At 62.9% G+C, this 57,540-nt stretch carries 49 protein-coding genes (1 of these 49 only partly in view); 24 read left to right on the top strand and 25 right to left on the bottom strand.

Annotated elements, in window-relative coordinates; translation table 11 throughout:
• The 4 genes from AWB79_RS27020 to AWB79_RS27000 form a co-directional block, all read left to right on the top strand.
• Nucleotides 1-200, top strand: partial view of an Ivy family c-type lysozyme inhibitor gene (locus AWB79_RS27020; RefSeq protein ID WP_061170519.1) — the final stretch only. Its footprint begins 1,528 nt before the window's first position; the window shows 200 of its 1,728 coding nt (coding positions 1,529-1,728); its start codon lies off the left edge, out of view; the stop codon is at nt 198-200.
• Nucleotides 201-397: 197 nt separating this feature from the next.
• Entirely contained in the window at nt 398-829 is a 432-nt protein-coding gene (locus AWB79_RS27015) for a hypothetical protein (protein WP_157695857.1), read from the top strand.
• Nucleotides 830-1,960: 1,131 nt separating this feature from the next.
• On the top strand, nt 1,961-2,614 hold the full coding sequence (locus tag AWB79_RS27005; protein WP_061170516.1) for a hypothetical protein: 654 nt from the start codon (nt 1,961-1,963) through the stop codon (nt 2,612-2,614).
• Between the two features lie 59 nt (nt 2,615-2,673).
• The gene (locus AWB79_RS27000; protein WP_061170515.1) at nt 2,674-4,896 is read left to right on the top strand and encodes a hypothetical protein; all 2,223 of its coding nucleotides are present in this window, start codon (nt 2,674-2,676) and stop codon (nt 4,894-4,896) included.
• A gap of 129 nt (nt 4,897-5,025) precedes the next feature.
• Here the strand turns inward: AWB79_RS27000 and AWB79_RS26995 are convergent, their stop codons facing one another.
• The 5 genes from AWB79_RS26995 to AWB79_RS26980 all read right to left on the bottom strand — a co-directional run bounded on the left by AWB79_RS26995 (nt 5,026) and on the right by AWB79_RS26980 (nt 7,737).
• Nucleotides 5,026-5,253 (bottom strand): hypothetical protein, encoded by a 228-nt coding sequence (locus AWB79_RS26995; RefSeq protein ID WP_061170514.1) that lies wholly within the window; start codon nt 5,251-5,253, stop codon nt 5,026-5,028.
• A 50-nt stretch (nt 5,254-5,303) separates the two neighbouring features.
• Nucleotides 5,304-6,038 carry a hypothetical protein gene (locus tag AWB79_RS26990; protein ID WP_063963555.1) on the bottom strand — a complete coding sequence of 245 codons (735 nt, stop codon included), beginning with the start codon at nt 6,036-6,038 and terminating at the stop codon, nt 5,304-5,306.
• 10 nt (nt 6,039-6,048) lie between these two features.
• Entirely contained in the window at nt 6,049-6,351 is a 303-nt protein-coding gene (locus AWB79_RS26985; protein WP_061170513.1) for a cyclic-phosphate processing receiver domain-containing protein, read from the bottom strand.
• Nucleotides 6,348-6,788, bottom strand: coding sequence for a hypothetical protein (locus AWB79_RS39705; RefSeq protein ID WP_157695856.1), 441 nt, complete (start codon nt 6,786-6,788; stop codon nt 6,348-6,350). The genes AWB79_RS26985 and AWB79_RS39705 overlap by 4 nt, the downstream gene beginning before the upstream one ends.
• Nucleotides 6,789-6,885: 97 nt before the next feature.
• Nucleotides 6,886-7,737 (bottom strand): LysR substrate-binding domain-containing protein, encoded by an 852-nt coding sequence (locus tag AWB79_RS26980; protein WP_061170512.1) that lies wholly within the window; start codon nt 7,735-7,737, stop codon nt 6,886-6,888.
• 105 nt (nt 7,738-7,842) lie between these two features.
• Here AWB79_RS26980 and AWB79_RS26975 point away from each other — a divergent pair, with 105 nt between their 5' ends.
• From AWB79_RS26975 to tssE, 6 genes are all read left to right on the top strand, one after another.
• Nucleotides 7,843-8,490: a LysE family translocator gene (locus AWB79_RS26975; protein ID WP_061170511.1), complete on the top strand. Its 648-nt coding sequence runs from the start codon at nt 7,843-7,845 to the stop codon at nt 8,488-8,490.
• 259 nt (nt 8,491-8,749) lie between these two features.
• Nucleotides 8,750-9,010, top strand: a complete 261-nt coding sequence (locus AWB79_RS26970; RefSeq protein WP_061170510.1) for a helix-turn-helix domain-containing protein — start codon at nt 8,750-8,752, stop codon at nt 9,008-9,010.
• Between the two features lie 112 nt (nt 9,011-9,122).
• A complete protein-coding gene (locus tag AWB79_RS26965; RefSeq protein WP_061170509.1) occupies nt 9,123-9,500 on the top strand; it encodes a hypothetical protein in 378 nt (125 codons plus the stop codon).
• A 624-nt stretch (nt 9,501-10,124) separates the two neighbouring features.
• Nucleotides 10,125-10,499, top strand: coding sequence for a hypothetical protein (locus AWB79_RS26960; protein ID WP_061170508.1), 375 nt, complete (start codon nt 10,125-10,127; stop codon nt 10,497-10,499).
• Between the two features lie 351 nt (nt 10,500-10,850).
• Entirely contained in the window at nt 10,851-13,127 is a 2,277-nt protein-coding gene (gene tssH / locus AWB79_RS26955) for a type VI secretion system ATPase TssH (protein WP_374728568.1), read from the top strand.
• Between the two features lie 11 nt (nt 13,128-13,138).
• On the top strand, nt 13,139-13,567 hold the full coding sequence (gene tssE / locus AWB79_RS26950; protein ID WP_061170507.1) for a type VI secretion system baseplate subunit TssE: 429 nt from the start codon (nt 13,139-13,141) through the stop codon (nt 13,565-13,567).
• Between the two features lie 27 nt (nt 13,568-13,594).
• Here the strand turns inward: tssE and AWB79_RS26945 are convergent, their stop codons facing one another.
• Genes AWB79_RS26945 through sauS form a run of 3 tightly spaced genes read right to left on the bottom strand, consistent with a single transcriptional unit; the run spans nt 13,595 to nt 18,035 of the window.
• Nucleotides 13,595-14,935, bottom strand: a complete 1,341-nt coding sequence (locus AWB79_RS26945; RefSeq protein ID WP_374728567.1) for an MFS transporter — start codon at nt 14,933-14,935, stop codon at nt 13,595-13,597.
• A gap of 56 nt (nt 14,936-14,991) precedes the next feature.
• On the bottom strand, nt 14,992-16,587 hold the full coding sequence (locus tag AWB79_RS26940) for an AMP-binding protein (RefSeq protein WP_061170506.1): 1,596 nt from the start codon (nt 16,585-16,587) through the stop codon (nt 14,992-14,994).
• Nucleotides 16,584-18,035, bottom strand: a complete 1,452-nt coding sequence (gene sauS / locus AWB79_RS26935) for an acylating sulfoacetaldehyde dehydrogenase (RefSeq protein WP_061170505.1) — start codon at nt 18,033-18,035, stop codon at nt 16,584-16,586. Before sauS ends, AWB79_RS26940 begins: the two co-directional genes overlap by 4 nt.
• A 188-nt stretch (nt 18,036-18,223) precedes the next feature.
• On the opposite strand from sauS, the gene AWB79_RS26930 reads away from it, so the two are divergent.
• Nucleotides 18,224-19,000 carry an IclR family transcriptional regulator gene (locus tag AWB79_RS26930; RefSeq protein ID WP_198399106.1) on the top strand — a complete coding sequence of 259 codons (777 nt, stop codon included), beginning with the start codon at nt 18,224-18,226 and terminating at the stop codon, nt 18,998-19,000.
• A 50-nt stretch (nt 19,001-19,050) separates the two neighbouring features.
• On the opposite strand, the gene AWB79_RS26925 is transcribed toward AWB79_RS26930, so the two are convergent.
• The 3 genes from AWB79_RS26925 to AWB79_RS26915 form a co-directional block, all read right to left on the bottom strand.
• The gene (locus tag AWB79_RS26925) at nt 19,051-20,490 is read right to left on the bottom strand and encodes an amino acid permease (protein WP_061170504.1); all 1,440 of its coding nucleotides are present in this window, start codon (nt 20,488-20,490) and stop codon (nt 19,051-19,053) included.
• Between the two features lie 97 nt (nt 20,491-20,587).
• The gene (locus AWB79_RS26920; RefSeq protein WP_061170503.1) at nt 20,588-20,983 is read right to left on the bottom strand and encodes a nuclear transport factor 2 family protein; all 396 of its coding nucleotides are present in this window, start codon (nt 20,981-20,983) and stop codon (nt 20,588-20,590) included.
• A 35-nt stretch (nt 20,984-21,018) separates the two neighbouring features.
• Nucleotides 21,019-22,452, bottom strand: a complete 1,434-nt coding sequence (locus tag AWB79_RS26915; protein ID WP_082862476.1) for an NAD(P)/FAD-dependent oxidoreductase — start codon at nt 22,450-22,452, stop codon at nt 21,019-21,021.
• 246 nt (nt 22,453-22,698) lie between these two features.
• On the opposite strand from AWB79_RS26915, the gene AWB79_RS26910 reads away from it, so the two are divergent.
• From AWB79_RS26910 to AWB79_RS26895, 4 genes are read left to right on the top strand one after another with little or no spacing between them, the layout of a single operon-like run.
• A complete protein-coding gene (locus AWB79_RS26910; RefSeq protein WP_061170501.1) occupies nt 22,699-22,908 on the top strand; it encodes a DUF3311 domain-containing protein in 210 nt (69 codons plus the stop codon).
• A gap of 14 nt (nt 22,909-22,922) precedes the next feature.
• Entirely contained in the window at nt 22,923-24,326 is a 1,404-nt protein-coding gene (locus AWB79_RS26905) for a sodium:solute symporter family protein (RefSeq protein ID WP_061170500.1), read from the top strand.
• Nucleotides 24,323-25,975 carry an amidohydrolase gene (locus AWB79_RS26900; protein ID WP_061170499.1) on the top strand — a complete coding sequence of 551 codons (1,653 nt, stop codon included), beginning with the start codon at nt 24,323-24,325 and terminating at the stop codon, nt 25,973-25,975. Before AWB79_RS26905 ends, AWB79_RS26900 begins: the two co-directional genes overlap by 4 nt.
• Entirely contained in the window at nt 25,972-26,925 is a 954-nt protein-coding gene (locus AWB79_RS26895) for a CobW family GTP-binding protein (RefSeq protein WP_061170498.1), read from the top strand. Before AWB79_RS26900 ends, AWB79_RS26895 begins: the two co-directional genes overlap by 4 nt.
• On the opposite strand, the gene AWB79_RS26890 is transcribed toward AWB79_RS26895, so the two are convergent.
• Together AWB79_RS26890 and AWB79_RS26885 are read right to left on the bottom strand one after the other, a co-directional pair.
• Nucleotides 26,872-28,605: a cobaltochelatase CobT-related protein gene (locus AWB79_RS26890; RefSeq protein ID WP_061170497.1), complete on the bottom strand. Its 1,734-nt coding sequence runs from the start codon at nt 28,603-28,605 to the stop codon at nt 26,872-26,874. The two genes, AWB79_RS26895 and AWB79_RS26890, sit on opposite strands and share 54 nt — an antisense overlap.
• Entirely contained in the window at nt 28,602-29,597 is a 996-nt protein-coding gene (locus tag AWB79_RS26885) for an AAA family ATPase (protein WP_198399109.1), read from the bottom strand. Before AWB79_RS26885 ends, AWB79_RS26890 begins: the two co-directional genes overlap by 4 nt.
• 152 nt (nt 29,598-29,749) lie before the next feature.
• Here AWB79_RS26885 and AWB79_RS26880 point away from each other — a divergent pair, with 152 nt between their 5' ends.
• From AWB79_RS26880 to pdxR, 8 genes are all read left to right on the top strand, one after another.
• The gene (locus tag AWB79_RS26880) at nt 29,750-30,502 is read left to right on the top strand and encodes an IclR family transcriptional regulator (RefSeq protein ID WP_061170578.1); all 753 of its coding nucleotides are present in this window, start codon (nt 29,750-29,752) and stop codon (nt 30,500-30,502) included.
• Nucleotides 30,503-30,612: 110 nt separating this feature from the next.
• The gene (locus AWB79_RS26875; protein ID WP_061170496.1) at nt 30,613-31,452 is read left to right on the top strand and encodes an IclR family transcriptional regulator; all 840 of its coding nucleotides are present in this window, start codon (nt 30,613-30,615) and stop codon (nt 31,450-31,452) included.
• Nucleotides 31,453-31,685: 233 nt separating this feature from the next.
• Nucleotides 31,686-33,527: a sulfoacetaldehyde acetyltransferase gene (xsc, locus tag AWB79_RS26870; protein WP_061170495.1), complete on the top strand. Its 1,842-nt coding sequence runs from the start codon at nt 31,686-31,688 to the stop codon at nt 33,525-33,527.
• A gap of 66 nt (nt 33,528-33,593) precedes the next feature.
• Nucleotides 33,594-34,607, top strand: coding sequence for a phosphate acetyltransferase (gene pta, locus AWB79_RS26865; RefSeq protein WP_061170494.1), 1,014 nt, complete (start codon nt 33,594-33,596; stop codon nt 34,605-34,607).
• A gap of 8 nt (nt 34,608-34,615) precedes the next feature.
• On the top strand, nt 34,616-35,443 hold the full coding sequence (locus AWB79_RS26860) for an IclR family transcriptional regulator (protein ID WP_232471034.1): 828 nt from the start codon (nt 34,616-34,618) through the stop codon (nt 35,441-35,443).
• A 216-nt stretch (nt 35,444-35,659) separates the two neighbouring features.
• On the top strand, nt 35,660-37,333 hold the full coding sequence (locus tag AWB79_RS26855) for a GMC family oxidoreductase (protein WP_061170493.1): 1,674 nt from the start codon (nt 35,660-35,662) through the stop codon (nt 37,331-37,333).
• Nucleotides 37,334-37,375: 42 nt separating this feature from the next.
• A complete protein-coding gene (locus tag AWB79_RS26850; protein ID WP_061170492.1) occupies nt 37,376-38,689 on the top strand; it encodes an MFS transporter in 1,314 nt (437 codons plus the stop codon).
• A gap of 130 nt (nt 38,690-38,819) precedes the next feature.
• Nucleotides 38,820-40,337, top strand: coding sequence for a MocR-like pyridoxine biosynthesis transcription factor PdxR (gene pdxR / locus AWB79_RS26845; protein ID WP_061170491.1), 1,518 nt, complete (start codon nt 38,820-38,822; stop codon nt 40,335-40,337).
• A gap of 8 nt (nt 40,338-40,345) precedes the next feature.
• Here the strand turns inward: pdxR and AWB79_RS26840 are convergent, their stop codons facing one another.
• The 3 genes from AWB79_RS26840 to AWB79_RS26830 form a co-directional block, all read right to left on the bottom strand.
• The gene (locus tag AWB79_RS26840; RefSeq protein ID WP_061170490.1) at nt 40,346-40,879 is read right to left on the bottom strand and encodes a cytochrome b; all 534 of its coding nucleotides are present in this window, start codon (nt 40,877-40,879) and stop codon (nt 40,346-40,348) included.
• Nucleotides 40,876-41,934 (bottom strand): catalase family peroxidase, encoded by a 1,059-nt coding sequence (locus AWB79_RS26835; RefSeq protein WP_061170489.1) that lies wholly within the window; start codon nt 41,932-41,934, stop codon nt 40,876-40,878. Before AWB79_RS26835 ends, AWB79_RS26840 begins: the two co-directional genes overlap by 4 nt.
• Nucleotides 41,935-42,066: 132 nt before the next feature.
• Nucleotides 42,067-42,951, bottom strand: a complete 885-nt coding sequence (locus tag AWB79_RS26830) for a LysR family transcriptional regulator (RefSeq protein WP_074169434.1) — start codon at nt 42,949-42,951, stop codon at nt 42,067-42,069.
• Between the two features lie 78 nt (nt 42,952-43,029).
• Here AWB79_RS26830 and AWB79_RS26825 point away from each other — a divergent pair, with 78 nt between their 5' ends.
• Entirely contained in the window at nt 43,030-44,331 is a 1,302-nt protein-coding gene (locus tag AWB79_RS26825) for an aspartate aminotransferase family protein (protein ID WP_061170487.1), read from the top strand.
• A 68-nt stretch (nt 44,332-44,399) separates the two neighbouring features.
• Here the strand turns inward: AWB79_RS26825 and AWB79_RS26820 are convergent, their stop codons facing one another.
• From AWB79_RS26820 to ggt, 9 genes are all read right to left on the bottom strand, one after another.
• Nucleotides 44,400-47,729 carry a hypothetical protein gene (locus tag AWB79_RS26820; protein WP_157695855.1) on the bottom strand — a complete coding sequence of 1,110 codons (3,330 nt, stop codon included), beginning with the start codon at nt 47,727-47,729 and terminating at the stop codon, nt 44,400-44,402.
• A 402-nt stretch (nt 47,730-48,131) separates the two neighbouring features.
• Nucleotides 48,132-48,674: a hypothetical protein gene (locus AWB79_RS26815; RefSeq protein WP_061170485.1), complete on the bottom strand. Its 543-nt coding sequence runs from the start codon at nt 48,672-48,674 to the stop codon at nt 48,132-48,134.
• A gap of 144 nt (nt 48,675-48,818) precedes the next feature.
• The gene (locus AWB79_RS26810; RefSeq protein ID WP_061170484.1) at nt 48,819-50,627 is read right to left on the bottom strand and encodes a sigma-54 interaction domain-containing protein; all 1,809 of its coding nucleotides are present in this window, start codon (nt 50,625-50,627) and stop codon (nt 48,819-48,821) included.
• 79 nt (nt 50,628-50,706) lie between these two features.
• Nucleotides 50,707-51,840, bottom strand: coding sequence for a branched-chain amino acid ABC transporter substrate-binding protein (locus tag AWB79_RS26805; protein ID WP_061170483.1), 1,134 nt, complete (start codon nt 51,838-51,840; stop codon nt 50,707-50,709).
• Nucleotides 51,837-52,556, bottom strand: coding sequence for an HAD family hydrolase (locus tag AWB79_RS26800; RefSeq protein ID WP_061170482.1), 720 nt, complete (start codon nt 52,554-52,556; stop codon nt 51,837-51,839). The genes AWB79_RS26805 and AWB79_RS26800 overlap by 4 nt, the downstream gene beginning before the upstream one ends.
• The gene (locus tag AWB79_RS26795) at nt 52,553-53,323 is read right to left on the bottom strand and encodes an enoyl-CoA hydratase/isomerase family protein (RefSeq protein WP_061170481.1); all 771 of its coding nucleotides are present in this window, start codon (nt 53,321-53,323) and stop codon (nt 52,553-52,555) included. The genes AWB79_RS26800 and AWB79_RS26795 overlap by 4 nt, the downstream gene beginning before the upstream one ends.
• Nucleotides 53,320-54,669 carry a phenylacetate--CoA ligase family protein gene (locus AWB79_RS26790; RefSeq protein ID WP_061170480.1) on the bottom strand — a complete coding sequence of 450 codons (1,350 nt, stop codon included), beginning with the start codon at nt 54,667-54,669 and terminating at the stop codon, nt 53,320-53,322. Before AWB79_RS26790 ends, AWB79_RS26795 begins: the two co-directional genes overlap by 4 nt.
• Nucleotides 54,670-54,698: 29 nt before the next feature.
• A complete protein-coding gene (locus AWB79_RS26785; protein WP_061170479.1) occupies nt 54,699-55,103 on the bottom strand; it encodes a thioesterase family protein in 405 nt (134 codons plus the stop codon).
• A gap of 187 nt (nt 55,104-55,290) precedes the next feature.
• On the bottom strand, nt 55,291-57,204 hold the full coding sequence (gene ggt / locus AWB79_RS26780; RefSeq protein ID WP_061170478.1) for a gamma-glutamyltransferase: 1,914 nt from the start codon (nt 57,202-57,204) through the stop codon (nt 55,291-55,293).
• Between the last annotated feature and the right edge of the window lie 336 nt (nt 57,205-57,540).

The following is a 57,540-nucleotide window of genomic DNA, read 5'->3' as shown; positions in this document are numbered from 1 at the left end:
CGGACGACATCGAACTTGCGCGCATCTACACTCAAGCGAAGGCTGCTGTAACCGACCAAGTGGCTTTTCGCGACCGAACTCGAGCGCAGTGGAATTATCGAGAGAAGACGTGCCACGACCGAGAATGCCTCGCGCGCTGGTACGCCGACCAGAAAATTGCGCTCACCGAAATCGCGAACAAGGGAACAATGGGCCAGTAGGCTTCGCACCCCTGGTGCCATGCACAGTGAATTCCGGCGGCTCGCCAACAACCCTCACGCTTTCACCAATTGCCGACAGGTACGCCTGCGAGAAGAAACCGGCTTAAAGATTCACGTTATAGGTTTTCCCTGAACCCACAACGCCGCCAGAACAGACAAGCCGGACGGAACTGGACCAGCAACATGCACGCAGACCCATGAAGAACGCAAGAGTCATACTACTGCTCAGCATCTCACTTTGCGCTATCGCTTTCAATGCAAATGCCTCGTCGGTGACGAAGAAGGATTTCAATCTTTGGTTCGGCGATGCCGCACGAATCGAAGGCGAGATGGAGGGTTGTCACAACATGACAGGAAGAGAGTGGACTATGGATGTTCAAGAAACCGATGAGCTGAGGAGGCGCGTCGTCAAGCGAGCCGAATCGTTGGGGTATGACCCATCGAGCGCACTTGACCTCTACGAACGAAAAGCGGCAGCCACCAAGAGCATCACCGGCGATGGTAAAACGAGCTACGCTTATCTTGCGAAGATGACCGACGAAGACATCGTGAAAGACGTCCGACTTCGAGAGCGGCATTGTCACGGAGCCGTTGATGAACTCGAGAGCGCACTCGACCGATTTCGGTGACTGTCACCGCGGACACTAACGGAATGAAATCATTCGCTCAGCAAAGTGAGCGGTCCGCCGGGGTGCTCGTCCACTTGAGCGAGAGATGAGAAAGCCCGCATCCGCGGGCTTTTGAACGACAAGACAAGCTTAGGAACAGTAGCCGCCCTGGTGATGCGAACCGGTGCCGCCGTGAGGATGCTCGCCCTTCGGGCAAGCGTGAGCAACGTTGGCAACGCAAAGCAGCGCTACGATGACAGCAGCGATTTTTTTCATAGAGTCTCCCAGTTGTCGTTCGTCGGCGTACTAGACGCCGGCGGTCACGGCGTGACACCTGAGATATCGGCAGGCCCGCATTACGACTTGAACTGCAATTGCGGTGTGCCGACGATGTAGGGCAGACACGGGACGCCGACGCAGACTAAAACGAAACTACCCGCGCTGGCTGCTTGGGTCTCACCAGCAATAAGGTAGTCGAGCTCTCACACGACTTCCGAAGCGCATATGGGTAGTCAAGGCGCCGAGAGCAAAAGGATTCGATACAGCTTACTGCGTCCGTGCTTTTCAGTGACGAGACGACTGTTGCGGCAAACAGCGAGCCCGAGCATGTTATCTTCTGCGACGTTTTCTCACCTGAATCTGTGATTTTCACAGATTCAGGGTCGCCGCAGCGCATTGAAGAGGTCTCGAGCTACTTTCAGGTTCTGTGGCACGCTGCGTTCAACTCTGCACTCAAGGGCGACGCCGCGCTTCAGCCCCTGGAAACAAACGTCTGGCATGGATTGCAGACGTGGTCGCAGGATGGGGGATATGGAATTGCTCGAATGCGCGAGACAAGAAGAGCGGGCGTCCTATAATCCCTTCGCGCAGGCATCGCGCTGAGGGGCTCGCGCGACCCACCGTGCGAAAACAAGTACGTATGAAGTCGGCTAGATGGATGACATCACTGGAACACGCGTACGTCATTAGGTTGAGTCAGAGTTATTGCCCTTCGGTGATTGTCCAGGCGGTAGAGAATCGAGGAGAAGCGACCCGTGTTGGCGCGAATACTAGCATTACTTCCAGCCCCTGTTACCGGCCGCATTGAACCGCGAGCGCGCAAACAGGTTCGGAAATGGACAAAATATAACCCAACGTTGCGCACGCTACGATATGGTCGAGCTCGCCGCCTCCTACACTGGCGTACCGTGGAGTGTTCAGGCGACCCTCGTCGCGCTGGTCTATCCAATTGTCCTCTCTTTCATCGCTCTCATGCTTCAGCGTCGCGCGAATTCCACCGCAGCGATGAGAGCCTACGTGTTGGACTGCGGCGTCGTTCCAGCCGGCGCAAGTTCCGTTGGCCTTTTGGTCGCAATGGGCATCGAATACTTTGCGGCACCCTACAGCTCCACTGAGTTCTTAGCGAAGTACATGGCAGCGTTCCTGTCGGCGAACGGATGCTGGCTGTTCTTCAATGTCTTCCTCACCGGCTTCTTTCTAACTCGAACGGTCCGCTTCATTCAGGAGGATGAACAACGACACGTGTTCACACGAGTTGCCGTTGACGTCGCGCTGCGCTCTGAACTGACTGCTTCGGTGAAGCAGCACATCCTCGTCAACGCGCCGCAAGTAGATTGGCACTTCCCAGCCTACAAGGCGAGCGGCCCTCAAAGCCCGCAAGTGCTAACCGTGTCACTAGGAGGGGGAACAGCGACTGTGTCGCGGGACGTGAGAGGTAGCAATTTGGCGCGGAGACGTCCGGGGCTGAGGTTCTATGCACGATTGAAAATGGTCCGCCCCTCAACCGAATTGAACGAGCGTTGGTAAGGTCTGCATTTGTGTATCGGTCATCGAGGAACGGGTCGTTGTCGCTCTCCACGAGGAAGATGCTTGAAGAACTCGCCGGCGAAGTAGAGTCCGCAGTCGAGCAAGAACGTTTTAGCGTCGCAGACGAGCGCTTTAAAGAGGTCTTGCAGCTTCACAAAACCCTCCTCCTCGCTAGTGCGGCAGACACCGATGACGTTTCGGGCAACGCCGCCACCATCGGCAGCTCCGCTTACTCTTGGGGAGACAGTAGCTTCAATATGGAATGGCTGCGACCCTATCGCGATATCGCTCGGCTTGCCGTTAATCACTTCGACGATGACGCCCGACTCTTCAACAGAGTCTCCTACGTCCCCGCAAGCATTGCAGGAACGCTCCCTTCACGGCCGGAGAAGCTTCTTATCGACGCCCAATTGATAGGAAAGAACCTAGCGTATCGATTGGCAGAGTGGTGGATACGCAAGGCGGATGATAATCTCTTGTCGCACGACATCTCGGTCAGCGGAACCTTGCCGCCGCCCTTGAAGAAAGTGTATGAAAGCGCAATGATTGCGTTCGTCGGGCATTGGGACTCATTGCGCTTACACATTAAGATTCAAGCGGAGTTAGGGGATTCAAAGGCGTGGTCGCTATATGCATCCGGCGCGTTGGTATATGCGGCACATATTGAAAACTCTGCGGAGCTCCTCCTCAAAGCAGTCTCGCGCGGCGACGAAACCGCGTCGGTCTGGCTGTTCGAGACGTTTTTGAAGTGGTGGGGAAACAGGGAGTTCGAACTACGTTGCCGTGACGGTTTGTTCGACTATCGGGCTAGGAATGCGACCATCGGGCTAGCATCGAAGAGCTGGCTTGAAGCAAGAGAACTTCTTTGGGACGGAAGTTTGCCTGCCTCGCTCGAGGTGGGGCGCGAGGCGCTCAATTTATCGATTCGCAGATTTTGGGAAAGCATGCGTCTGCTCGTCGCTCTCCTTCTCGTTGAGAATGTCGGTATAAACCCGTCGAACGACAATCGGGAGTTGCGATTTGCCGCGGCCTTAGTGACAGGAGAGTCACAGGAAAGAGGCGGAAGGGTCGAAGTCCAACCGCTCGCCTCTGTCGACGAATTCCTGGAGGCTTTGCTCCGCGAACTTTTCGCCATCGGAACTGCAATTGGGCGACTCGACCACTTCGCTGAGCGTTTGAGTTGGGATAAGGATGCTCCGGTCGTTGCAGGGTGGTCCTATGGTTGGACAAGTTCCCTTGATGGTTTGGCATCTATGGGACAAAGTCAAGCCTTGATTTTGGTTTCTCTTGTGGCGACAGCGAGACCGCAGGTCATACGCTCGAAACGGCTAATTGAACGCTGGTGGAAAGACGTCGGTAAGCTCGAGACCGTTGACCGGTATCTGCGAGACATGCGGAGGGTCGTGCTATCCAAATCGTTCGAGGAGCTTGTTCCTGCGACCTCAATTCTTCAAAGTCGTTTTGCAACTTCGCTTCGAATCCGCTCAGCGCGTTTGGCCATCGCACGGGTAGTCAGACAGCTTAGCGTAATTGCCCAGCGGGAACGACGGCTCGCCATGAAAGCTTTTGGTATCGACGCAGAGAAGGTCCGGGCATTGGGCGCGCAAATCGCCGAGGTTGCATTCGACGGAGGGGCGCCGAACGCTCCGGTAGATGGGCTTGCGTTCGTTCCCGGACTCCCTCTGAGAAATTGGACCTACCGGTTCGACGACTACTCCAAGTACTTCCTAAAGCATATTGAAACTGGCGCTGATTCCGCCTTGGCGGAGCAAGTGGGCAAGACGGTGCGCCAGTGCATCGTGGCCTGGAGCTTCGCAGCAGCGGTTGACTTCGAGGGATTGGAACCCCTAAATAGCGCTGTCTTGCGAGGTGACTGGGACGCATCTTTAGACGAACGCCACGCGTTCATCATTGCGGTATCGAAGCGATGTGCGACCATCCGCGATAGAGGTGAAGAGCCAGTTATCTTGGTCGGACACTCTGCGGCCGGCATGTATTTGCATGCAGACCGTTGGGGTTCATCGGCTTGGCAGACCGAGCCTCCTGCCTCTGTTACGATTCGACATGGGGCAGGCGGCGGTGAAATTGCGTTCGTCGACAATTGGCCGGTCTTCGACTTCGATACGCCAAACGGCGACTGCTACGTCGTGTCGCGCGCCCTTTTGCGTTCGCTTACGGTTTCAGGCTCAAACGCGAGGGATGCGATGGGGATAACGTGGGTGCAGGCGAAAGAAGACCGACTTGTATTCACGCTGACCTGGAGCTCTGCGTTTCGCGGCTAAACAGAAAGGCTCGCCCAATCAATCTCTACGCTCAGGCTTAGCGACCTGCGAACCGCGCCTCACGACGGCAGGTCTGGAAAACGGGTTGCGCGCATCCTTTCAGATTTCGCCCGCTCGAGACTCGTCGATTCAGTGCAGAGAGTTCCGAGCGAGAAGCGTGTCAAAAGCATCGCGCGCAACTTGGAGCTCGGCGATGGCTGCGGTCCGCCGAGCCAGCGGCAATGTCCGGCCGGGCGCGCCCGCCTCTGCATTGAAGTCCTTTTTGAGTGCCTGCGATGCCAACTGAACTTCTCGAGCCGCGTTCGCCACCCGCTCGACTGCGGCAGTTTCGTCGCTGTTGCGCTCAGTTTTTCTCATCTGTTTAATCCACCATGCCGACGTCACGAGGCGCGCTCGCGCAACGCTCCCTACGCGGCCAACGTCAGCGCAACAGGCTCTGGGATTTGGGCCTCGGGAGTTGGCAGAGCCTCGGCAAAATCCCAGTTCAGTCCGGCTCCGACTACCGGTGCCCACTTCCGCCAGCTGAAAAAGCTGCTTGGATGGCGAACAAACAAGAGCTTCACCGGCCTCCCGCTCCTCGTGTGGACCACCGCTGACCGAGCACAAAATCGCCCGACTTTCGTCGGATGTCTTTCACCGCTGCAGCGCAGCTTTTCCTCACGCGAGGCCAGCCGAAGCGCGTTGAGCGACTCTACTCCAAAAACCAAGCACTGCTCCACGCTCATCACGTCGAACAGGTCCAACGCTGCGGTCCATCCCTTTTGATACTGCTTCTCCTCCGGTCGATGCTTTACGGACTCCATCGCCTCCAGTACGAGGTTGTGATAGATGACGGACGACCAGAGCATCTGTTTCTGCGCGTCGCTCGGATTGCGCCGCTGAAATATCGCGCGCTCGATGTTTCGAACATAGCGTGACTTCCTGCCGAAATCGAGTGCGTGGTTACTGTGCGTTACGCGCAGACCAGACGTCAGCGCATATCGCTTGTCGAACGCTTCGCCTTTCGACCAACGGTAAACGCTCTCGCCTAGAACCATTGTTTTGACAGCGGACCTCGCGAATTCACTTCCGACCCAAGGCCACCACTTGAGTTGGTCGCGAGCTTCGAACAGGTGGTCAAACGACAAATCGAGGTGGTTCATGGGGTGCTGGTTATTTGTTTTGTTTGAGTACAAGGCGTTCGATGGCCAGTACGCCCGATTCCATTTTCGCTCGTGCCGAGCTATTCGCAGAGTGTACGTAAATTTTCGGTGGTAGGAAGCTGCGAAGCGCAACGGCTTCTTCAATCCACAAGACAACGTCGTAGCCAGTGCCACGCTCGTCGTCTCCAAGGTCATGGTCGAGGCTGAGCTCCTCGACGACTCCGGTTTCGAGCAGCCTGATTGCCTCGTTCGGCCAGTAGATACGAGTCCAACCCTCCGGGGTGGCGCGCTCGTCGTCGAGAAACACTCTCATGCTCCGACACCCAACTCCGATTCGTCGAAGCTCATGGAAGCAAGTCGAGGCTCGGCGCAACCATGGCAGTAGACAGCCAGTTCGCGCTCGTCAACAACTCGAGCGGAGACGAGCCACGGTTCGGACGCGTCTTCGAACTCCGACATGCTGACAGAGACGTGAGGCGACGTCCGGTCCACCGGTCGCAGGCAAAGCGAGCAAGGGACTGTCTGACCGGGTCCGGGATACGGCGAGCTCAGGGTCGAACTGATGGCCGCCTCGGCGTACTCGGCGCATCCCTGGCTGCAAAAGTCGGTCAATCCTTCATCGTCTGAAACCAAGACGACGCCGGGTTCGCTGCCGGTTACGGTTTGGCTACGCTTCGAAAGGCTGAAATAGCCGTGTGGGAGTTCGTGCTCGCAAACGCCGCAGTAACGACCCTGATATGAATTGCCCATGGTTGTCTCTCCGTCAATTGCCGAGCAGAGGGAAGCGGCTCGACTGAGTGAAGGACAGTCTATTCATCGACTGAGACAAGCGACGTCTCGATTTCCCTCATGCGACTTTCCATTCTTCGAGAATCTGCTGAGCCAGAAATTCACATGGAGGTCGGGCAGAACGGGCGCTGCGGACAAGCACGACCTCGACCTCGTTCATCGCGGGAACACCGTCAATCTCGGACAGTTGAACGAGATGTGCTGGGATGCTGCATTTGGCGAGAGGTGCAATAGCAAGGCCGGCCTCCACCATCGAGAGCAAACCGAGGAAGCTCGGGCTTTCAAACGACATCCGGAATGTGATGTTTTCTCTACGAAGCGCCCGTACAGCACGGTCGCGCGCCGTGCTGCCGTCGGCGAAAACGGCGATTGGTAATGGACGCTCCAACCAAATTTTCCGCTTTGGCGACCCGGTCCACACCATCTGCTCATGCCTGATGAATTCGCCTGAGACTCCCTTTCCTTTCGTGAGGCACGCAAGGTCAATGGTGCCGTCGTCGACCATTGGCATGAGCGCGGCGCTGGGTTGACCGATAACGCGAATGTCCACCCGTGGATGCATCACTGCGAACCTTGCCAGCACCTGAGGCAACAACGACGAGACATAGTCATCGGGGACACCAATCGTTACCTGGCCCTCTACCTCGGGACGCACTATGGATGCCCACGCCTCGTCACGCATCTCGAGCATCCGACGGCCATAGTCCGCCAGTCTCTTGCCTTCCGCTGTTGCTGAGACATTGCGGGTGTCCCGGAGGAACAGTTGCTTTCCGAGCGCTTCCTCGATGGTCTTGATTTGCATGCTGACGGCAGACGGCGACCGAAACACGGTTTGGGCCGCCCTGGCGAACGAACCCGAGTCTGCAACCGCTACAACCATCTCGAGAACATCCAAATCGAGCTTCTTCATATTATTCAGAGAATCTGACGAGTACGCTCAGTTTAATTTGTTTCTCTTCATGGTCGCAGGGGCCGACAATCGAGTTCAGCAAGATTCTTTTGAAGGTGAAGCGCAATGCAAGACGCCGGGTCGATGTACCAATTCCTTGCGGTGGGCGGGATGCTCGCGATTACGCCGGGCCCGAACATGGTCTACGTGATGTCGCGTTCGGTCGCGCAAGGGCGCGCCGCCGGCCTCATCTCTCTGGGCGGGGTGATGCTCGGATACCTGTTCTACATGTTCAGTGCCGCGTTCGGAATCACGGCGCTGGTACTCAAAGTGCCAGGGGCGAGCACGGTTCTTGCCGCAGCGGGCTCGATTTACCTCGTTTACCTTGCGTGGCAAGCAGTAAGGCCCGGAGGGCGTTCACCGTTCGAGGTACGTCAGTTGGCGCAGGAGCGTCCGCTACGTCTGCTTGCAATGGGTGCGACGACCAGCCTGCTGAACCCGAAGCTGGCGATGCTTTTCATTTCGCTGCTGCCGCAGTTTATCGACCATCGGCGAACCGACGTATTTGGCCAATCCCTCATGCTCGGCTCGTTGCTGATTGCGGCGTTCGCTGTCGCGAATGGTTTTGTCGCTGTTGGCTCCAGCGGGATGGCCAAATTTCTCAACGGTCGACCCGCACTGCTGCTCGCGCAGCGATGGGTGATGGGAGCAATGCTGGCTGGACTTGGAATCAGCCTGGGTGTGGATTCCGTGAGGCTTTTCCTCATCTCCTGAGTGCGGCGCGCGTTTGCTTGACTCTGGAACTGGACGCACCGGTTTCGGAAGCGCTGGGCCGGTCGAGCGGCTCGGCCCTGGCGCGGTTTCAACTTTAAGGCGGCTCGGACACGTCTTCGGTTTGCGGGTAGCGCGCCCGCAGCTTGCTGGATTCAAGCGAGGCGCGAGCGCTTGGAGTCTGCAAAATCCGTTCAGCGGCTAAACTGAATTTATCCGTATATCGGCTAAAATGAAAATAGCCGAATAACGGATATCTCCCATGCCTACTATCTCCCCGCAGCGAGTCGTGACTGCATCACAGGTCGGTCAGTACCTTCTCGTCCAACGGAAGCAGCGCAAGCTAACCCAGGCGCAGGTTGGGTACCGCGTCGGTCTAAGTCAAAATCGCATTTCCTATCTGGAAAAGCATCCGGACGAACTTAGCTTTAAACAGTTGCTTAGTTGGTGTTCGGCAGTTGGGCTCGAAGTGAGTATCGGACTACCGGAGGAAATTGACCGCAAGACCATTTCGGAATGGTGAGTCGCTTAGGTCGCCGACCCGCAGTAACTTATCTCCGGCGCGAGTGGCACCCGGACTTTATCGTCCGACCAATGGCGATGTTCGGCGGCTAAATGAATCCGCTAGACGTGCAATGACCACGTCCAACCACGCCCCCTCCGCCCCACCGCTTGACCAACGAACGCGTCGCGTTGCCGCCGAGCTGGCCGCAAGTCTCCTCTCCGATGCAATGTCCGACGTCGAGCTCGTCTCTCGAGAACTATCTTTGTCGCCGGTGATGCTCGACCGCACGCGGCGAGCATTGGACTGCCTCCAATGCGTGGCTGAGATTCTGGAAACAGAGGTGAACGTCCGGTTTGCCGGCCGGGGCGACGGCGACCCGCATGAGTTCAAGCGCCTGCGAGAATACCTAGACGAATGGTCAGACGAAGGGCTGGAGATGCTGGTCGCAGATTTTTTGGAATCAGGACGTGATGCGTCTCAAGGCGGCGGTAGCGTAGCGCCGGCATGAAACTCACCGGGATGCGGGATAGCGGAACGTTCGGAGTTGGCCGCGAGGGTAGCGACTACACCGAGAGAAGGGTGAGTGCGCCGTACCGCCGCGGGTACCGTGGGGCTTGGACTAGGTCGGAAGGATGTCGCCGCGCAATCTTACAATTTTCTAACGGTAGATTACAGCGCTCATGCGAGGAGGCCACGCGGACTTTGTCGCCTGTCGGCAACTTTTCGATTAGACCGCGCGCGGCCAGTCGTGGCGAGGGGTGCAGACCTGCAATCCCTTGCTTCCAACGGTGTTCGGTCCGCGACTCGCGCGGACCTCATTCAAAGACGCTAAATGTGACGAAAAACGCCCACCGCCTTACTCCACCGTCACCGATTTCGCCAGATTCCGCGGCTTATCTACTTCAAAGAATTGCACGGCGCTACCCTTGGGCAGCGCGTCTGCGCTGAAGCAAGCGGCGTTGAAAGTCTCGCGCGTTGTCAGGACCTAGGCGGGCAAAGAGCGTCATGACCACGTCGAGGCGTCGTCGTAGCTCGGGGGAATGCTTGGCTCGAAGGGAGGACACCGCATGTATGTGCCGGTCCAGCGCCGGCCATATAAGCCGCATCGCTATCGGTTCAATGAACGACTGTTATGGAGACTACGGCAGGCGTCGGTCCGAACGCCGGGTTACGGCTGTTCGAGCTTTTGAAGATTCTGATTCAGATGCGGCGCTTGGATGTCGAGGTCGTCACGCGCGAGGTCGGGCTCAACGATGAGATGCTGGAGCGGCTCGGGCGAATTCCGTCAAGCGTGAGAGGTGTGCGGTTGCGTCGCGCATCGACCCACGGGTTAATGCAGACCAACCATGCATCGAAATCCGTGCACTTGGGCTGCACTGTGGTCTCCTTGCGCATTAGCGCGTTGCGCGCAGGAGTCAGCCGCACAGGTGAAAGCCGGCGCAGCGCGGCAGTCTCGATGAAGCGCCAGCGAGCGACTCCGATGTCCTCAACCACGGCAGCAGCATGACTGTCACGACTCATGCAACGCGACAGCAACGAGCGCTCAAGCAACCGCCTGATTGACTGTTCGCAATAGCGTCCCAACGTGCCGTAATAAAGAGGCTAGTTGCCGGATTGTCGCTATAAATCTGAACTCCAAGAAGTTGTGTCGAGCGCCCGCCACTGACGCACCCTGGCGAGGTGCGCAGACATCATTACTGTAAGAAGCATGGTTGCCGTCAAAGTTGCGGGAATATGGCTAATAAACAATGAGATACGTGTTTGAAAATCCGCATGAGTAAGAGAAAACCCACAACAATTCAACAGCAATTTCCATCAACAATTTTATACCCGCACGATCATCGACACGCCGCACGCGATGCGCACGCAGGACGCGTGGCCGCTCTTTTCCCTGTCCGGCGCGCAGATCGAACGTCTGGTGCCGCGCCTCGGGCGCTCGACGTGCGAGAACGCGCCCGCGCCCGAAGAGGAGCCCGCCGAAGGAAACGAAATCGACGCGCCGTCATCCGTGAAACCCGAGTCGCAACGCTCCGTCGATGGCGAGGCGCTCGCCCGTTTCGCGATCGATCTGACCGACAAGGCGCGGCGCGCCGAAATCGATCCGGTGTTCGGCCGCGACCGCGAAGTCCAGCAGATGATCGACGTGCTGGTGCGCCGCCGCAAGAACAACCCTATCCTCGTGGGGGAGCCGGGCGTCGGCAAGACGGCGCTCGTGGAAGGACTCGCGCTGCGCATCGCGGCCGGCGACGTGCCCGCGCTGCTGCGCGACGTGCGCATCCTCACGCTGGATCTCGGCCTGCTGCAGGCCGGCGCGGGCGTCAAGGGCGAATTCGAGCAACGCCTGAAGAACGTGATCGACGAAGTGAAGGCCTCGGCGACGCCGGTCGTGCTGTTCATCGACGAGGCGCACACGCTGATCGGCGCGGGCAACGCGGCCGGCGGCTCGGACGCGGCCAACCTGCTCAAGCCGGCGCTCGCGCGCGGCGAACTGCGCACCATCGCGGCGACCACCTGGTCCGAGTACAAAGAATATTTCGAGCGCGACGCCGCACTGGAACGGCGTTTCCAGATGGTCAAGGTCGAAGAGCCCGGCGACGACGCCGCGTGCCTCATGCTGCGTGGGCTGGCTACACGCTACGCGACACACCACGACGTGCACATCCGCGACGAAGCTATCATCGCCGCGGTGCGGCTCTCGCGCCGTTATATTCCGGCGCGGCAACTGCCGGACAAGGCCGTCGACCTCATCGACACCGCCGCCGCGCGCGTGCGCATGGGTCTCGAAGCGCCACCCGCCGAACTGCAGCGTGCGCGCGCGTCGCTGGCGGCGCTCGAACTCGAACGCGCGACGCTCGACGCCGACGAACGCGCTGGCATCGACCATCTCGCCGCGCGCCGCGCATCGGTCGATGCCGCGATCGTCGAGGCGCAATGCTCGCTGAGTGACATCGAAACGCGCTACGAGCGCGAGTTGTCGCTGGTGCGCGCGTTGCTGCAGCAGCGCGGCGACGGCCAGACTTCGCCCGATGCGCGTGCGTTCGCCGCCGCCCGGCACGCGCTCGCTCAGGCGCAGGGCAAGACGCCGTTGATCTTCGCCGATGTCGATGCCCAGGCCATCGCCCGCGTGGTCGCCGAATGGACCGGCGTGCCCGTGGGCAATCTCGTCGAAGACGAACTCCTGGGTCTGCTCACGCTGGAAGATCAATTGCGCAATCGCGTGGTCGCGCAGGACGACGCGCTCGGCATGCTCGCGCAAAGCCTGCGCACCGCGAAGGCCGGGCTCAAGAGCGAGCACGCCCCGCTCGGCGTGTTCCTGCTGACGGGGACCTCGGGCGTGGGCAAGACGGAAACGGCGCTCGCGCTCGCCGACACGCTGTTCGGCGGCGAGGCTGCGCTCACGACCATCAACATGTCGGAGTATCAGGAGGCGCACACCGTCTCGCAACTGAAGGGTTCGCCGCCGGGTTATGTCGGCTACGGGCGCGGCGGCGTGCTCACCGAAGCGGTGCGTCAGCGTCCTTACAGCGTCGTGCTGCTCGATGAAGTCGAGAAGGCGCATCGCGACGTGCTCGACATGTTCTATCAGGTGTTCGACCGCGGCTCGATGCGCGACGGAGAAGGCCGCGAAATCGACTTCCGCAACTGCGTGATCCTGATGACCGCCAACCTCGGCAGCGAGCAGATTCACGACGTGACGGCGGACAATCCGGACATCGCGCATGCCGCGCTCGTCGAGGCGATTCACGAGCCGCTCGTGAAGCACTTTCAGCCGGCGTTGCTCGCGCGCTTTCAGACGCTGGTGTATCGGCCGCTCGATGTGGAGGCGCTCGGCAGCATCGTGCGCCTGAAGATCGCGAAAATCACGGAGCGGCTCAAACGTCAGCACGACGTGACGCTCGTCTGCGACGACTCGCTGATCGCGTCGCTCGCCGAGCTGAGCCTGTCGCGCGATTCGGGCGCACGCGGCATAGACGCGTTTCTCGATCAGCGCATGCTGCCCACCGTCTCGCGCGAATTGCTCACACGCATGGCGACGGGCGCCACGCCCGCCGAAATCCGGCTCTCGCAGTCGGAGGAAGGCAATCTGGACATCGAGTTCGTGGATCGCGGCGACGCGACGCAAGCTACGGTCTGAATCGAGCGACCATGCCGGCCGGCCCTTCCCTCTACGACATGCTGCTCGGTCAGATCGACGGCGAACCGCTCTCGGACTTCGACGACCGCACGCTAGAAGCCCTGAGCGTGCAGCAGAACGTGCGGCGCATTCTCAATACCCGCGCGGGCGCGCTCAAGCATCTGCCCGACTACGGCTTGCCGGATCTGACGAACATCTACAAGTCGTTGCCCGCGTCGTCGCACGCGCTCAAGGAGCAGATGGAACTCACGCTGCTGAAGTACGAGCCGCGCATCCGTTCGATCGAGGTCGCGATGGTCGCGACGTCCGAGCCGGGCCTGCTGATGAGCTTCGAGCTGACCTGTCACCTGAAGCGCGCGGGGCTCGTGCGCTTCGGAACCCACTTCGTGCCGCCGGGCATTTTCCGGCTGGAGCGGCGCGTGCGCGAGGGAAGACCCTAGGCTCTTCCCGCGCCGCGCACCGGACTTCTACTCCTGCCAGTTCCCCGCCCCGCCCGCAAACGCGGGCATGCCCATCTCCTCGCGATTGCGCGCCTCGCGGGCTTCGTCGGCCTCGACGGTCTTGCTCGTATCGATGAACAGCGCAGCGACCGCGCCCACCGCCAGCAACCCCGCTGAAATCGTGAACGGCACGTTATAGCTGCCGGTCTGCTGGATCAGATAGCCGAACACCACGGGCGAGGTCATCCCCGCGATACCGAAGCCGGTGTTCATCATGCCGCCCGCCGTGCCCGCGTACTTGCCGGCGATATCGAGCGGCAAGGTCCACAGGACCGGATTCGTGATTTCCAGGAAGAAGAACGATCCCGTCAGAAACCACACGGCGGCGATCGGGCTCGGCGCGTTGACCATCGGCAGGAGGAAGGCGAGCGAGCCCCCTATGCCCACCACGAGAATGCTGCAACGCGCGAACCGCAGCCGTCCGGTGAGCCGGTAGATGCGGTCGGAAATCACGCCGCCGAGCGTGTCGCCGACCACGCCCGCGAGCAGCGGCAAGGCGGTGAAGAGCGCGAGATGCTTGAGGTCGAAGCCGCGCGATTCCTTCAGATACGAAGGCAGCCACGTCAGATACACCCACAGCAGCCAGCCATAGCAGAAGTCCACGAAAGTCACGAGCCACATGCGATGAATCAGCTTGCGCCAGGGCGTCGCGCTCTTGCGCGCCCGCGCGCAGTCTCCGGCGCGGTAGCCGATTTCAGCGGTCTCCTCGGGCGTGATGCGGCGGTTCTCGTCCGGCGAGTTGGTGAACACGAAAAGATAGAGCGCCGTCCACGCAAGACTCGCGACGCCCAGCAGAATGAACGCCTCGCGCCAGCCGCTCGCCGCGACCACGGCCAGCACGAGCGGCGGCGTCACCGCGCCGCCGAGCCGCGCGAAGCTGTGCGTGATGCCCTGCGCGAAGCCGCGTTCGTGCACCGGCATCCAGTAGGTGAAGGCGCGCGTCGCGGTCGGGAATGCGCCGCCCTCGCCGATGCCGAGCGCCACGCGCATCAGCACGAGCATCGCGATGCTGCCCGCGAAGCCCGTCGCGAGCGTGGCCGCGCCCCAGATCAGCGAGAGCACGGTGAGCACGAGCTTGGGCCCGAAGCGATCAGCGAGCCATCCGCCGACGATCTGCATCACCGCATACGGATACGCGAAGGCGGAAAACACAAGTCCGAGCTGCACCGAGCTCAGGCCCATTTCATGGCGAATCAGTGGACCCGCGACGGCAATGTTCACCCGGTCGATGTACGAGATGAAATACATCACGCACATTACGCCGAGAATGATATGGCGCGTCTTCACGCGCTGACGATGCTTGTTCACGTTGTCTCCTTTTATCCATCTGATGTGGAACAGCCGGGTCGAACGAATGCGCTGGCTTATCCGGGCACGAGCTTCAGGCGCTGCACCTTGCCCGACGGGCCGCGCGGCAGGGCATCGGTGAAGCGGAATTCGCGCGGCGTCTTGTAGCGACCGAGTTCGCGCAGGCAATGCGCGCGCAGTTCCGCGACATCGAGCGATGCCGCGCCGTTGTTCGGCACGATGAACGCGACGATGTCCTGCCCATAGGCCGGATCGGGCACGCCGACCGCCGCCGCTTCGAGCACGCCGGGATGACGCAGCAACGCTTCGTCGATCTCGCGCGGCGCGATGTTTTCTCCGCCCTTGATGATCAGTTCCTTCGCGCGTCCGTTGATGTAGAAGAAGCCCGCCTCGTCGCGATAGCCGAGGTCGCCGGTGCGCAGCCAGCCATCGGATGTGAACGCGTTGCGTGTCTCTTCGGGGCGCTTGTAATAGCCGCTCATCAGTTGCTCGCCGCGCAGCACGAGCTCGCCGGTCTCATGCGCCGCGCATTCGCGGTCTTCCGGATCGACGATCTTCGCCTCGGCGCCCGAGGGCAGGCCGATGCTGCCGGTCCGTCGCAATGCCGCGTCGAACGGATTGCTGAATGCGGGCGCGGCGGTTTCCGTCATGCCCATGGTTTCGATCACGCCGATGCCGAAGCGCGCCTCGAACGCGCGATGATGATCGGCGGGCAGCGCCGCCGATGCGGTGCGGCAAAACCTGAGCGCGGAAAGATCGACGCCTTGCGCGTCCTCGCCGTTGAGCAGATACGCGACGATGGTCGGCACCACGTTGATCCACGTACAGCCGAAGTGCGACGCCTCGCGCCAGAACGTGCGCGCCGAGAAGCGCGGCGTCATCACCGCCGAGCCGCCGTGATACAGCGGCGTGAGCAGCGCGACCACGAGCCCGTTGATGTGATAGAGCGGCAGCGACACGAGCACGCGATCGTCGTCGGAAAGCCGGTGCTCCGCGCTGATGTTGCGCATGTTCGCGAGCAGGCTGCGATGACTCAGCAACACGCCTTTCGGCGCGCCCGTCGTGCCCGATGTGTACATGAGCAGCGCGGTGTCGCCTGGGACGATCTGCGTGCCCGGCGCATCGTCGCGAGGAAGTGGAATCGTGCGTGCGGGAAGCGCCGGAATCTCGGGCAGCACGCTCGCATCGGGTGAAGTGCGGACCACCGCGATCTCGCGCGACATTCCTTCGGCACGCAGCGCATCGATGGCTTCGACGATCGTGTCGTGCGTGTCGTCGGCGACGAAGATCGCGCGCGTGTCCGAATGCTCGACGATATAGCGCACCTGCGACGGCTGACACAGCAGATTCAGCGGATTGGCGACGAGCCCGCTGTACATCGCCGCGAGCAGTAGCCGCGCGGTCTGGATGCCGTTGCCCATGAACACGGACACGACATCGCCCGGAAGCAGGCCCGCCGCTTCGAAGCGCGCTTCGAGCGCGCGGCAGTCGTCGCACAGTGCGCCGAAGCTCAACGTGTCGTCCTGCGTGGCGGACAGCACGAATGGCTGGTCGGGAGTGAAGGCCGCGCGCGCGTCGATCAACGCGCGCAGAGTCGACGCTTCGAGCGGCGCGGCATCCGTGGCGACGGTTCGATCGGCGAGCGCGCTCATCGTCCGCACCTCCGGAAATAGTCGCCGAGCAGATCGTCGACTTCGGGTACGCGCTCCTCGATCGGATACGCGACGCGCGTCACGTTCAGGTATTGCCGATAGCCGAGATTCGCCGAAAAATTGTTGCCGCCCCACGTTCCGCAACCCATCGACAGCGAGAACGGCAGACCGTTGTCGAAGTTGCCGCCCGTTGCGAGGCAATGCGCCTGATCGACGATCACGCGCGCGACCGGCAGTTGCGTGCCGAGCGTGACGGCGAGCGCATCGTCCGCGCCGTGCACGCCGACCGAATGACCCGCGCCCATGTAGGCGTAGATACCGCACACGGTGTCGACGGCCGCGCCAATATCGCGCGCGCGATACACCGTCAGCACCGGCGCGAGTTTCTCACCCGAGAACGGATACGCGCTGCCGTAGCCGCTTTCCTCGACCATCAAAAAGCGCGGCTCGCGTGCGGCGATATCGTCGAGACCCGCTTCGCGCGCGATCGCCGCAGCGGATCGCGCCGTGCAGCACGCCGAGAGCTTGCCGTCCCGCCACATCGCCGCTTGCAATCGCGCTTTCTGCGCGGCGTCGAGCAGCACGCCGCCCTCGTTCGTCAGCGCATCGAGCATGCGTGCGTAGATCGCATCCACGATTACGACGCTGTTCTCCGACGAGCAACTCGTCGCATTGTCGAAGGTCTTGGACACGGCGATCTTGCGCGCCGCGTCATCGGCGTTCGCGCGCTCCGTGATGATCGACGCAACGTTGCCCGCGCCCACGCCGAAGGCCGGCGTGCCGCTCGTATAAGCCATGCGCACGTTGGCTTGAGAGCCGGTCGCGACGACCAGATCGGCCAGGCGCATCAGCGCGGCGGTGGCCGCCTTGCCGATCGGCTGCGGCAACATCTGCACGAGATCGGCGTCGAGTCCGGCTTTCGCGAACTCCGCGTGAATGAAGTCGATCAACAACGCGCACGACGAATAGCCCTTCGGCGAAGGCGCGACGACTACCGCGTTGCCGCACTTGAGCGCGTTGATGATCTTGTTGGCGGGCGTCGCGGCCGGATTGGTCGACGGCGTGATCGCCGCCACCACGCCGACCGCGCGCGCGATCTCGACGATGCCGTGCGACTCGTCGCGCGCGATCACGCCGGTCGTCGCGACGCCATGCAGGTCGCGCAGCAGCCCGAGCGTCTTGCGATGATTTTTTCGGAACTTGTCGTCCGCGTTGCCGAGCCCGGTGTCGCGCACGGCCAGGTCCGCAAGCTGGCGATTGCGCCGCGGTTCCATGATCGCCCATGCGGCGGCGGCGACGGCGGTGTCCAGCGTCTGCTGCCCCGCATTCTCGAAGCGCCGCTGTGCAGCCCGCGCCCGTGCGACGATGCGTTCCACATCGGGTTGCTCTGTGTCCGGCGTCCGCTCGCGAGGATGCGCGAGTGCGGCGCCACTTGCCATGTCATTCATGCGATGAACCTCGGCTGCTGGAAGATTGGAGGTGCTATCCAATCTAGTCAGCCTGGCTCCTCACGCGGTCCCGTTTTCCGGAACAACGCATGCAGCTAATCCGTGTGCATCGGAAGTTCAGGATTTCGGGACTTTCCACAGTCCCGAAAAACGCTGTTTTCGACGCACAATGAAAAGCAAATGCAAAGATGAAGGGAGACAACGTGACGTCGAATCAATCGAATGCCGCCGCCGTGCGCGCGTTTCGCGTACTCGAAACACTTGCCGAAGCGAACCGTCCCCTTTCGATGACCGAACTCGTCGATGCGCTCGGACTGCCCAAGCAGACCGTGCATCGCATTCTCGTGCAACTGATGGACGCATGGCTCGTCACGCGCGGCGCCAGCGACAAGCTCTACGAATGCTCGGCGCGCGTGCGCACGCTCGCCATCAACGTGCTGATGCACGCGGGTCCCGCTGCGGCGCGTCATGCGCTGCTCGAACAACTCGTCACACGCGTCGGGGAAACCTGCAATCTGACGATGCTCGCGGGCAATGACGTCGTTTATGTCGATCGCGTCGAGACGGGTTGGCCCTTGCGCATGCATCTGCAGCCGGGCTCGCATGTGCCGCTGCATTGCTCGGCGAGCGGCAAGCTGTTGCTCAGTTTTCTGCCGAAGGAACGACGCGAGCGCATGATCGAGCGCATGCCGCTGCGCTCCTACTCGGAACGCACGATCACCGACCGCGATGTTTTGCGCCGCGAACTCGCGTTGACGCGCCGCCGCATGCTGGCGATCAACAACCAGGAGCATTTACAGGGACTCGTAGCGATTGCGGTGCCGGTGATGCTGGACCGCAATCGCGCTTGCGCGGCCATCGCCATTCAGGCGCCGGTGGGACGCGTCGCGCTCGAGCAATTGCTTGCGTTCGAGCCTGATCTTCGTCGCGCGGCGGAAGAAACCGCCAAGACCTTCAAGGAGTGACGGGCCGGTTTGGGGTTTGCACCGCAATATCCGGCCTTTGCCTCAGCGCTTTATCGTTCGACGGTTTGCAGATGCTGCGTCGAATGATCTTCCGATACGACCTCGACTTCCTTGCGGCCGCGCTTGAACACCATATACGCAACAATCAGAATGCCGAGACTCGCGACGCCGAGCCAGAGCGGCTTGCGCTGATCGGGGATGAAAGCCATTGCGACGAGAATCGCCATCATCCCGAAGATCGCGAGCCAGGTCAGATAGGGAAAGCCCCACATGCGCACGCGCAGATCGCTTACTTCGAAGCTCGTCATGCGGCCACGCAGACGCAGTTGCGAGAACGCGATCAGCAGATACACGAAGATCGCCACCGTGCCGTACGAATTGACGAGAAACGCGAACACGGTATCCGGCGACACATACGACATCACCACCGACACATAACCGAACACCGTGCCGAGCAGGATCGCGCGCACCGGCACACCACGCTTGTTCACCTTCGCGAGTCCGAGGGGCGCATCGCCATGACGCGTCAATGCGAACAGCATGCGCGATGCTGCGTACAAACCCGAATTGAGCGCGGACAATACGGCGGTGAGCACGATCGCGTTCATCACGTTGGCGGCGGCGGGCATGCCCATGACTTCGAGCGCGCTCACATACGGCGTCGCCATCTGATGCGAATTCCACGGCACGAGCGCGACGACCAGGGCCACCGAGCCAACATAAAACACCAGCACGCGCGTGATGACCGAATTGGTCGCCTTTGCGACGGCCTTCGCGGGTTCCTTCGCTTCCGCCGCCGCGATGGTGACGATCTCCGCGCCGAAGTAGAAGCCTGTCGCCGCCACCGCCCCCGTCATCACCGGTCCGATACCCTTGGGCATGAAGCCGTCATGACCGAGGAACGTCGTCGCGACATCGGTGGTGTGCATCGAAGCGGGCCACAGACCGCATACGTAGAGGCCGCCGAGAAACAGGAACACGATGATCGCGCCGACCTTGATCGACGAAAACCAGAACTCGAATTCGCCATAGCTGCTCACAGAAATCAGATTGGTCAGCGTGAGCACGACGAGCAGCACGAGACTGATGATCCACGCGGGCACGTCGGGTACCCAGAACTGTACGAGCTTTGCGCCCGCGACCGCTTCGAGCGCGATCACGATGACCCAGAAGTACCAGTACATCCAGCCCGTGAGAAAGCCCGCGAGACGGCCCGGTCCACGCTGCGTCTTGAAGGCGAGCCGCGCATATTCGTAGAACGAGCCCACTGCCGGCATCGCGCAGGCCATCTCCCCGAGCATGCGCATGACGAGCACCACGAGGCCGCCTGTGATGAGGAACGAAAGAATCGCGGCGGGTCCGGCCTGCTGGATCACCACACCGCTTCCGACGAAAAGTCCGGCGCCTATGACACCGCCCAGCGCGATCATCGTCATGTGGCGCTGCTTGAGGCCACACTTGAGATCGCCTTGATCCGTGCTCGATTGCATGTCGTCTCCTGATCTGCTTTAGTCGATTTGCGCTTGACGCCCGTGAGTGCTTGGCTCGTGGGTCGCGGCGCTTCGTTCGGTCATGTTTCAGCGTTCTTCAAAGCGCGGGACGGTCCTTGCGATATGCGTTCTTCACCGCAATCCTGCCGTTCCTGAAGGTGAACACGTCGACCATGCGCGCCTCGATGCGCGAGCCGTCCGCCTTCGTGCCGCGAAACGTCGATTCCGATACCCCGCGCTCACCGCTCACGAAATGCTCGCCGTCCTTCCACGATGCGTCCGGACAGGTTTCCCATGCGAGCGTGAAGCCACGGCGCACTTCGTCGCGGCCCTCGAAAGTTCGGCCGAGTGCATCGGGTCCGGCCACGCCGTGAAAGACGCATTCGTCGGCCATGCAATGCATCAGCGCGTCGATGTCATGGCGATTCCATGCGTCGTTGAACGTCTCCAGAAGGCGGATGTAGTCCTGATTCGTATTCGTTTGAGTGCTCATTTGCTGTTGTCTTCCCTGATGGTTTGCTAAGGAGTTCAGCGCTTCTCGTCCTGCGCCAGATACTTGTGATAAAGGAATCGCTGGCCGACGCGGCGGAACGGCGCGAAGCCCTTCCACCGCACCATGCCCATGACATTCGGATATTCGAGCGCGGAGTCGTAGATCGGCAGGTCGTCGCGGCGCGCCTGCCACTTGCCCGCGATACGCTCGGCCATGCGCCTTCCGGCATGCGCGGAGAACGACACGCCGTTGCCGCCGTAACCCACCGCATAGAAGATGCTCTGCTGCGCATCGGGCTGAGCGACGCGCGGCATCATGTCGTGACTCACATCGACCCAGCCCCACCACGAGTAGTCGATGCGAATGCCCTTCAGCGAGGGAAACTTGCGATGCATCCCTTCGATCAGCACCTCCATGTGACGCGGATTGGCGGCATCCGCGCCCGTGATCGCGCTGCGGCTGCCGATCTGCAAGCGGTTATCGGGCAACAGGCGATAGTAGAAGCGCAGCGTGCGCGTATCCGTGATCACCTGACGCGTGCGGAAATTGGTGGACGCGAGCTCTTCCTTCGTGAGCGGCCGCGTAACGAGCGAGTTCGAAAGGATCGGCATGATCTTCGCGTTGAGCGCGCGATGCATGTCGTTGCGCGTGTAGCCGCCGGTCGCGAACGCCACGGCCTTCGCGCGAATCACGCCGCGCGGCGTATGCACGTGATGCACGCCGCGGATCGTTTCGACGTTGACGACCGGCGTGCCGGGATGCACCTTGACGCCGAGCGAGCGCGCCATGCGCAGATAGCCGAACGCGAGCTTGAGCGGATGCACGCCGATGCCATCGGGTTCGAGCAGCGCGCCGCAGTTTTCCCGATCGTCGACATACGATTTCGCGACCTCCTCCGCGCTCAGCATGCGCGCGTCATAGCCGAAGACATCGCGCATCACCTTGCACTCGTTGGCGAGGAAGTCCAGCTTTCGGCCTCGATGCGCGATGTACAGATGCCCGCCCGGTTGCGGATCGCACGCGAATTCGCCGATCAGATTCTTGAACGTGTCGAAGCCCTCGCGAATCTCCGCATCGAGCCTGAGCGCGGTCTCCTTGCCCCAGCGCTCGATCCACTGCGAGCGATACAGCCGGCCGCTCGCGTTCTGGCCCTGCCCGCCGTTGCGGCTCGTGCAGCCCCACGCGGTGCGGTTCGCATCGACGACCATCGCGCGGATGCCGTGCTCGCGCGCCAGAAAGAGCGCGGTGGAAAGGCCGGTGAAGCCCGCGCCGACGATCAGCACGTCGACGTCGGCATCGCCGGGCAAGGGTCCGTCGTCCTCGGGCGGCTCGCCTGCGGTCGCGACCCAGTAGGTGGGCGCGTAGTCCATCGCGGCACGGCCGATGGGCGAGACGAGCGGATCGTAGAGAGGATCGTAGGGGGCGCACGCGCCACGCAGGGCCGGCGTATCGAGTTCGAGAGTAGCCACCGATAGCTCCTTGGAAAGTACCCCCATACTGCACCGAAGCCCGCGTGCGGCTTAGTACCAGCCCGGAACCATCGTTAGTGCCAGGGCGTGGTAGGAAAGGGAACCGTTACCCCGCGTCGCTGGCCCCAGCGATTGGTGGCGTCTGGCACTACGGCCCGCAATTTTTGTCTGGTCATACTGGATCGAATCCCTGCCCGCTCGCGCGACGCGCCGCGCGCGGGGCCCCTGATCGATACGGAGTGGACCATGCTCAAATGCCTGATCGGACTCGGCTTGCCCTTCATCGGCGTCATCGGCCTGTTGCCGTGGGCCGCGTCGAACGATTTCTACGTGCTCGGCATTCCGTTTATTTATGCGTGGATCTTCGGCTGGTTCGTGCTGACCTCGGTATGCCTCGAACTGTGCTGGCTTTTGTTCGATAAAAAAGCGGAACGGCGCGAAGTGCGCGGTGCGTAAAGGAGGACTTCGGCATGGCTTCGACGGTATTTCTTGGGTTCATCGCGCTGTCGCTGTGGCTGGCGATCCGCGCAGGCAAGGGGCGCGGCTCGCAAAGCGTGCACGATTTCTTTGTCGCGTCGCGTCAATTCGGCGCGTGGCTCGTGTTCTTCCTCGCGGCGGGCGAGATCTACAGCATCGGCACGATGGTCGGTTTTCCGGGCGGCATCTATGCGAAAGGCCCGACCTATGGCGTGTGGTTTCTGGGCTATATCCTGCTCGCGTATCCGATCGGCTACTTTGTCGGTCCGAAAATCTGGGAGGCGGGCAAGCGCCATAACGCGATCACGCTTCCCGATCTCTTCAAGGGACACTTCGGCAGCCGCGCGCTCGAACTGATCGTCGCGATTTCAGCGCTGATCTTTCTGCTGCCATGGGGCGAGCTGCAGTTCACCGGACTCGTCGCCGCGCTCAAGGGGCTCGGCTGGAACGTGAATCCGCTGGGCCTCATCACGATCTCGGCGCTGCTCGCGTTCGCGTATATCGCGATCGCGGGCGTGCGGGCATCGGCGTATATCGCGATTCTGAAGGACATCCTCATGGTCGCGGCCATCGTCATGACGGGCATTGCCGTGGCGTGGGAAGCGGGCGTCGAACCGGTGTTCCGCGCCGCGAGCCAGCACGTGTCGAACGCGATGAACGCGCATCAGCTCACCTTCTCGATGAGCACGATGCTGTTCCAGTCGCTCGGCTTCTACGTGATGCCGTTTGCGATCCAGAACTTCTTCACCGCGAAAAGCGCCAATACGATCCGCCGCTCGCAGGTCGTCATGCCGCTCTACATGCTGATGTATCCGTTCCTTGTGGTCGCGTCGTATTACGCGATCGCGCAAAACGTGCCGCTCGGCTCGCCGAACGAGGCGTTCTTCACCGCCGTAGTGCGGCTGCTGCCGCCGTGGCTGGTGGGGCTCGTGGCAGCCGGCGCTTCGTTGTCTGGACTGCTGGTCCTTGCGGGCATCTGTCTCGCCATCGGGCCGGTCGTCACGCGCAACCTGCTGCCGAATCTGCCCGAAACGCGCCAGAAGGCGAGCGCGAAAGTCGTGATCGGGCTCTATCTGCTGCTCTCCATCGGCATGACGCTCGCGACGCCCAAGCTGATGCTCACGCTCATCAACATGACCTATTACGGCGTCACGCAGTTCTTTCCCGGCGTGATCGCGATCGTGTTCGGCCTTCGCGTGAGTGCGCGCGCGATCGCCGCCGGGTTGCTCGTCGGGCAAGTGCTGGCGGTCATTCTCTATGTGCTGAATGTGGATATCGCGGGCCTCAATCTCGGCCTCGTCTGTCTCGCGGTGAACGTGCTCGTCGTGTTTCTCGCCAACCCGAGCGCCGGCCGCAAGCACGTTCACGCCGATCTGCTCCACTCGAACGACTCATGACTGAAACCGACAATCAAGCAGTGCAAGTGCTCGTCGCGCGCAAGATCGTGACGATGAATCCGCGCCAGCCGGTCGCCACGCACGTGGCGATCCGCGACAGCAAGATCCTTGCGGTCGGCGCGCTCGACGACATCCGCCAGTGGACTGATGCCGAACCGGACACGACCTTCAGCGACAAGGTGCTGATGCCCGGCCTGGTCGAAGGCCACTCGCATCTGATGGAAGGCGCGATGTGGAGCGCGGTCTATGTCGGCTACTACGAACGGCGCGGCCCCGACGGCACGCGCTGGCCCGGCCTGCAAACGCTCGACGCCGTCATCGAACGGTTGCAGGAAGGGCAACGCGCGATGCAGGACGCCCACGCGCCGCTGCTCGCGTGGGGTTTCGATCCGATTTTTTTCGGAACGGAACGTCTCGCTGTCGCGCAGCTCGATCGCGTCTCGGCCACGCGCCCGATTGCCATCCTTCATGCCAGCGTGCATCTGATGAACGTGAATTCGCCGATGCTCGCGCTCGCCGGCATCGACGAGGACACGGACGTCGACGGCATCGCGCGCGACACGAACGGCAGGCTCACCGGCGAGCTGCAGGAATTCGCGGCGATGTTTCCGGTGTATCGCGTGATCGGCGCGAAGCTCTCGCTCTCGGCGAGCGACAACCCGGACGCGATACGCGCGTTCGGCAAAGTGGCGCAACTCGCGGGTGTGACGACTGCCACGGACCTGCTCAACGATCTCTCCGACAAAGGCATGCGCAACCTCGTCGAAGTAACGCGCGATACGCGCTTCCCGATCCGTCTCGTGCCCGCGTTCGGGCCGCAGCGCAATCCCGAAGGCGGCCCCGCGCGCGTGCTCGAAGCGGCCGACCTGAACTCGGACAAGCTGCGCTTCGGACCGGTGAAGTTCATCGTCGATGGTTCGATTCAGGGCTTCACCGCGCGTCTGCGCTGGCCGGGCTACGTGAACGGAAAGCCGAATGGTCTGTGGCTGATTCCGCCGCAGCAGTTCGTCGAAACCTTCCTGCCCTTCCATCTCGCGGGGCTGCAACTGCACATCCACACGAACGGCGATGAAGCCACCGAACTCGTGCTGGATGCAATCGAGACAATTCTGGACAGGCATCCGCGGTCCGGTCATCGACATACGCTACAGCATTGCCAGATGGCCGACCGAAGGCAGCTCGAGCGCGCCGCGCGTCTCGGCATGTGCGTGAATTTTTTCTCGAACCACATCTATTACTGGGGCGACGCGCACTACGAGCAAACCATGGGCGCCGACCGCGCGAATCGGATGAACGCTGCGGCGACCGCAGCCGAACTCGGCATCACGTTCGGTTTGCATTCGGATGCGCCGATTACTCAACTCAATCCGCTCTTCACCGCGTGGTGCGCCGTGCAGCGGCAGACCGCGTCCGGCCGCGTGCTGGGCGAGTCGGAGCGCCTGAGCGTCGCTGATGCGCTGCATGCGATCACGCTCGGCGCAGCCTATACGATCGGCATGGATGACGTCATCGGCAGCATCGAGGTCGGCAAGTTCGCGGATTTCGCGGTGCTCGATGAAGATCCTTATGAAGTCCCGCGCGAACGGCTCGGGCAGTTGACCGTCTGGGGCACGCTGCTCGGCGGACGTGTGTTCAAGGCGCCCGCATGATCCCACCCGTTCCGCCCATTCCGCTCGCCGTCATCGGTGGCTATCTCGGCGCGGGCAAGACCACGATCATCAATGCGCTGCTGACGAACACCGAGGGCCGTCGCGTCACGGTGCTGGTCAACGATTTCGGCTCGATCAACATCGACGCCGCGCTGATTCGCGAGCGCAGCGACGATGTGATCGGCCTGGAGAACGGCTGCGTGTGCTGTTCGATCGGCGGAAAGCTGGCTGAGACGCTGATCGAGATCGGCGCGCGTGACGTGCGCCCCGACTTGCTCGTAATCGAGGCGAGCGGCGTATCGGACCCGGTTCGCATCGCGCAGATCGGCTTGCTGGACCGTGCGTATCGTTTGCAGGGCGTCGTCGTCGCGGTGGATGCCGAATCTGTCGATGCGACGCTTGCTGACCCATATATCGGCGATATCGCGCGTTGTCAGATAGAAGGCGCGACGTCCATCGTGCTGACCAAGACCGATCTCATCGACGCCGAAGCCGCGCGTGCAGTGAAGGCGCGCGTGATGGCGCTCGCGCATACGCGCATCGTGCTCGAAGGCGATCGCGGCAACGTGCCTTTCGCACTGTTTCACGGCGATGAAGCGCCATCGCGCGAACGCATGACTGCGCGCGCTTTCATGCCATCGAGTCATCTTCCCGCTGGCCTGCGCAGTTTCACGTTTCAATCCGACCTGCACTTCGATCGCCGCAAGCTCAAGGCTGCGTGCGCTTCGCTATCGGACAGACTATTGCGCGCGAAAGGCTTCGTGCGTCTCGATGACGGTTCGTGCGCCGAGATTCATGTCGTCGGCAAACGATGGCATATCACGCCATGCCGCGAGCGCGCCGAAACGTGCATCGTGTTCATCGGCCTGTTCGATCCCGATGAGATCGGGTGCGCGCTAAGTGCTGCTTCTGCGCCGCGCGCCGAGCCATGCGGCGAGCTTCGAGAATAGCGTCATGTCGGGCGGCGCGGAAAGATCGACGGCGAAATGATGTCGATAGTACGGGCTCAGATCGAGCCCGACGCCGAGCCCCAGCACTTCCACGCCTCGCGCATTGTCATGCCGCTCGACGACCTCGCGCAAATGCTGATCGAGATAGTTCGCGTCATTCGCTTGCGCGGTGGCGCCGTCCATCGGGCTTCCGTCGGAAATCACGACCACGATCGCCCGTGCTTCATCACGGGCCATGAGCCGCGCGCAAGCCCAGTCCACCGCTTCTCCGTCGATGCCTTCACGAAACAGATCGGCCTTGAACAGCGCCGCGATATCGCCGCGCGCGGCACGCCAGCTCGCATCGCCTTCCTTGAAGATCATGTGGCACGCTTCGTTGAGCCGCCCCGGATGAGGCGGCCTGCCCTTCGCCAGCCAGTCGAGCTTCGCGCGCCCGCCGTTCCATGCGCCGGTCGTGAAGCCAAGCACTTCCGTCGCGACGCCGGCCATGCCGAGCGCGCGCACGAGCACGTCGATCATCACCGCGACGGGCTCGATGCTCGCCTTCATCGACCCCGAACAGTCGACAAGAAAGCTCACGGCGCAATCCGCGTGCGGCCGCTCGCGTTCGCGCCGGAACACGCGCCGCTCATCGGGCGATGCGATCACCTGCGCGAGCCTGCGTCCGTCGATGCGTCCGTCCTCCTCGCCGAACGACCAGCCATCGCGTCGCGGCGCCGCGATCGATGCCTGCAGAATGCGCGCAAGGCGCGGCACATTGATATGGCGCGCGGCGATCAACGTGTCGAGGCGTTCGCGATATTCGCGCAGCAACGCGGTGCGAATCAGCGTCGCAGGAACGATGGTCTTGTCGTAGCGCGTGGTGAAGACGCGATAGTTCTCACCGGATGCCGCGCGCGCGCTGCTGTTTCCGCTCGCGGCGAGCGCGAGCCGCTCGGCGTCGCCTTCTTCGTCGTCGACATCGAACCATGAGCCAAGCATGGTGCGCGCAGCCGTTTCGTTTTCTTCTTCCGAAGCCGCGTTGCTTTCGACGAACGCATGACGCACGTCACGCACCATGGAGGCGACGCGATGCGCGATATCCAGTGCATTCTCCGCATAATCGCGCTGTTCCCCGCGATGCCGGCGCAAGCCTGCGAGCGCCACGCCCAGTAAAGGCGCGAGCGCCGCGCGCGTCGCTTCGATCAGCCCCTCGGTTGCTTCCAGCACGGCGCGCCCGCAGAGACGTGACGCGACCATCTGGGCGACCGTGTAGATCAGCAGACCGATATCGCTGTCGAGCAGGCCGCTCTCGTAACACGCAAGCGACCACGTATCGAAGCGATGCCGGACGTTCCGCTCCACACCCGCCATGCCGGCAGGCGCGAGCGATTCGCAGCGCAGTTGTTCGAGCATGTCGAAGACCATGCGCGCGACCGCATCGTCCGGCATCAACGAGCGATGCAGGGACGCATCCGAATACAGGATGCGCAACGCAGACGCATCGGCGGCCCCGCGCGTGGACTCGAAATCTTCCTCCGTCGTGCGCTCGCCGCGCAGATGCGGCGCATGCAACGGCACCGGACGCAATTGGCGGTACAACCTCCCGCCGCGATAGTGCAGCGCTTCATCGCCCGTCAGCGCGCGCACCGTCGCCGCGCACAGCGCGTCACGCCGCGCGAGTTCACGCGCGCCGCTCATTTCGCGTGCCCTTCCTGCCGCGCGTGCCATTGCGACGGCGTGTCGAGTTCGTCGCCGAACGCGCGCTGAAAATATTCCGCGACGATCGGGCGTTCCGCTTCGTCGCATTTATTCAGGAAAGTGAGACGCAGCGCGAGCTTCACGTCGCGGAAGACCTCGCAGTTCTCCGCCCAGCTGATCAGCGTGCGCGGCGACATCAACGTGGAGAGATCGCCCGCCTGAAACCCGCGCCGCGTGAGTCCGGCCATGCTGACCATCGAATCGACCAGCGCGTGGCCCGTGTCGTGATCGAGCTGCGGTACGCGCGCAAGCACGATGCGCGCCTCTTCCTCGCGCGACAGATAGTCGAGCGTCGCGACCACGTTCCAGCGGTCGATCTGCGCGTGATTCAGCATTTGCGTGCCGTGATACATACCGTTCAGGTTTCCGAGACCGATGGTGTTGGTCGTCGCGAACAGGCGAAAAAAACGATGCGGCTGGATCACGCGATTCTGGTCGAGCAGCGTGAAGCTGCCGTCACGTTCCAGGATGCGCTGGATCACGAACATGACGTCGGGGCGGCCCGCGTCGTATTCGTCGAACACGAGTGCAACGGGCCGCTGCAGCGCCCACGGCACGATGCCCTCCTGAAATTCGGTGACCTGCACGTCGTCGCGCACGACGATCGCATCCTTGCCGACCAGATCGAGACGGCTCACGTGGCCGTCGAGGTTCACGCGCATGCACGGCCAGTTCAGGCGCGCGGCCACCTGCTCGATGTGTGTCGATTTGCCGGTTCCATGAAGGCCCTGCACCATCACGCGCCGGTTGTGGGCGAAGCCCGCGAGAATCGCCAGCGTGACCTCGGGATTGAAGCGATACGCCTCGTCGATCTCGGGCACGTGCGGATCGGACGCGCCGAATGCCGGCACCTGAAGATCCGAATCGATGCCGAATACCTCGCGCACGGACACCGTGCGATCCGGCTCGTGCAGCCCTGTGTCGCGCATCATCATGCTTCCTCCCTGGTCGCCGAACCTCCATCATATCGATTAACGTTTTTCGGAACAATTTATTTCGCTTATTTTTATCAATTCGGCCTATTGTGGCGGCGTTCGGCACCTCATTTACAATAATGTCGAACGAAATCAAGGAAAAAACGCCGATGGACAAGCCCGACACACCGACGCTGCGCGCCTTCGCGCTTCTCGAATATCTGGTGCAGGCGGGCAATCCTGTATCGCTGACGGACATGGCCGAAGACATGGGCATGCCCAAGCCGTCCCTGCACCGCATGCTGGGTTCGCTCGAAGCGGGCGGCCTCGTGATTCGCGAGCCGGGCGACAAGAACGCGTATGTGGTCGGCCCGCGACTCGCGCAGCTCGGCCTCAATGTCATGACGCATGCGGGCTCGCGGCGGCTGCGTCATGCCATCCTCACGCGTCTCGTCTCCGATCTCGGCGAAACCTGCAATCTCACGATGCTGCACGAAAACGAAGTGCTGTATCTCGACCGCGTGGAAGCGCCGTGGCCGCTGCGGCTCGACCTGAAGCCCGGCTCGCACGTGCCCGTTTGGTGCAGCGCGAGCGGCAAGCTCCTGCTTGCGATGCAGCCCCGCGAAGAACGCAATGCGCTCGTGCGCGCGATGAAACTCGAACGATTCACCGCCAATACGATCACCGACACCGAGATGCTGGAAGCGGAACTCGACCGCATCGCAAAAAAGGGTATATCGATAGACAACGAGGAGTTCGTGCAGGGAATCGTCTGCGCGGCCGCGCCCATCGCCGATGCGAATGGCGCGTCCATCGCGGCGATCGCCGTGCATGCGCCGGTCTCGCGCACACCGCTCTCGCGGGCGCTCGAAATGGTTCCGCGTCTGAAGGAAGCGGCGGCGGAGCTCGGCAAGACCTTCTGAGCGCATCGGCGCCCCGAAAACTGCATCTTCCGTTCCGAAAAATATCGCGTCGGGCGCGGGAACAGGCGTAAAGTGTTCGAAATGTGAAACAGCCTGTTCCGATTTAACTCATGCGCGACGCCACCCATCTCGATCCAGCCGATCACGGCAGCGAAGAAACGCGGACGCTTCGTCCGCTCGCCGTTCTCGAACAGCTCGCCGTCGCAGGGCAAACCTATACGCTGTCCCAGCTCGCCGCGCGCGTGCGCATTCCCAAGGCGACGCTGTTGCGCCTGATCGATTCCCTCGAAGCGCAAGGTTATGTGACGCACATGCCGGATGCGCGCGGCACCGACCGCGGCATCGCCCTCGGACCCCGCGCCGCGCAACTGGCGCTCGCGACGCTCGCCAACAACACCTTTACGCGCGCGTGTCGCGCGATCCTGCGCTCGCTTGTCGATGTGATCGGAGAAAGTTGCAATCTCACCGCGCTCGACGGCGACACCGTGCTTTATATCGAACGCGTCGAGACTGCCGAGCCGCTGCGTCTGCACATGCAGGCGGGCATGCGGGTGCCGCTGCACTGCACCGCGAGCGGCAAGCTGTTCCTTTCACAGATGTCGCTCGCCGAACGCCGTCAGATACTCGGTCGCCTCACGCTCACGAAAAGGACGCATCGCACGTTGACCGACCAGGCGCTGCTCGAAGCCGAACTCGACCGGCTCGCCGCGCGCGGCGTCGGCATCGACAACGAGGAATTCGTGCTCGGCATGGTGGCGGTCGCGGTACCGATTACCGACGCCGCGAGCGGCCGCGTGCTCGCATGCCTCGCCGCACATGCGCCGACCGCGCGCGCGAGCCTCGGCGACCTGCTCGAGGCCGTGCCGCATCTACGCGAAAACGCGGCGAAACTCGCCACGCTCATCGATGCGTCGGAAGGCCTGACGCCGATGGCGCGGCATCGATCCTGATCCCGGCCCGCTTCTCGACCAATCTCTCGCAAATTGCCGCGGCGTCCCGTCACACGAGCGTCCGCGCGCCACACTTCGCGCTGTCCATCCAAAGCTCATCGATTTTTAACGATACGTTTCATTCCGTTTTTTTGATAAAACAGTTGACGGCTTGACTCGACCATCCTACGATGTCTCTACGATGTACATTTCGGAACCAAACGTTCCGCTTTATTTAGACACCGGAGACACTCATGAGCGAGCACGACCAAGCCCGTCCTTCCAGGACCACTCTCGCCGCCACTGCGGCGCCCAGCGGTCCGCAGGCGATGACCCCGTCAGAAGCATTCGTCGAGACGCTCGCCGCCAATGGCGTGACCGAGATGTTCGGCATCATGGGTTCGGCATTCATGGACGCGATGGACATCTTCGCCCCCGCCGGCATCCGCCTGATTCCGGTGGTGCATGAACAAGGCGCGGGCCATATGGCGGACGGCTATTCGCGCGTGTCAGGCCGTCATGGCGTCGTGATCGGCCAGAACGGTCCGGGCATCAGCAATTGCGTGACGGCTATCGCAGCCGCGTACTGGGCGCACAGCCCGGTGGTGATCGTGACGCCCGAGGCGGGCACGATGGGCATCGGACTCGGCGGCTTCCAGGAAGCCAAGCAATTGCCGATGTTCCAGGAATTCACCAAGTATCAGGGTCACGTCACGCATCCGGCGCGCATGGCGGAATACACGGCGCGCTGCTTCGATCGCGCGATGTCGGAAATGGGCCCGACGCAACTGAACATTCCGCGCGACTATTTCTACGGCCAGGTCAAGGTCGAGATTCCGCGTCCGCAACGTCTCGATCGCGGCCCCGGCGGCGACCAGAGCCTGAACGAAGCAGCCGATCTGCTCGCCGAAGCGAAATTCCCCGTCATTATTTCGGGCGGCGGCGTGGTGATGTCGGATGCTGTCGAGGAATGCAAGGCGCTTGCCGAACGTCTGGGCGCGCCGGTCGTGAACAGCTATCTGCATAACGACTCGTTCCCGGCGAACCATCCGCTGTGGTGCGGTCCGCTCGGCTATCAAGGCTCGAAGGCCGCGATGAAGCTGCTGAGCCAGGCCGATGTCGTGATCGCGCTCGGCTCGCGGCTCGGACCGTTCGGCACGCTGCCGCAACACGGTCTCGACTACTGGCCGAAGGAAGCGAAGGTCATCCAGATCGACGCGGACCACAAGATGCTCGGCCTCGTGAAGAAGATTTCAGTGGGCATTTGCGGCGATGCGAAGGCGACCGCCATCGCGCTCACGCAACGTCTCGCGGATCGCAAGCTCGACTGCGACGCGACGAAGGACGCGCGCGCGAAGACCATTGCAGATGAAAAGGCCGCGTGGGAGAAGGAGCTCGACGAGTGGACGCACGAACGCGACCCGTACAGCCTCGACATGATCGAGGAACAGAAGAGCGAGAAGCCGTTCAGTGGCGGCCAGTATCTGCATCCGCGTCAGGTTCTGCGCGAGCTGGAAAAGGCGATGCCCGAGGACGTGATGGTGTCCACCGATATCGGCAACATCAACTCGGTCGCCAACAGCTATCTGCGCTTCAACAAGCCGCGCAGCTTCTTTGCGGCAATGAGCTGGGGCAATTGCGGCTATGCGTTCCCGACGATCATCGGCGCGAAGGTCGCGGCGCCGCATCGGCCGGCCGTTTCCTATGCGGGCGATGGCGCATGGGGCATGAGCCTGATGGAAACCATGACCTGCGTGCGCCACAACATTCCCGTGACGGCCGTGGTGTTCCATAACCGTCAATGGGGCGCGGAAAAGAAGAACCAGGTGGATTTCTACAACCGCCGCTTCGTCGCGGGCGAGCTCGACAACCAGAGCTTCGCCGAAATCGCGAAGGCGATGGGGGCGGAAGGCATCGTCGTCGACAAGCTGGAGGATGTCGGCCCGGCGCTCAAGAAGGCCATCGATCTGCAGATGAATCACGGCAAGACGACGATCATCGAGATCATGTGCACGCGCGAGCTGGGCGACCCGTTCCGCCGCGATGCGCTGTCCAAGCCGGTTCGCATGCTCGACAAGTACAAGGACTACGTTTAAGTCCAGCGGTCACGCCGTCCCGCGCCCTCGGGGCGGCGTTCTCTTCTCAATCACCATGAGCCCGCCATGAAAGCCATGCATCGCATCATCGATCAGGCTCGCGACCTGCCGATGCGAATCGTCCTCTCCGAAGCCGAAGACACACGCGTGCTGCAGGCTGCCGTTCGCGCGCAGAAGGAAGGCATCGCGCGCATCGTCCTCGCGGGCTCCCGAGCGCGCGCGTATCAGGTCGCGGATGCCGCGGGCATCGACCTCGAAGGCATCGAACTGATCGATCCTTCGCACGCCGCGCAGACGCAGCGCTTTGCCGAAGAGCTCTACGCGCTGCGCGAAAAGAAAGGCATGACGGCCGAGGAAGCGAGCAAGGCCGTGCTCCATCCGCTGTGCTTCGCGAACCTGATGGTGCGTCTGGGTGAAGCGGACGGCTCCGTGTCAGGCGCGGTCAACACGACCGCGGATGTGGTGCGCCATGCGATCCAGATCATCGGCGTGCGCCCTTCGTTCAAGCTGGTGTCGAGCTTCTTTCTGATGATGCTGTGCGAGCCTTTCCATACGATGAAAGGCGGACTGATCTTCTCCGACTGCGCGCTCGTCGTCGAGCCGGATGCGGAACAGCTCGCCGAAATCGCCATGGCCGCCGCCGACAGCGCGCGCAATCTGCTGATGGAGGACGCGCGCGTCGCGATGCTGTCGTTCTCGACGAGCGGCAGCGCCCACCACGCCGCCGTCGACAAGGTGATCGAGGCGACGCGGCGCGTGAAGGAAGCGCGCCCGGGTCTCGCCATCGACGGCGACGTGCAGCTCGACGCCGCCATCGTCGCGGAGATCGCGATGCGCAAGGTGCAGCACTCGCAAATCGAAGGGCACGCCAACACGCTGATCTTCCCGAGTCTCGAAGCGGGCAACATCGGCTACAAGCTGGCGGAGCGCATCGGCAGCGCGAAGGCCATTGGACCCTTGCTGCAAGGGCTCGCGAAGCCGGCCAACGATCTGTCGCGCGGTTGCAGCGCCGACGACATCTATTACGTCATCGCCGTGACCTGCGTGCAGGCGCAGGCCGCGCGGCATCAGACCATGTGACCCGCATCATGGATACGCGAGCCGAAACCGAAGACGCGTTCGTCGACACCGAAGCGACGGAAAGCGCACCGCTCATCGAAACGTCGGCACGCGCCGACACGCCCACGCTGCGCGCCTTCAGCGTGCTCGAACATCTGGTAGCCGCAAAAGGCGCGCTGTCGCTCGCGGATCTCGCCACCGGCATCGGGCAGCCGAAGGCATCGCTGCACCGCATGCTGCAATCGCTCGAAGCCGGCGGCTTCGTCGCGCGCGAGCCGGGCCAGAAGAACGCCTACGTGATCGGCCCGAGGCTCGAACGGCTAGGCGTCGACGTGATGATGCACAGCGGCGCGCGACGGCAACGTCACGCAATACTGGAACATCTCGTCGCCGATCTCGGCGAGACCTGTAACCTCAGCACGCTGCACGACACGCAGGTGCTCTATCTCGACCGTTGCGAATCGGCATGGGCGTTGCGGCTCGAACTCAAGCCCGGCTCACACGTGCCCGCGCATTGCAGCGCGAGCGGCAAGCTGCTTCTTTCGATGATGCCGCGCGACGATCGTGCGGCGCTGATCCGCGCGATGCCGCTCGAACGCTTCACGCCCAACACGCTCGACGACCCCAACCTGCTCGAAGCGGAGCTGGATCGCATCGCACACAAGGGACTCGCCGTGGACAACGAGGAGTTCGTCCTCGGCATCGCGTGCGTCGCCGTTCCGGTGTTCGATTCGCGCGGCAAATGCATCGCGGCGGTTGCGGTGCATGCACCGGTGTCGCGCATGGCCCTGTCGCGCGCGCTCACATTCGTGCCGCGTCTTCAGCAGGCAGCGGCCGAACTCACGGCCACCTTCTGACGTATCGATCGCCTTTAGTTCGGATATCCAACCATTGAAACACGCGTAAGGGACAACCCGAACACCTCTTGGATACTGAATCGAATTTCGCATTTTCCGTTTCACTTTCGCGCCCTTTCGCGTTTTCTTCTTGGCGTCATCGCCCGCTTGTTCCACTCTGAACGTACTGCAAGCGAAACGATTCATTCCAAAAGAAGACTTCAGGAGACAGGCGTCATGCAGCAGGAAGTCGATTACGTCATCGTCGGTGCGGGCTCGGCAGGATGCGTGCTCGCCAACCGTCTGAGCGCGAATCCGTCCAATACGGTGTTGCTGCTCGAAGCGGGCGGCCCCGATTCCAGCCCGTGGATTCATATCCCCGTCGGCTACTTCAAGACGATGCACGACCCCGAGCTCGACTGGTGCTATCGCACGGAACCGGACGATGCGCTCGCCGGACGCAGCATCGACTGGCCGCGCGGCAAGGTGCTGGGCGGTTCCAGCTCGCTCAACGGGCTGCTTTACGTGCGCGGCCAGCGCGAGGATTACGATCGCTGGACCGAACTCGGCAACACGGGCTGGAGCTACAGGGATGTGCTGCCCTACTTCAAGAAATCGGAAGATCAGGAACACGGCGCGAGCGAGTATCACGGCGCGGGCGGCCCGCTGAAGGTATCGGATCTGCGTCTGCGCCGGCCCATCGCGGATCATTTCATCGCGGCTGCGCAGGAGATCGGCATCCCGTTCAACGAAGACTACAACGGCGCGACACAGGAAGGCGTCGGCTATTTCCAGCAAACGGCCTACAAGGGCTTTCGCTGGAGCACCGCGAAGGGCTTTCTCAAGCCCGCGCGCGAGCGGCGCAATCTGATCGTGCAGACCCGCGCGCAAACGCGCAAGGTGCTCTTCAATGGGCGCGAAGCGACCGGCATCGAGTATGTGCACGAAGGCGTCGTGAAGACCGTGTGCGCGCGCGTCGAAGTCATTCTCGCCGCCGGTGCGATCGGCTCGCCGCAGATTCTTCAGAACTCGGGCATCGGCCCTTCACGCGTGCTCGATCATGCGGGCGTGCAGGTCAGACATGAACTCGCTGGCGTCGGGCGGAACCTGCAGGATCATCTGCAAGTGCGGCTGGTCTTCAAGACGCGCGAACGCACGCTCAACGACGAGGTCAACAATCCGCTGAAAAAGGCGCTCGTCGGCCTGCAATACGCGATCTCGCGCACGGGGCCGCTGACGCTCGCGGCTAGCCAGGTCGCGATCTTCACGCGCTCATCGCCCGAACTCACGCGGCCGGACATCCAGTTTCACATGCAGCCGCTTTCCGCGGACAAACCCGGCCAGGGCGCGCATCCGTTTTCGGCGTTCACGTCTTCCGTGTGTCAGTTGCGGCCGCATAGCCGTGGCAGCGTGGAGATTCGTTCGAACGATCCACTGCACTATCCGGCGATTCGCGCGAACTATCTGTCCGACGAACGCGATCATCACGTCGTGATCGGCGGCATCAAGGTCGCTCGTCGCATCGCCGCGGCGCCATCGCTTGCCAGACACATCGTGTCGGAATTCATTCCCGGACCGGAGTATCGGACCGACGCCGATCTGCTCGAAGTAGCGCGCAAGTTCAGCCAGTCGATCTATCACCCGGCGGGCACCTGCAAGATGGGCAGCGATGCCCTCGCGGTTGTCGATGAGCGCCTGAAGGTCCGCGGCATCGGACGTCTGCGCGTGGTCGACGCGTCGATCATGCCCGAGCTCGTATCGGGCAACACGAATGCACCGGTCATCATGATCGCAGAGAGAGCCGCCGACATGATTCTCGAAGACCAGCGCTATCAGCACGTCACTCGCGTCGAAGACGCACCCGAAGCGGTTGTGAACAAGCCCATGGCCCATGCAGGCCACAGAGACTGAACACAAGTCTCACATGTACAGGAAAATACCCGGAGACAACTCATGAACGCACTGCCCCGAGCCGATGGCAAGCAGATGAGGAAGGTCGTCGTCGCGAGTCTGATCGGCGCGACGATCGAGTGGTACGACTTCTTTTTATATGGCGTGGTTGCCGGAATCGTCTTCAACAAGCTGTACTTTCCGAGCGACGATCCGCTCATCTCGACGATGCTCGCCTATGGCACCTTCGCCGTCGGTTTCCTGAGCCGCCCGCTGGGCGGCGTGATCTTCGGTCACTTCGGCGACCGCATCGGCAGAAAGAGCATGCTCGTGATGACGCTCACGATCATGGGCGTGGCGACCGTGCTGATCGGCATGGTGCCCACGTATGCGCAGATCGGCATCTGGGCGCCTTCGCTGCTCCTTCTCCTGCGCGTGCTGCAAGGTATCGGGCTCGGCGGCGAATGGGGCGGTGCGGTGTTGATGGCGTTCGAGTACGCGCCTGAAAACAAGCGCGGCTTCTATGCGAGCATTCCGCAGATCGGTCTTGCGCTCGGGCTTTGTCTTTCGTCGGGCGTGGTCGCGGCGCTGTCGCTCACGCTCACCGACGCGCAGTTTCTCGCCTGGGGCTGGCGTCTCGCCTTCTTCCTGTCGTTCGCGCTCGTCGTCATCGGCATGTATATCCGCCTGAACGTGATGGAAACGCCGGAGTTCACGCGCATCCGCAAGACGGGCAGCGAGGCGCGCATGCCGATCATGGATGTCATCACGAAATATCCGGGCAATACGATCGCCGGCATGGGCGCACGCTTCATCGACGGCGTGTTCTTCAATGTGTTCGGCGTGTTCTCGATCTCGTATCTGACGGGCACGCTGCATATGCAGCGCACCGAGGCCTTGCTCGGCGTGATGGTCGCCGCGTTCGTGATGATCTTCACGATTCCGTTCTTCGGGCGGCTCTCCGATCGCGTCGGCCGCGCACGCATCTACTTCTGGGGATCGCTCGCCACCGGGCTTTCCGCCTTCTTCGGCTTCTGGCTCATGAAACACAGCGGCGGCAATACGATGCTCGCGTGGCTCGCGGTCGTGATTCCGCTGGGCGTCGTGTACGCATCGATCTACGGACCCGAGGCCGCGCTCTTCTCCGAACTCTTCGACGCGAAAGTACGCTACTCGGGCATCTCCTTCGTGTATCAGTTCTCGGGCATCTTCGCGAGCGGCATCAGCCCGATCGTCGCGACGTGGCTGCTGCAACGCAATGGCGGCGATCCGTGGATGATCGCGGGATATTGCCTCGCGGCGGGCATCATCAGCGCGATGTCGGCGGCGTGGGTCGGGTTGCGGCAGCGGCGCGAACTGGCGTTTTCAGTGAGTTGAATCTTCGGAACGAAGTCGATGAAACCGCCGCGCCGTAGCATCGGCGCGGCGGTTTTTTATCGCACTGGCGAAGCGCGCAAGCCACACGTAATATTTAAAGATCACGATAACTTTCAGCAGGAGACATGCAATGCCTACCCGACCAACCGCCACGCTTTGGGCGCAGCTCTTCGAGCGCTCGCGGGTCTCGGGAATGAGCTTGCAGAACCAGATCCGCCAGATGATCGTCAACGCGATCCTGAGCGGCCATATCGCGCCTGACACCGCGCTGCCTTCGAGCCGCGAGCTCGCGGATCAGCTCAACGTGTCGCGCAATACGGTGGTGCTCGCCTATCAGCAGCTCGTCGAAGAAGGCTATCTCGTGTCGCGCGAGCGTAGCGGCCATTTCGTCAACCCGGCGACCGATGAACTGCAACGCGGCTTCACCGCCACGGGCATGCAGGATGCGCCCGGCATCGAAGCGCAGCAAGGGCATCCGGACTGGAGCGCGCGCATCAAGCATGCGCCGTCGAATCAGCGCAACATCGTCAAGCCTTCGAACTGGCAAAGCTACGAATACCCCTTTATTTATGGGCAATTCGATACCGAGCTGTTCCCCACGAGCGACTGGCGCGAGAGCTGCATGCACGGCCTTTCGGTCATGGAGATTCGCAACTGGGCGCCCGACCTGATCGAGCGCGACGATGAAACGCTCGTCGAGCAGATACGCACGCGCGTCCTGCCGCGCCGTGGCGTGTTCGCGATGCCGGAGGAGATCGTCGTCACGAACGGCTGTCAGCAGGCGCTGTATCTGATCGCGGATCTCATGTGCGGGCCGGAAACGAAAGTCGGCATGGAAAATCCCGGCTATCCCGATGCGCGCAACATCTTCCAGCACCGCAATGCGCAGATCGTGCCGCTGCATGTGGATGAAGAAGGCGCCGTCATCGACGATGCAAGCGCGGTCGCCTCCTGCGATTACGTGTATGTCACGCCGAGCCATCAATGCCCGACCACGGTGACCATGCCGATCGAGCGGCGGCGCAGGTTACTCGACCTTTCGGTGAAGCATGATTTCATCGTTATCGAAGACGACTATGAAAGCGAGAACACGTTCTCGGGCACGCCGCATCCCGCATTGAAAAGCCTCGATACGGCGGAGCGCGTGGTGTATATCGGCTCGTTGTCGAAGACGCTCGCGCCGGGACTGCGTCTCGGTTATATCGTCGCGCCGCGCACCCTGATACGCGAATTGCGCGCGCTGCGCCGGCTGATGATCCGGCACCCGGCGGCTTACATTCAGCGCGCGTTCGCCACGTTTCTGGCTCTCGGTCATCACGACACGCTGTTGCGCAAGCTCGGGCGCGTCTACAAGGAGCGCGCCGAAGTGCTGATGAATGCGCTCGCCACGCATCTGCCCGAGTTGCGCGCCTCGAAGGTGACGGGCGGCGCGTCGTGCTGGGTCGAAGGGCCGCCGTGGCTCGACGCGACGCGCCTCGCAAAAGACGCTCAGGCGCTCGGCGTGCTGATCGAGCCGGGCAGCGTGTTCTTCGCCGATCCGGCCGATGGCCAGTGTTGCTTCCGCATGGGCTTTTCAGCGATACGCGCGGAACTCATCGAGCCGGGCGTGCGCGCGCTCGCGCAGGTCGTGCAGCAACGCAGACCCTGACTCGGGCGCTACTTCCAGGGCGCCATCGCGTGAAACACGCCGTCGCGCCGCACGAGCGCATGAAACAGCGCCGCAGCGAGATGCACGACGATCAGCGCGAAGAAGCACAGCGCAAGAAAGCGATGCGCGTTCCACAGCAGCGTGTGCAATGAATTGCTGTGCGGCAGGAGCGAGGGCAGCGTGAATCCGCCCAACACGATGGGATAGTCCGCCGCCGACAACATGCCGTATCCGAGCAGCGGCAACGCGATCATCAGCGCGTAGAACGCATAGTGCGACAGGTAAGCAGCGAGCTTCATCGGTTCCGGCATGTTCGCGGGCAGCGGCGGCGCGCCGCGTGTGATGCGCACCGCAAGGCGAATCAGCGCGAGCACGAGAATCGCGACGCCCAGCGGCTTGTGGATCGACACCAGCTTCAGATAGTCCGGCCTGACCGTCGACACCATGCCGACGCCGATGAACAGCATCGCGAGGATGCAGATCGCCATGATCCAGTGCAGCGCGCGCTGCAGTGGCGAGAAGCGCTCGTGGATCGCGTTCATGGCCTGGCTCCTTGCGCGGGCGTGTGCGGATAGTCCTTGTCCTCGGCGGCGCGTCGATTGAACGACACCGAATAGGCGGCCGAGCGCGCGGCGGGGAAGGGATCGTCGGAGACGCGCATGCCGGGGGGCAGCACGGTGGGATCGAAGTTGAGATCGCGGCACGGCCCGTCGGGCTCGGGCTCGATCGCCTTGACGACTAGCGTGCCTACTTCCACCGTGTGGCGATCTTCCGGCCACGCCTTGCTCGGGTCCGCCGTGGGATCGCCCGGGTCGGCGACCGTCACGACCATGGCCCAGCGTTGCGGCGCGCCCTGCACGCGTTGCGTGATCTCGGCATCGAGAAAGTCAGCGCCCTTCTTTTTCAGGTCGTCGGCGGTCAGGTTCTCCGGTTTCGCCGCCGGCACGAAGGACCAGCGCACCGTCTGGGCCTGGCCGTCCGCATTCGTGAACACAAAGCTATTCAGGCTGTTGTAGCGTTCCTCCGCATACGATGCCTTCCACGGCGCGCTGCCCGCCCATTGGCCGAACGCGGCAATCTCGGGATGCGCGGTGGCGAACTTCTGCATCGACTCGGGATCGTTCTTGTTGGCGAGCGCACGTTGCAGTTCGAAGAATGCCTGCGGCGTCGAGACGGGGAAGATCGGAGCATCGATCATCGCGGAGCGCCACTCGCTTCTGTCCGGCATGACGACGCGCAGGCTCAGGCCGCGCACGCGCGTCATTGCATCCGATGCCTTCGGGTCGGGCGTCGCCAGATTGAAGCGCCCGGTGACGGGAAAGGTGCCCGGCATGAACATTTTGGCTTTGGAGAGCGCCGCGCCCGAGCCATTGGATTCGAAGTCGCCGGTGAAGCAGATGCCCTTCGCGTGATTGCGTCTGAAGCCCGGCACCGCGCCGCCCGGCGGCGCGAGACTGCCGACGATCTTCTTGGGCGTGAGGCGATTGGGCGAAAGCCAGCCTGCCGTATATGCGAAGGCCGCGACCAGCGCGGCCACGATCGCCGCGATCAGGATCAGCGCAGGAACAGGCGAGCGTGGTGATGATTTATCAGTCATCGTAGTCTCTCGATCGACGAATCCGCTGCACGGTAATCTATCAGCGTGACGGGAATCGTGCCAAAAGCGCGCAAAATTCGCAGATACCCCCTTTGTCTTCTTTTGCCCGGGGGAAGCGCGTTGCACGCTTGCTCACAGCATCGGCAGCAAGGACCTGATGTGTTCCGCGAATGCCGCGGTCAGAAGCGACGGGCGCTCGCGCTCGAACTCGAGCGTAATGCCGACGCGGGGCAAGACGGGCAGCGCCGGATCGCTATCGAGCACGCAGAGATCCGGCGGCACGGCCGTCTGCGTGATGACGGCGATGGCCTGTCCCGAGCGCACCAGCGCGATGAGTCCCGCGAGACTGCTGCTCGCATACGCGATGCGATACGCGCGGCCGGCGCGCCGCAGCGCGTCGCAGGCCGCGACGTGATCGAGCGTATCCGGGTCGGAGAGCGCGAGCGGCAACGGATCGAAGCGAGCGGCATCGAGGCCCGCGCTGCCGACCCACACCAGTTGTTCGCGCCGGATGATGTTGTCATTCGCGTCGTTGTCAGGAAGCGAGATCATCGCGAGATCGAGCGCGCGTTTATGCAGTTGTTCGATGAGTCTCGGCGTGGGCCCGCACACGACTTCGACGAGCGCGTGCGGATGATGACTCGAAAACTGCCGTAGCAAGGAAGGCAGGAACACGGCGGCGTAGTCGTCCGGACAGCCGAAACGAATGCTGCCCGACAGTCCCTTGCCAGAGAGATCGGCCATTGCCTCGTCATGCAGTCGCAGAATGCGGTGCGCGTGGATCAGCAGACGTTCGCCGGGATTCGTCAGCACGACGCCACGCCCGGTGCGCTGAAACAAGGGCTGATCGACGATCTCTTCGAGCCGCTTCATCTGCTGGCTCAGCGCGGATTGCGTGCGGCCGACGCGCTCGGCCGCGCGGCTCAGCGCCCGCACCTCGGCGATGACGGCGAACGAGCGCAACAAATCGATCTCGAGCGACTGACTCAAGGTATTAGCTCCTTTTCTAACTCGCATTAGAACTATTCGTTTCTATAAAACCAGAGAGGCGACTAGACTGCAAGTCATCCCCAACGTTTCCGCGAGGAGTGCGCCGTGTCCCTGAACGACGATGCAGTTTTCTGGCGCAATGCCAGGCAGCACCTGATCCGCTACGGCGGCACTTTCGAGCCGATGATCATCGAGCGCGCGCAGGGCAGCTTCGTCTATGACGCGGACGGCCGCGCGATCCTCGATTTCACTTCGGGACAGATGAGCGCCGTGCTCGGCCACAGCCATCCGGAGATCGTCTCGGTCATCAGCGAATATGCGGGCAAGCTCGATCATCTGTTCAGCGGAATGCTGTCGCGGCCCGTTGTCGATCTTGCGACGCGCCTCGCCGACATCACGCCCGCCGGCCTCGACCGTGCTCTCCTGCTGAGCACCGGAGCGGAGTCGAACGAAGCGGCCATCCGCATGGCGAAGCTCGTGACCGGAAAGTACGAAGTCGTCGGATTCGCGCAGTCGTGGCATGGCATGACGGGTCATGCCGCGTCGGCGACCTACAGCGCGGGCCGCAAGGGCGTTGGTCCGGCGGCGGTCGGTTCGTTCGCGATTCCCGCGCCGTTCACGTATCGCCCGCAATTCGAGCGCAATGGCAAATACGATTACCTCGCCGAGCTCGACTATGCGTTCGATCTGATCGACCGTCAGTCGAGCGGCAATCTCGCGGCCTTCATCGCGGAGCCGATCCTTTCTTCGGGCGGCATCATCGAATTGCCGGAAGGCTATATGGCGGCGCTCAAGCGCAAATGCGAACAGCGCGGCATGCTGCTGATCCTCGACGAAGCGCAGACCGGCATCGGCCGCGCGGGCACGATGTTCGCCTTCGAGCGCGACGGCGTCACGCCCGACATTCTCACTCTATCGAAGACGCTCGGCGCCGGTTTGCCGCTCGCGGCGGTGGTGACCTCGGCGGAGATCGAAGAGAAGGCGCACGAGCGCGGCTATCTGTTCTATACGACGCACGTATCAGATCCGCTTCCCGCCGCCGTCGGCTTGCGCGTGCTGGATGTCGTCGAACGCGAAGGACTGGTCGCGCGCGCGAACGTGATGAGCGCACGGCTCAGAAATGGTCTGCTGAATCTGATGGAGCGTCATGAGTGCATCGGCGACGTGCGCGGACGCGGTCTCCTGATGGGCGTCGAGATCGTCAAGAACCGGCGCACCAAGGAGCCCGCCGATGGCCTCGGCGCGAAGATCACGCGCGAGTGCATGAAGCTCGGCTTGAGCATGAACATCGTGCAGTTGCCGGGCATGGGCGGGGTGTTCCGCATCGCACCGCCGCTGACGGTGAGCGAGGAGGAGATCGATCTGGGCGTCGAGCTGCTGGGCAAGGCGATCGAGCGGGCGATGTAACGTGATGTGAGCGCCGGATTCCACGCGCCTGGGCCGCGCGCGGAATCCGGCTTCGCATCGCGCCACGCTCATTCCTCGGAAATAGTCTCGGCGCTGACGTTCAGTTTGCCCTTGTAGCCGGCGAGCATATTGCCAACCCTCGTCCGAAAGCTGCCTTGGATTTTCCCTTCCCATCGCAAGCGGATTTCGGATCCCGCACCGACGAGCGGCAACAGCGCTGCGACCTGGTCATCGAACTCCCTCGCCGTCACCACGACAAGCGCCTCGCCTGGTGGCGAACGGGTCCATGCGAGTGACGCCGAGTGCGGCTCGGAGCGCACATACACGATCACCCTCTTCACAAAGCTGTCTTCACTGGAAAGGTGCTGCGGAGACGGCCACCACAAGGACTCGATCTGCTCGGTCAGCATTTCGTCACGGAACAGCGCGCTCCATTCCATCAGCGCGGGTCTGATACGCGCCGGGCCGAGAAGATGGAAGTTAAGCATTCGCAATGCAAGCGGAAATAGATTTTCCGGAACCTCAGCCCATGGGTTGAAATTGATCCCCCCCATCTCAAAGCTTTTCATGACGCGCACGACCAGGCTCGTCCAGTCTTCCACCGGCACGGACACCGGATTGCGCTCGAAATAGCGTGCGGGTCCGCGCCCGGCTGCCGCGCAACAGATAAGCTCGAATTGCGTGGGCCGATTTTCTTCCAGAAGCGGCTCGCCGTTGGGCTCGAAATCAAAGTTCCGCCACGCCCGCGAGTCGAATTCCCCCCAGAACGAATAATTCAAGAGTCCGGCACAGCCTAGTCGGCAGTCTTCGCAGTATTTCGTGATGTAATCGAACGGATGGTCTAGTGCCGGAGATTCCGAGAGCGGCGTGGGCCATTCGAGCGTCACGTTCGACGCGGGAAAACGCACTCTCAATTGATTCTGAAACTCCTTCAGCGTGTATTCCACACTTCTAATATCACGAGTGCGGCTTTTCAGGCCGGTGGACAGCGCAAGCAAGCCGCGAAAGTAATCCGAATCAGGTGGGGCGGGGGCGGGATACGGCTCACCCGGCAGCACGCGACATTGCCCCAGTCCCACCGCGAGACCCAACGCGGCGCAGATCGACGGCACGCAAAGCTGTACATTGGCTTTGAACGCTTCGAGATCGGTGATATCGGTTTGCAGCTCCTCTATGCTCAGGTTCGTGAAAATGGCCTGCCTGAGGCGGTTCTGCGCCTGCTGCGCATGGCTCCAGCCGGGTGAGACGGGGATCAGGCCGAGGCGGTCGGAAAGCGTTTGATAGACCGACGTATCCGGACGATCCAGAGAGAGCACCAACGGCGAAAGCACGCGTTCGAGCCGGTCGAGATAATCAATGGAAGGCCGGGCGCGCTGGGCTATCTTGTCGAGCCGCTCGGCCATGCTTTCCGCCTTCTCCGCTTCGCCTTGCTGCGTCACGCCCGAAGCTTCGCCGAGCACCACGCCAGCGGCGTCAGGACTAGCCGTTGCTCCCGCTTGTGCGAACGGCTGGATCGTCACGTCTTCAATCACCTTGCGGAAACGGTATCGCCACGGTCCCGTTTCTTCGAGGATGGACTCCATTTCCGAGCGCACGGCGCCCAGCACTTCGCTGCGCGGCACCACGGCCCCCGGCGGCAACGGCGTCTTGGTGCCCGGCGGAGACTTGAAGCGCGGCGCCAGCGCGGCCAATTCCTTCGCGAGTTCCCGGACGATGTTGAGCAACGTCGTCCTGTCGCTTTCTATCAGCGCCTCGAAGGTCGCATCGCTTGCCTGAGCGTCAGACTGGCCGCGTCTGCTTACCTCGACGAGATTCACGCGCCCCCGAAGATAGTCGAAGAACATCGTTTCTCCGCCCGGCGAGCTCAGGTCGATCTCAGCATCGCCATTGCGCCAGCAACGCGATATGTAGTAAAGCGCGTCGATGAGGGTAAGCCGCATCTTCGGGCGTAGCGCCAGCCATTGATTGACGTCTTCGCGGCTCAAAAAGTACTCGATGGCCACCTGCAGCGTCAGGTCGATGGTGTAGAGCGGCGACTTCCGAAGGTCGCCTTGAATGACGATGTCGTTGTCGTTCATCCGTAACGCGGCGATCTCGCGGCTGAGTCCAAGCGCGTGCATCTCCGAACGGTGACGCAGGATCCACTTGAGCAGTTCCACATCGATTTCTTCAGTCACGCTGCCGGTGATGTCGAACAAATCGGTCATGTAGGCGTCGAGATCACGCGGCTCGTAGAACACGAACAGCGAATGCGAAAAGTAGGAATAGGTCTTGCCATAAGCCTGCTTGCGCTCGCCCAGGGACACGAATTCCAGATAACTCCGGTCGGTGAGAAAACAGGAGAAGACATTCTCGGTCATCAGCTTCTTGAGATAACGCACCATCGCTTCGAGCCGCCATGAAAGCTCGCCGAGCTTGTCCAGCTCATCGATGACCAGCACAGGCGCGAGTCCCGCATTCGTCAGCCGGCGCAGCAGCGTGGGCAGCACGCGGTCGAGCGTCTCGGCCCTGAGGTTGGGAATGAAAGTCAGATCGAGCTGGCGTTCGTGACTCTTCGTGGTCGATGACGAATACTTGAACGCCCACGCCGCCCCGAGCGACGTGAACGCGCCGAGCAACACGGCCATCCACGCGCTTTTCAAGCCTGCGACCGCGCCGCCCGCCACCAGCGCGCCCGACAGAATCGCGGTCAGCGGCTTGAGCACATCCTGGCCCGCCCAGGTGCTTTGCGTTTCGCTGCGCGTCTCGCTCTTTTCGCTCGATGCGTCGATATTACGTCCGCTCAGCTCGCCCGACACACGCTGATGCGCCATGCAGATTCCGTTGAGCGCAACCAGTTCCCGCGCGCCCTGATCGGAAGCCCGGGTATCGACTCGCGGATTTTGCGGCGCGCGCAGCACTCCCGAGCCCAGCGCGCCAATGCACGCGTAGAACTGGCGCAACCTCACGGCGGGAGGATTTTCCATCAGCTCGGTCTCGAACTGGGCCGCGAGTTCGAGCCAGTCGCTTTTCTCGTGCAACAGGATGGCGTCGGCGTCATCGGCAAGGCCGGTGTCCGGCGACTCCGGCTCCGGCGTCGATGCGGGCGTCGCCGCGGCCTTTGACGGGTCGGCCGCTTTGGGTGGCGGACTGGCGGCGCCGGCTTGCACTTCCGGCGGTGACTGGCCGGGCACGACATCAGGCTTGGGCCCGTCCGGCGACGCGGCGGTGTCTTCCGCTTGCGGTTTCTGCCCGAGCATCGCGGAAACATGGCGCCGGTAACTGTTGGCGAATTCCTCCATCACCGCGCGGTGCAGACACAGAACAACCTGCTCCAGCGATCGCTTTGCACGCGCTTCGAGACTGACCGGCTCGTCGGCCTTCTCTTCGGATTCCTTCTTCGACGTGACCGAGAGCACCGCCTTCGCGATTTCCTCCAGCGCCGATGCCTGGGGCGCATCGGGCGCCGGCGGTTCTTTCGTCGCGGGCGGCGGCGCTGGCTCGTCGTCGGCAAGCTCGTTGAGATCGAGGAAAAGACTCGGGCCGTGCAGAAAAACCGGCAGCGGCCGAAGTCTCGTCGCGCCCGCGTTGGCGGCCTTGACTGCTTCGTCGATGACGTCCGCGACCAGTGTCGTCTTCCCTGCGCCCCGATGCCCTGCGATGAGAAACGACCGACCGCGCGTCTGGCCATCGCAATAGCGCTTCAGTTCGTGCTCGAAGATGCGACGCGCGGGCGAATTGGCCGGCTTCGTCGATGCGATGTTCGCGGGATTGAGCGGGTCGGCCGTGATCTTCATGCGTATCGGCATGATGCGCTCCGCTCATTCGGCCTTGTGCTGCGACTTGCCCGCGTCCGCGGCGGACGGCGCGCTCGAAGCGGACGCCGCGCCCGCTTCAGACGGCTGCTTCGCGTTTTTCTGATTGAATACCGCCTCGACGCTGGTCAGGCAAAGCATCGCGGCGAACAACGCGAGCAGCCCGCCAAGCAGCAGCCGCACGAGTCCCGGTGATAGATACCAGCCCGTCGATGCGCCGCCGAAACCGCCCCAGTGCCTGCGCAAGCCGAAACGTGTCTTCTCGTCGCCGAGCGTGCGCCTGATGATGTCGAGTCCGGCGAAAGCGAAGCCGCCGGCCACGATCAGCACCGCCACCACGACGACGATGCGCAGGATGGCTTCGGCGATTCCGCCGCCGGCTTCGGCCGTCACGGGCGCGGAAGCCGGTGCGGCGCTCGCGGCTCGAAGCACCTCCACGCGGCAGAGCGACAGGAACACCAACGCGGCAAGAATGACGCGGACCACGCGCGGCGCGTAACGCAACGGGCGCGCGCGCATGCCGATGTCCCGGCCGGGCAGCGTCGTCATGGCGGCCTCCGTGGTCCCGATTTTCGTGAGTTGTGCGCATGTCCGCACGTCCGCGCGGACATGCGTTGTCGCGGCGAATGCCTTCTGAGTGTAGTCGCTGCGCGCGCGCTTTCAAGCCGACGCGACCAAAGGCACGTCGACGGTTCATTCCACTCGTCGAAATCCGCGCTCGATGCGTATCCCGTGCCGCTTCATCTTCGCGTAGAGCGCGGGCTTCGACACTTGCAGCAGCTTCGCGCAGTTCGTCACGTTGAAGCTGCACGCTTCGAGCGCGGCCTGTATCGCGACGCGCTCCGCCTCTTTCAGCGATACCGGCGTATCGCGACGTTGCATCGCCGCCCCGCTCGTCTGCGATACCGATGCGCCACCGAGCAGCGAGGCCACATCCGCGATACGCTCGCCTTCGTTGAAGTTGACGATCTTCTCGACGAGGTTCTCCATCTCGCGCACGTTGCCCGGCCAGTCGTGCGCTTCGAGCTGCCGCAACGCGTGCTCGACGATTTCCGGCGTCGGCTTGTGCATGCGCGTGCAGTACCGGTCGAGAAAGAACGAGGTCATCGCGCGTATGTCTTCGCGGCGCTCGCGCAATGGCGGAATCGTGATCTCGATCACGTTGCAGCGATAGTACAGGTCCTCGCGAAAGGTCTTTGCGAGCACCATCGACGCGAGGTCGCGATTGCTCGCGCAGATGATGCGCACGTCCACCGGAATGCCGCGCGTGTCGCCGATGCGCGTGACTTCGCGTTCCTGCAATACGCGCAAAAGCTTCGCCTGCACGTCGATGGGCAGCTCCGAGATTTCGTCGAGAAACACCGTGCCGCCATCCGCGGATTCGAACTTGCCCGGCCGCCCCTCGCGCGCCGCGCCCGTGAAGCTGCCGGGCGCGTGACCGAAGAGCTCGCTTTCGATCAGCGCATGCGGCAGCGCCGCGCAATTGATCGCGATGAACGACTGGCCGGCGCGTGCGCTCGCGTTGTGAATGGCCTGCGCGAAGACTTCCTTGCCGACGCCGCTCTCGCCCGACAACAAGACGTTCGAAGCGCCGCGCGCCGCTTTCCTCGCGGCATCGAGCGCACGTTTGAGGCCCGCGCTCGAACCGATCACGCTGTCGAAAGTGAAGCGCGCATGGTTGCCCGCGTAACGCCCGGCCATCTTGCGCACGCGCCGCATCTCGCGAAACGTATTGACGACGGACACCACTTCGCCGCAGCGGTTCTTGATCGGAATGGCGGTATCGAGCAAATGCAGGTGACGCGCGGGCGAATCGATGATGAGTTCGCGATCGACATAGCCCACGCCCGTGCGATAGATCGCCCCGATGATCGGCTCGAAGTCGATCACCTCATTGAGCGTCTTGCCGATGCTCGTCTTCGGATCGATGCCGAGAATGCGTCCCGCGACCGAATTGACGTGCCGCAGCACATGGCCCTGCCCGATCACCATCAGCCCGTCGCCGATATGATCGATGATCGCGCGCTGCTCCTCGACAAGCGTGTCGTAGGCGGCGAGATCGAAGGCGCTGTGCAGGAGGACATCGAGCGTTGCGCCCAGTAGCGAAACCCACGCGGCCGTCGAAGTATCGACCGATGAAGGCGCGCACAACGCGATGAGGAACACACGCCGGCCGCGCGCGTCGACGCGCAACGCGAAGGCCTGCGCCACCGATGCGGCCGCGCCTTGCGGCTTGAGGGCGACGCAGCGCCCGTCCGAGGCCACCGTGGCCGCTTCGGCGAGCGCGGCGAGCTGCACGGCGGGACAGCGCGCGAAGAACGCATCGAGCACGGCATCGGCGATCTGCTCGACGCCTTCCAGCACATGACCGCCGCGGTCGAGCGTGAAGATACACGCGTGTGCTTCGCGCGCCGCGAGACGGCGCGCATTGCGCCAGCGGTCGGACGCGAGCGCGCTTTCCAGCGTGGCGATGTCGGGATCGGGCGCGACGACGGTGGCCATGTCTAACCTGCGAGCGGTCGGGCGATGGCTTCGAATATAGCAGGACAAAATCCCGCTACCGCGCGCCGCGCCATATCCACTAATCCTTTTGCGCGATGGCCGTCAGCGCGCCGCCGTTCAGCCTGTACACCGTCACCGGCGCATCGATCCAGTCGCCGTTCGAATCGAACTTCACGGGGCCGAGAATGCTCGTGAACGACTGCTCGCGCAGCGTCTTCACGAACACCTCCGGCTTCGCCGAGCCCGCCTTCTGCATCGCGTCCGCGACCACGAGGGTTGCGGCGTAGAACGCGGGCGCGTATGTATCGACATCGGCGCTGAACGTGCTCTTGAACTTCGCGCGGAAGGTCTTGCCGTCGGGAAGCGTATCGAGCGGCGCGCCGCCCTGCGCGCAGAACATGCGCTTGTCCGCGACGCCCGCCGAGAGCTTGTCGAACTCAGGCGAACAGATGCCGTCGCCGCCCACGATCGTCGCATTCACGCCCAGCTCGCCCATCTGCCGCGCGAGCGTCGCGGCCTGCGCATAGTAGCCGCCGTAGAACACGACCTGCGGATTGCGCGACTTGATCTGCGTGAGAATGGCCTTGAAGTCCGTGGCCTTGTCCGTGCTGTATTCGCGCGCGACGATCTGCAAGCCCTCCTTCTGCGCGGTCTTGATGAACACGTCGGCCACCCCCGTGCCGTATGCGGTCCTGTCATCGATGACGGCGGCGCGTTGCGCGCCGAGCACCTGCTTCGCATAGACCGCCATGCGGCCGCCCATCACGTTGTCGTTGGTGGCGAGACGAAACACATACGGATAGCCCAGGTGCGTGAGATCCGGATTCGACGACGCGCCCGTCATCATCACCACATGCGCGTCGTTGTAGATGCGCGCCGCCGGAATGCTCACGCCCGAGTTGTAATGGCCGATCACGGCGGACACGCCATCGTCCACGAGCTTCTGCGCGACATTCACGCCGACCTTCGGATCGCCCTGATCGTCCATCGAAATCAGTTCGAATTTCACGGGCTTGCCGGCAATCGTGAAGCCCTTCGCGTTCAGCTCGTCGATCGCGAGACGCACGCCGCGCTCGTCGTCCTTGCCGCTTTGCGCGGCGCTGCCCGTAAGCGGTCCCGCCACGCCGATCTTCACCACTTCCTGCGCGCTCGCGACACCGCACAGCACCGTCGCGCATGCGATGAACGTCATCGCCGTTCTCATCGGTTTCATCGTGATTCCCCAGTCGTAGTGAACGAAAGACTATCCAGAAGGTTCCTTACCGGCGACAGCGTCGCGAACTCGAAATCCGGGCGCGGCTGCCATGTGCCGAGCGTGTCCGCGCCGCGGTTGATCCACGCGACCGCCATGCCGAGCGGCTTCGCGCCGTCGATGTCGGCCCAGCTCGCGAGCGAGCAATGCAGCACATCTTGCGCGGGCAGCGCGAGCCGCTCGAGCGCGAGCGCGAAGATCGCCTGCGACGGCTTGTACGCCTGCGCCATCTCCGCCGTCGTCACATGCTCGAAGTAGCGCGTGAGCTGCGTGCGGCGCCACAGGTCGCTGTCCATGTTGGTGATCGGCATCAGCGGATAGCGCGATGCGGCCCAGTCGAGAAACGGCGCGGCGTCATCATGCGCGGGCGATGCTTCGACGAGATGCGTGAGGAACACGTCGGTAAGCTCGTCCATCGCGTGGTCGCGGCGCGCGCCGGGCCAGCGCGCGTCGAGCACGGCGGCGAGCGCTTCGCGCGCGACATCGCGATAACGCGCGTACGCCTGGCCGCGATAGAGCCGCACGTTGCGGATGTCCCAGTCGAGATAGACGTCGAACATGGGCACGTCGGTTTCGATCGACATGCGGCGCAGCACTTCCGCCATGCCGAGCGTGCCGCCGCGATCCACGTCCACGAGCGTGCCGAAGTAGTCGAAGGTCAACGCTTTCGGGCTCATCGCGCTTGCTCCTTTCTCGTGGCGAACGCTTGCACGCGAACGGCGGCGTCGGGGTCCGCGAAGGCCTCGATGGTCGCCGCGAATTCGAGTTCGAGGCTACGCGCGAGCGTGTCGGTCAGCTCCGCGGTCACCAGTCGCTTGAGACGCGCGATCGACTTGCCGGAGCGCGTCGCGATGCGCGCTGCCAGCCTCATCGCCGTGTCGAGCATCGCGTCGCGCGGCACGACGCGGTTCACCAGGCCCATTGCGAGAAGCGACTGCGCGCTCTGGCGCTCGCCGAGCAGCCACAATTCCATCGCACGCTGATGACCGACCGACTGCGGCAATAGTTGCGTGACGCCGCCCGTCACGAACTGCCCCCACTCCATCTCCGGAAAGAACGCGACCAAATCGTCAGACGCGACCACGATGTCGCAATTGAGCATCCACTCGAAGCCGCCGCCGACCGCGAAGCCATGCACCGCGCCGACCACCGGCTTCGCGTTGAACATCAGATCGCGCGTGATGCGCTGAATCCGTTCAATGTGACTGCGAATGCTCGCATCGCTCGCGCTTTGCTCGCCGAACTCCTTCAGGTCGTCGCCCGCGCAGAACGCGCGGCCCGCGCCGGTCAGCACGATCACGCGGCACGCATCGTCGTCGTTTGCGCGTTGCAGCGCGTCGTGCAGATCGTCGAGCAGCGGGCCGCTGATCGCGTTCATGCGCTCCGGCCGGTCCATCGTGACGATGCACACCGGTCCATCCATGCTTGTCTTCACGTAGCTCATGCGGGCTCCTTGTCGATCCAGCGCGTCTTGCCTTCGGTGCGCGGGAAGTGTTCGAACGGGACCATCGTGACCGCCGCGCTCGCGCCGATGCGCTCGCGCACGGCCGTCTGAATGCGCAGCGCCGCATCGTCCCAGCGTTCGACGGGCAGGCCGTGCGCGGCCTCGACCAGCATCGCGATGCGGTCATACGGACCGGGTCCTTTCAGCACGATGCGAAACATGCCCGAGGCCCATTGCGGCAACGCCTCGACCGCGAGCCGCACCGCGCCGGGAAACACATTGACGCCGCGCACGTTGAACATGTCGTCGGTGCGGCCCGTCACGCGAAAGCGCCACGCGCTGCGGCCGTCCGGGCCGGGACCGGTCGCGGTGACCGTGACGACGTCGCGCGTGCGATAGCGCACCAGAGGCTGGCATTGCTTGCGCAGATGCGTGCAGACGAGCTCGCCCGTCGCGCCTTCTTCGATGGGCAAACGCTGAAGTGTCTGCGGGTCGACGATCTCGGCGAACACGACATCCGCCGCGTGATAGAGCAGGTCGTGCGTCCACGCCGTCTGGCCGCCGAGAATGCTCAATACTTCCGACAAGCCGAAGTTCGCGTTGCGCACCGCGAAGCCCCACTTCTCTTCCATCGCGGCGCGCAGTTCGGGATTGTCGAGTCCCGCCTCGCCGCCGAACAGACCGAGCTTCAGACCGAGATCGCGCGGCGCGGGTCCGCCGGTTTCGCGCAACACCTGTTCGATCAGCGCGGGATACGAAGGCGTGCACGAGATCGCGTTGATGCCCAGGTTCAGGATCGAATCGATCAGCAGCCGCGTATTGCCGATGCCGAACGGCACGACCGTCGCTCCGGTGGCTTCGAGAATCGTGTGATCGGTGAAGCCGCCCGTCCACATGCAGTAGTTCAGGCAATGCACGACGCGATCGTCCGGCCGCAGTCCCGCTGCCCACATCGAACGCGCGCCGACGCGGGCGATGTCCTGCGCATCGCGCGCGCTGTTGGCGAGAATCAGCGGCCGGCCGGTCGTGCCCGACGTGCGATGCAGGCGCGCGATGCCGCCCTCCGCGCATGCGACGTAGTCGCCGTACGGCGACGCGCCTTCCTGACTCACGCGCAACTCGTCCTTCTCGGTGAAGGGCAGCTCCTGCAAGGTATCGAGCGTGATGTCGTCGCGCTCGATCCAGTGCGCGAGCTTGGTCCGGTAGAAGGCGGACATCGCGCGCAGATACGACCACTGCGCGGCCCACAGCGCGTCCTGATGACGGCGCACTTCGGCGGGCGCGAGCCTCTCGAACGCCTCGTCGAAAAGAACGCCGTGCATCGGGGGATTCACAGCCACGTCCATATGATTTCCTCTCGTCGGTTTCAGGTGCATTACTGGATGCGGCGGCGCTTCGCGGCGCGCGCCTCGATGACGGATCGCTCGACGATCGCGCGCGCATGGCTCGCCGTGCCGACCGGCCCGTGCGCATCCGAGGCGACGACGTCGAACCAGTACAGCGCGCCCTCGCTATCGCGGAACGTCGCGGTCGCGGATACCTCCATGCCGGGCGGCGTGGGCGCGAGATGGTTGAGATGCGTGGTGACGCCCACGGACAGTTGCCCTTCGCCGACCGAATCGCGCAGCACTTCGGCGCACGCGCGTTCGATCAGCGCAAGCAGCGCGGGCGTGGACAGGACATCGGGATACCGTTCGCCCGCGGCGCGCGCGTGTGCGGACGCGAGATCCGCGTCGGCGACGGTGTGGGTGAGCGTGGCGGCTCGGCCTGGTTCGATCATGTGCGGCTCCGGTCGGGTTCTGGAGCGCAATCAACGCAAGGGCCGGGCCAATCACGGCAAAGCCCCGTCTGGCGGGGCTTTGCGCGGTTTCGAGCGAGACCGGATCAAGAGACCGGAAAGATTCTTTCCGTTTTAAATCGAAACGGTCGTCGGGTTGCTTTACGGTGGCGGAGCTTTGCGGCGGCGTTCAATCGCCCAGCGCCACGCCTTCGCGGCGCGGATCCGCGCCGCCGGCCCAGACCTTCCGGCCGTTCGCCTGCTGCTTGCGCATGAGCGCCTGAATGCCGCTCGTCATCTCGACCTCCGCGACCTGATGACCGCGCGCCTTCAGCGCCTCGCCCAGCTCCGGCGTGACGAGTCCCTTTTCGAGCTCGGTCGGACCGTTGCGGCTGCCATAGTTGGCCATGCCGATGGCGGTCTGCACATCCATGTTCCAGTCCAGCAACGCGACAAGCGTGCGTGACACGTACTCGATGATCTGCGAGCCGCCCGGCGAGCCGAGCGTCGCGACGAGCTCACCCGATTCGCGATCGAACACGAGCGTCGGCGCCATCGAGGAGCGCGGACGCTTGCCCGCCTCGACACGATTCGCGACCGGCTTGCCGTTCTCCTCCGGCGTGAACGAAAAGTCCGTCAGCTGATTGTTGAGCATGAAGCCGTGCACCATCAGATGCGAGCCGAAATAGGATTCGATGGTGGTGGTCATCGAGATCGCGCCGCCGCGATCGTCGACCGCCACGATCTGCGAGGTCGATACGCGCATGGGCGAACGGTCCGGCGCGAATGCCGCCTGCACGCCCGACGGCATGCCGGGCTGCGCTTTCCCCATGCTCTTTTCGCCGATCAGCGCCGCGCGCTCGCCGAGATAGCGCGGATTCGTCAGCCCGGCGACATCGACCTTCACGAAGTCGGAATCGGCCACGTACAGACCGCGGTCCGCATAAGCGAGACGGTCGGCTTCGGCTACCGCATGAACCGCGTCCGCGTTGGGCTCGAACAAGGCGGGCGTGGTGACCGGCATCGGCTTGAGCGGCGCCAGCGCGTAACGCGGGTCCCTGGTCCCGAGCGCCTGGACGATGCCTAGAATCTGCGCGATCGCGATTCCGCCCGACGACGGCGGCGGCATGCCACAGATCTTCCAGCGCTGATAGTCGGTGCACACGGGCGGGCGCTCCTTCGCCTTGTAACGCGCGAGATCGGTCTCGGAGAGGCTGCCCGGGTTGGCGCTGCCGTTGACCTTCGCCACCACGTCGCGGGCGATCTGCCCGGTATAGAGCGCGTTCGGACCCTCTTGCGCGATCAGCCGCAAGGTCCGCGCGAGTTCGGGGTTGCGGATCACGGTGCCGACCGGCTTCGCGTTGCCCTGCTCATCGAGAAAATAGCGCGCCATCTCGGGCGACTTCGCCAGGAACTTGTCCTGCGAGACTTGCGTGTACAGCCGGTTCGAGACCGGGAAGCCGTTCTCGCACAACTGAATGGCCGGCTCGAAGAGCGTCGCCCACGGAAGGCGGCCATGCTGCCGCCACGCCAGTTCGAGCACGCGCAGCGCGCCCGGCGTGCCCACGGAGCGGCCGCCGATCTGCGCCTCGCTGAATTCCATCGGCTTGCCGTCGGGACGCAGAAAGAGGCGCCCGGTGGCGCCGGCGGGCGCGGTTTCGCGGCCGTCATAGGACTGCACCCGCTTGCCGTCCCAGTACATGATGAAAGCGCCGCCGCCGATGCCCGTCGCCTGCGGTTCGACCAGCGTGAGCACGGCCTGCATCGCGATGGCTGCATCGATCGCGGAACCGCCGCGCCGGAGCATGCGCCGCCCGGCCTCGCTCGCGAGCGGATTGGCCGCGGCGGCCATATGACGTTGCGCGTACACCGTCGACATGCCGCGCCGGTATCCGGACGACACTTCGGGCGCGGGCGGCAGCGCGGCAGCGGGTGGCGCGCTGGCGGGCGTTGCGCTGGCCGGTGCGGCTGGAGGCGCGGCGGACTCGGTGACTTGCGGTGAGGTCCCGCATGCGCCCGTCAGCGCGGCCAGACCGAGGATCAGCAGCGCGCGCCGGGTGAGCGGCGCGCGCGGCCGAACGGTGAGTTGAGGTGACCGGTCCATGCTTGCTCCTTTTGCACTGCCTAGGATTAGCCAATTCATGGCGCGACCGTTCACGAGCCGCGCCAGCTTCCAAAGATAGTAGGTTCTTTCAATTTTGAAAGTCCCGTTTGAGGGCCATGCGAAGCGAGAATCGCCTATTCCATCGCTCGAATGGAACGCTTCACTCATTGAATGACTACTCGATAACATTGGCAAAACGAACGATCGCTTCCATGGAACAAAGGTGGCGATATCGCAACGCGTCACTATACTTTTTAGAGGGCGGCCTCAAATCTGAAGTGCAACACCTGTTTCGTATAAGGTGTTGCGATGCACGAAAGAACTCAGTATCAACAG

It is taken from the genome of Caballeronia hypogeia (assembly GCF_001544875.2).
Lineage (GTDB): Bacteria > Pseudomonadota > Gammaproteobacteria > Burkholderiales > Burkholderiaceae > Caballeronia > Caballeronia hypogeia.
The sequence above is the reverse complement of the archived record's forward strand: the minus strand, read 5'-3'. Positions and strand labels throughout refer to the sequence as shown.

What these genes read in the sequence shown, in the direction of transcription:
- AWB79_RS26835 (WP_061170489.1), bottom strand. Translation starts at nt 41,934, where the DNA reads ATGACTGATAAATCATCACCACGCTCGCCTGTTCCTGCGCTGATCCTG.
- AWB79_RS26785 (WP_061170479.1), bottom strand. Translation starts at nt 55,103, where the DNA reads ATGATCGAACCAGGCCGAGCCGCCACGCTCACCCACACCGTCGCCGAC.
- AWB79_RS26875 (WP_061170496.1), top strand. Translation starts at nt 30,613, where the DNA reads ATGCGCGACGCCACCCATCTCGATCCAGCCGATCACGGCAGCGAAGAA.
- AWB79_RS26880 (WP_061170578.1), top strand. Translation starts at nt 29,750, where the DNA reads ATGGACAAGCCCGACACACCGACGCTGCGCGCCTTCGCGCTTCTCGAA.
- AWB79_RS26920 (WP_061170503.1), bottom strand. Translation starts at nt 20,983, where the DNA reads ATGAGCACTCAAACGAATACGAATCAGGACTACATCCGCCTTCTGGAG.
- AWB79_RS26840 (WP_061170490.1), bottom strand. Translation starts at nt 40,879, where the DNA reads ATGAACGCGATCCACGAGCGCTTCTCGCCACTGCAGCGCGCGCTGCAC.
- tssH (WP_374728568.1), top strand. Translation starts at nt 10,851, where the DNA reads ATGCGCACGCAGGACGCGTGGCCGCTCTTTTCCCTGTCCGGCGCGCAG.
- AWB79_RS26940 (WP_061170506.1), bottom strand. Translation starts at nt 16,587, where the DNA reads ATGAGCGCGCTCGCCGATCGAACCGTCGCCACGGATGCCGCGCCGCTC.
- AWB79_RS26795 (WP_061170481.1), bottom strand. Translation starts at nt 53,323, where the DNA reads ATGAGCTACGTGAAGACAAGCATGGATGGACCGGTGTGCATCGTCACG.
- AWB79_RS26800 (WP_061170482.1), bottom strand. Translation starts at nt 52,556, where the DNA reads ATGAGCCCGAAAGCGTTGACCTTCGACTACTTCGGCACGCTCGTGGAC.
- AWB79_RS26815 (WP_061170485.1), bottom strand. Translation starts at nt 48,674, where the DNA reads ATGACGACGCTGCCCGGCCGGGACATCGGCATGCGCGCGCGCCCGTTG.
- xsc (WP_061170495.1), top strand. Translation starts at nt 31,686, where the DNA reads ATGAGCGAGCACGACCAAGCCCGTCCTTCCAGGACCACTCTCGCCGCC.
- AWB79_RS26830 (WP_074169434.1), bottom strand. Translation starts at nt 42,951, where the DNA reads ATGCGAGTTAGAAAAGGAGCTAATACCTTGAGTCAGTCGCTCGAGATC.
- AWB79_RS26965 (WP_061170509.1), top strand. Translation starts at nt 9,123, where the DNA reads ATGACCACGTCCAACCACGCCCCCTCCGCCCCACCGCTTGACCAACGA.
- AWB79_RS26860 (WP_232471034.1), top strand. Translation starts at nt 34,616, where the DNA reads ATGGATACGCGAGCCGAAACCGAAGACGCGTTCGTCGACACCGAAGCG.
- ggt (WP_061170478.1), bottom strand. Translation starts at nt 57,204, where the DNA reads ATGGACCGGTCACCTCAACTCACCGTTCGGCCGCGCGCGCCGCTCACC.
- pdxR (WP_061170491.1), top strand. Translation starts at nt 38,820, where the DNA reads ATGCCTACCCGACCAACCGCCACGCTTTGGGCGCAGCTCTTCGAGCGC.
- AWB79_RS26995 (WP_061170514.1), bottom strand. Translation starts at nt 5,253, where the DNA reads ATGAGAAAAACTGAGCGCAACAGCGACGAAACTGCCGCAGTCGAGCGG.
- AWB79_RS26855 (WP_061170493.1), top strand. Translation starts at nt 35,660, where the DNA reads ATGCAGCAGGAAGTCGATTACGTCATCGTCGGTGCGGGCTCGGCAGGA.
- AWB79_RS26810 (WP_061170484.1), bottom strand. Translation starts at nt 50,627, where the DNA reads ATGGCCACCGTCGTCGCGCCCGATCCCGACATCGCCACGCTGGAAAGC.
- AWB79_RS26890 (WP_061170497.1), bottom strand. Translation starts at nt 28,605, where the DNA reads ATGAGCGGCGCGCGTGAACTCGCGCGGCGTGACGCGCTGTGCGCGGCG.
- AWB79_RS27015 (WP_157695857.1), top strand. Translation starts at nt 398, where the DNA reads ATGAAGAACGCAAGAGTCATACTACTGCTCAGCATCTCACTTTGCGCT.
- AWB79_RS26980 (WP_061170512.1), bottom strand. Translation starts at nt 7,737, where the DNA reads ATGAAGAAGCTCGATTTGGATGTTCTCGAGATGGTTGTAGCGGTTGCA.
- AWB79_RS26975 (WP_061170511.1), top strand. Translation starts at nt 7,843, where the DNA reads ATGCAAGACGCCGGGTCGATGTACCAATTCCTTGCGGTGGGCGGGATG.
- AWB79_RS26885 (WP_198399109.1), bottom strand. Translation starts at nt 29,597, where the DNA reads ATGATGCGCGACACAGGGCTGCACGAGCCGGATCGCACGGTGTCCGTG.
- AWB79_RS26895 (WP_061170498.1), top strand. Translation starts at nt 25,972, where the DNA reads ATGATCCCACCCGTTCCGCCCATTCCGCTCGCCGTCATCGGTGGCTAT.
- AWB79_RS27000 (WP_061170515.1), top strand. Translation starts at nt 2,674, where the DNA reads ATGCTTGAAGAACTCGCCGGCGAAGTAGAGTCCGCAGTCGAGCAAGAA.
- sauS (WP_061170505.1), bottom strand. Translation starts at nt 18,035, where the DNA reads ATGAATGACATGGCAAGTGGCGCCGCACTCGCGCATCCTCGCGAGCGG.
- AWB79_RS39705 (WP_157695856.1), bottom strand. Translation starts at nt 6,788, where the DNA reads ATGGGCAATTCATATCAGGGTCGTTACTGCGGCGTTTGCGAGCACGAA.
- AWB79_RS26985 (WP_061170513.1), bottom strand. Translation starts at nt 6,351, where the DNA reads ATGAGAGTGTTTCTCGACGACGAGCGCGCCACCCCGGAGGGTTGGACT.
- AWB79_RS26960 (WP_061170508.1), top strand. Translation starts at nt 10,125, where the DNA reads ATGGAGACTACGGCAGGCGTCGGTCCGAACGCCGGGTTACGGCTGTTC.
- AWB79_RS26925 (WP_061170504.1), bottom strand. Translation starts at nt 20,490, where the DNA reads ATGCAATCGAGCACGGATCAAGGCGATCTCAAGTGTGGCCTCAAGCAG.
- AWB79_RS26930 (WP_198399106.1), top strand. Translation starts at nt 18,224, where the DNA reads ATGAAGGGAGACAACGTGACGTCGAATCAATCGAATGCCGCCGCCGTG.
- AWB79_RS26790 (WP_061170480.1), bottom strand. Translation starts at nt 54,669, where the DNA reads ATGGACGTGGCTGTGAATCCCCCGATGCACGGCGTTCTTTTCGACGAG.
- tssE (WP_061170507.1), top strand. Translation starts at nt 13,139, where the DNA reads ATGCCGGCCGGCCCTTCCCTCTACGACATGCTGCTCGGTCAGATCGAC.
- AWB79_RS26900 (WP_061170499.1), top strand. Translation starts at nt 24,323, where the DNA reads ATGACTGAAACCGACAATCAAGCAGTGCAAGTGCTCGTCGCGCGCAAG.
- AWB79_RS26910 (WP_061170501.1), top strand. Translation starts at nt 22,699, where the DNA reads ATGCTCAAATGCCTGATCGGACTCGGCTTGCCCTTCATCGGCGTCATC.
- AWB79_RS26850 (WP_061170492.1), top strand. Translation starts at nt 37,376, where the DNA reads ATGAACGCACTGCCCCGAGCCGATGGCAAGCAGATGAGGAAGGTCGTC.
- pta (WP_061170494.1), top strand. Translation starts at nt 33,594, where the DNA reads ATGAAAGCCATGCATCGCATCATCGATCAGGCTCGCGACCTGCCGATG.
- AWB79_RS26970 (WP_061170510.1), top strand. Translation starts at nt 8,750, where the DNA reads ATGCCTACTATCTCCCCGCAGCGAGTCGTGACTGCATCACAGGTCGGT.
- AWB79_RS27005 (WP_061170516.1), top strand. Translation starts at nt 1,961, where the DNA reads ATGGTCGAGCTCGCCGCCTCCTACACTGGCGTACCGTGGAGTGTTCAG.
- AWB79_RS26805 (WP_061170483.1), bottom strand. Translation starts at nt 51,840, where the DNA reads ATGAAACCGATGAGAACGGCGATGACGTTCATCGCATGCGCGACGGTG.
- AWB79_RS26990 (WP_063963555.1), bottom strand. Translation starts at nt 6,038, where the DNA reads ATGAACCACCTCGATTTGTCGTTTGACCACCTGTTCGAAGCTCGCGAC.
- AWB79_RS26905 (WP_061170500.1), top strand. Translation starts at nt 22,923, where the DNA reads ATGGCTTCGACGGTATTTCTTGGGTTCATCGCGCTGTCGCTGTGGCTG.